The organism is Nocardiopsis halotolerans DSM 44410 (assembly GCF_000341065.1).
In the GTDB taxonomy this organism is placed as follows: domain Bacteria; phylum Actinomycetota; class Actinomycetes; order Streptosporangiales; family Streptosporangiaceae; genus Nocardiopsis; species Nocardiopsis halotolerans.
Window position 1 is genome coordinate 18,848 of sequence record NZ_ANAX01000040.1, and the last position, 40,921, is coordinate 59,768.

Genomic DNA, 40,921 nt, shown 5'->3' on the forward strand with positions numbered 1-40,921 from the left:
GGTCATTCCGGGTGGAGGCGCTCCGGTCACACCGGCGACGGACCCGGTCAGTCCTGGTCCCGGTCGGCCGCGTCCCCGTCGTCGACGGTGCCGCCCGTGTCGACCGAGAAGCGGCGCGGCGGCGCCGAGGGCGCGCGGCGCAGCAGGGCGATGCGCTCGCGCCGGTCGCGCGGCCGGTCGGCCGGGGCGGTCCTGGCGAAGTGCAGGCGGGTGAAGGCCAGCGCCTCGGCCAGCTCGCGCATGCGCGCCTGCCGGTCGGGGGCCTTGCGGGTGCTGACCTCCAGGACCAGCTGCCCCTCGAAACCGTTTCCCGCGAGGTACTCCAGGAGTTCGCCCACCGGCTGGCGTCCGCGTCCGGGGATGAGGTGCTCGTCGAGGTTCTGGCCGCCGACACCGTCGGCCACGTGGATGTGGGAGAGGCGGTCGCCCAGGCGTTTGGCCATGTCCATGGCGTCGGAACCGGACATGGCGGTGTGCGACAGGTCGAGCGTGACGTCGGGGTAGTCCCGGTCCAGCGGGTTCCAGCTCGGCGCGTAGGGGACGACCTCCCGGTCGCGGACGCGCACCGGGTACATGTTCTCCACCGCGAACACGACGTCGGTCTCGTCCTGCATGCGGGCGATGCCGCTCTCGAACTCGCGGGCGTAGTCGCGCTGCCAGCGGAAGGCGGGGTGCACCACGATCGTGCTGGCGCCCAGGGCCTCGGCCATCTCCTTGGAGCGGACGAGCTTGCCCCAGGGTTCCCTGCCCCACACGCGCTGGGTGAGGACCAGGCAGGGTGCGTGGACCGCGGTGACGGGGATCTGGTGGTAGTCCGAGAGGCGCCGCAGGAGGTCGATGTCCTGGCTTGCCGGATCGGAGGAGACGAGCACCTCCACGCCGTCGTACCCCAGCTTCGCGGCGATCTCGAAGGCGGCCGGGGTCTTCTCCGGGTAGACCGACGCCGACGACAGGACGACGGGCGCGTCTGGGACCTGGATAGGGCTCACGCAACCCAGACTATGCGCTACGAACCCTCTCGTGCGTACCGCCCGAGTGAACGCGGCGTGCCGTTTCCCGTCCCCCTCCCCGCGCGGCGCGGTCCGGGCCGGGTGTCCGGAGGCGCCGTCGGCCGCCTCGGGGCCGGTGGTGCGGCGGGGTGCGCCGAGNGTGGTGGGAGGTTCCGCGTGTGCACCCGCGGAACCCTCGGTGTCGTGGTGTGCCGACCGCCACGTCTTCGGGGCGGTGGCGCGAGTCGTGTTGCCCAACTCCCCCTCGCTGCCGGGCACGGTGCCGCGCGGCTGTCTGCGGTGCGGGGTTCTCGGGGCTGGCCGGGTTCACTCCCCGGAGCGCGTGGGGCGGCCGTCAGCTTCGCGGGCGAGGCCTGCCCGCCTCACAGCCGCACGGCGCCTGCGAGGTTGTAGCGGGTGACGTCCCGCTCACGGACGTGGTCCCCCGTCTTCGGGGCGTCGATCATGCGGCCGTCGCCGAGGTAGATGGCGACGTGGTAGGCGTAGCCGCCGCTGTCGGCCCAGTACAGGAGGTCTCCCCTGCGGGCGTCGGAGTAGGAGATCCGGTCTCCGGCCCTGACCTGGTCGTGCGCGATGCGGGGCAGGTCCACCCCGACCTGTTCGAAGGACCACTGCACGAGGCCCGAGCAGTCGAACCCGCCCGGGCTCTCGCCTCCCCAGACGTAGGGGGTGCCCTTCTGCGACTCGGCGGCGTTGATGGCACGCTCCACCGTCGACCTGGACAGCGACATGTGGACGCGCTCGGCCCCGGCGGGGTCCCGCTCCGCGTCCAGCAGGTGCTGTACCGGGCGCAGCGGCTGGACGGGCTGGGCGAGGGCGGGCGCCGAGCCGGCGGCCAGGGCGGCCGCGGTGATCGCCGCGACGGCGAGTCCGCGCGGCCCGTTCCGTCGCGTGTGAACGGGCGAGGCCTGCCGCCCCGGGTCCGTGGGACGACAGGCCTGCGTTCGCTCAAGGTGTCGCGGTATTCGCATGACGGTGGTTCTCCCGTTCCGGGTTGGCGCGGCGCGGCGCCCACGCCCCTGTGGCGTGGATCTCTCTTCCGCGACGCCCCACCATTCGTCACACAAAAAAAGCGATATGTCACTCTCCGTGTCGGGACTAGCGGCCAAAGAAGGTAAAGAGTCCTTGACTTTCAGGGGATAAAAGCGGTCAGTTCATGACCGAACGGACTCCCTATCCCGCAGCCTGGTCACCCCCGGTCACGCGGCCTCGTCCGCGGGCACGGGCAGCCCGAGCGTCTCGCCGACGAAGTCGGCCGTGGCCTCCATTCCCAGGTAGTTCGGGTGCACCGGAGCCCCGTTCTCGGGGATCAGGCCCTCCACCCAACGGGTGTCGTTGGGCTGGCAGACGTCGTGGCCGCGTTCGAGGACGTCCACGAAGACGGCGCCCTGGGCCTCGGCCTCCTCCTCGATCATCGCGTTCAGCGCGGTCTGGGCCCGGTCCAGGAACGGGACGTCGCCCACCGCGATGGGGGTGCTCGGCCAGCAGCCCCAGCGCTCGGGCAGGATCTGGAGGTAGCCCACGGCCAGGACCGTGGCGTTGGGGCTGCGCTCGGCGATGTCGGCGTAGACCTGGGAGACCTCCGGGCGCAGGTTCTCGATCCGCTGGTCGAGCTCGTCGCCGTAGTGGTCGGCGCACGGGTCGCCGATCGGGTTGCTCAGGCTCTGCTTCGCGCACTCCAGCAGAACCTCGGAGAAGCCGAAGTCGTTGCCCGAGATCCCGACCGTGACCAGGTCGGTCTCGGACGTCAGAGCGTCGAACTGGGGCGGCGTGTCGCTGAACTGCGGCTCGTAGAGGTCGTTGATGACGGCTCCGGAGCAGCTGGCGTCCGTGAACTCGGCGACGCCGAGCCGCTCGGCGAGCATCGTCGGGTAGTTGTTGGACGTACGCAGGCAGCCCAGCAGCGGCATCCGGGTGTTGACCCTCTCCTCCCTGATGAGCGGTCCGGCGACGAAGGAGTCGCCGAGGGAGACGTAGTGGTCGAAGGACGTGGCCTCCGCCTGTTCGGCGGCTGCGGGCGACGCGACCAGGGACACTCCCAGCACGGCGACGGCCACGGGGGCCAGGGCTCGGCGCAGGACTCGGGACGCGGCGGTGTCAGATGTACGGGGCACGCGGGCTTCCTCTCCAAGAGCGGGGGCGGTGGAGTTGTCGGACCCTAGGAATTCTTTAACACGGCCTACGTGAGAAAGCTCATAACTCGTAGGTAACTTTCGTGTGTCTCCGAGTCGGCGTCGCCCTTGGGTCTCCGCTTCGCTTCGGCCCGCCCGTCGCCCTCCACCACCCTCAACGGACGGCCTCCGGCCGCAGCACCCCCCTCTTCGTCGCCCTCCACCACCCTCAACGGACGGCCTCCGGCCGCAGCACCCCCCTCTTCGTCGCCCTCCACCACCCTCAACGGACGGCCTCCGGCCGCAGCACCCCCCTCTTCGTCGCCCTCCACCACCCTCAACGGACGGCCTCCGGCCGCAGCACCCCCCTCTTCGTCGCCCTCCACCACCCTCAACGGACGGCCTCCGGCCGCAGCACCCCCCTCTTCGTCGCCCTCCACCACCCTCAACGGACGGCCTCCGGCCGCAGCACCCCCCTCTTCGTCGCCCTCCACCACCCTCAACGGACGGCCTCCGGCCGCAGCACCCCCCTCTTCGTCGCCCTCCACCACCCTCAACGGACGGCCTCCGGCCGCAGCACCCCCCTCTTCGTCGCCCTCCACCACCCTCAACGGACGGCCTCCGGCCGCAGCACCCCCCTCTTCGTCGCCCTCCACCACCCTCAACGGACGGCCTCCGGCCGCAGCACCCCCCTCTTCGTCGCCCTCCACCACCCCCAACGGACGGCCTCCGACCGCAGCACCCCCCTCTTCGTCGCCCTCCACCACCCCCAACGGACGGCCTCCGACGCAGTACCTGTCGTCTCACCTCCAGCCCCTCCAGGGCCCCGCGGGCACCCGGACCGCGCCGTGCGCCGGAGCTGTCCCCGGGAGCCGCTAGCGTTGCGACCATGGCGAAGGCAGCGAAGACCACGTTCCGGTGCACCGAGTGCGGGTGGAGCACCCTCAAGTGGGTGGGGCGCTGCGGCGAGTGCCAGGCCTGGGGCACGGTCGAGGAGGCCGGTGCCCCCGCGCCCGCCGCCGTCGCGCCCGCGCCCGTCACCTCCCGGGCCCGACCGATCACCGAGATCAGCGTGGAGAGCGCCGAGGCCGTCCCCACCGGCGTCGACGAGCTCGACCGGGTCCTGGGCGGCGGAGCGGTCCCGGGCGGCGTGGTGCTGCTCGCGGGCGAGCCCGGCGTGGGCAAGTCCACCCTGCTGCTGGAGGTCGCCGCGATGCGCGCGGCCGAGGGGCCCGTGCTGTACGTGACCGGTGAGGAGTCGGCCGGGCAGGTGCGACTGCGCGCCGAGCGGCTCGACGCGCTCTCCGACAAGCTCTACCTGGCCGCCGAGACCTCCATCGCCTCCCTGGTCAGCCACGTGGACGCGGTCGGGCCGCGGCTGCTCATCGTGGACTCGGTGCAGACCATGGTCTCCCCCGACGTCGCGGGCGTGCCCGGCGGCGTCACGCAGGTCCGGCAGGTGGCCGGTGCGCTGATCCAGATCGCCAAGGAGCGCGGGATCGCCACCGTGCTCGTCGGCCACGTGACCAAGGACGGTTCCATCGCCGGTCCCCGGCTGCTGGAGCACCTGGTGGACGTGGTGCTGCACTTCGAGGGCGAGCGTCACTCCCAGCTGCGGCTGCTGCGCGCGGTCAAGAACCGGTACGGCCCCACCGACGAGATCGGCTGCTTCGAACTGACCGAGTCGGGCATCGTCGGCCTGCCCGACCCGAGCGGGCTGTTCCTCACCGAGCGCACCGACCCGGTACCGGGCACGTGCGTCAGCGTCACCCTGGAGGGGCGGCGCCCGCTGATCACCGAGGTACAGGCCCTGGTCGCGCCCACACCGCTGCCCGCGCCGCGCCGCGCCACCTCGGGCCTGGACACCTCACGGGTCAACATGATCCTCGCCGTGCTGGAGAAGCGCACCGGCATGAGGCTGGCCAACATGGACGTGTACGCCTCCACGGTGGGCGGCGTGAAGCTGACCGAGCCCGCCGTGGACCTGGCGTTGGCCATGGCGGCGGCCAGCTCCAACAACGACGTCGCGCTGCCCGCGGGCTTCGTCGCGATCGGCGAGGTGGGCCTGGCGGGCGACGTGCGCACCGTGAGCGGCGTGCGGCGCCGGGTCACCGAGGCACAGCGGCTCGGCTTCACCGAGGCGATCGTGCCCAAGCACTTCGGCGACCCGGTTCCGGGCATCCGCGTCCACGAGGTGGATGAGCTGAGCGAGGCCCTGAGCCGGGTGGCCAAGCGGCCCAAGCGCGCACGCGCCCCCCGCGGCGAGGACTGAGCCGGAGCCCCGAGCAGGCACCCGCTAGAAGTCGAAGACCGGGCCCTTCTCGCTCAGGAGCACGCACGCGTTCGAGAACTCCTCCCGGTAGTTCTCGGTGCCGTAGGCCACGGCGACCACGGGAGAGTAGACGAACGGGCAGGCCTTCTCCTCTCCCTCCACGGCCGCGATCGAACCGGCCTCGTCGATGGCGGCGCAGGCCTCCTCGGCCCGGGGGTGGTTGCCCGCGGCCACGGGAGCGCACACCAGGGTGGCCTCCCGCGTCTGGTGGTTCTGGAGGTCGTGGACCCTCAGGATGTAGCCGTTGTCCGCGACCCGCCCCGCGGCGTGCGCGGGCGCGACGAGCGTCAGCGCGAGGACGGGAGCGGCGGCCAGGGCCAGGACGGTGCTTTTCACGACAGCCTCCAGGGACGTGCGCGATCAGGAGTCAGCACGGATGGTAACTGAATACTCACAGAAAGGCGCCGCTTTTCCGGGGGATCGCCGGAATTCGTTTCCACCCGGTTCCGGCCCTGCCCGAACCCCGGTCGCAACGACGAGGGGCGGGGACGCCGCGACCCTTCCCGGCGTCCCCGCCCTTCCTGCGGACGCGTCGCCGCGCCCGGGTCAGCGGAGCAGCGGGAGCAGAGCCGCCAACCAGTGGTCGGCGATCCTCCGGTTCCCGCTTTCGGAGGGGTGCACCCCGTCGTAGGTGTCCGTGTCGGTGTCGAAGCCGGTCCACTGGTCGACGACCACGACCGGCGACCTCCTCGTGTCCAGCGACTCCGCCCACGCGGGGATGGCGGCGTTCAGGTCACGTACGCGCCGCCCGCACGCGGCGCAGCTGCGCTCGGGGTCCATGGGGATGATCTGCGCGACCATGATCCGCATACGGGGATCGTGCTCCCGCATCTGCGCGACGAGCGTGCCGTAGGCGTCCAGGATGGTCCCGGTGGGAACCGCGCTCCAGACGTCGTTGGTGCCGAAGTGCATCATCACCACGTCCGGATCCGTCCGGTCCAGCCAGTCCACGAGCAGGCCGCGCCGGGCGACGTCGGTGACGAGGAACCCGCCGTGGCCCTCGTTGTCACCGTCGTGGGCGAAGCCGCAGCCGTCCCCGGGACGGGTCCCCACGAAGTCCGCCTCCGTGTGCCCCGCCTCCATCAGGTCGGCCCACAGCAACGCGCGCCAGCATCCGGGGGAACCCGTGATCGAGTCGCCCAACGGCATGATCCGCACCGGTTCCTCCCTCCCCCCGCGGTCGGTGTCGGCCCAGGCGGGAGCCGTCGGCGCGACCAGCACGGCCGCGGCCAGTCCGATCCCGGCGGCGAGTCGCGCCGCGGTCCGCGAGAGTCGGTTCTTCATGTGGGAACTCCTTGGAGTGAGAGCGGGCGCCCCCGGAGGAGCGCCCGCTTGGGAGCGCTCCCAACCGCAGGAAGCGTATCCCCGAACCACAGCGACGTAAAGGGGGTTCTCCGGAGCCGCGGAACCGTCACCCCGGTACCGGGACCGTCGAAGCGCGCGGAGGGACGGAGGGCGGAGGGGCGGAGAACACGACGGGGCCGGGGGCGTCGCCCCCGGCCCCGTACGGTACGGCCGCTCAGGCCTTCAGCTGGAACGCCAGTTCGTCCGGGTTCCCGGCGTACTCTCCGTGCAGGTCGGCGCGGTACCAGCCGGGCTGCGCGGTGGCGTCGGTGCCGCGGCAGTCCTCGAAGGAGCGCACGCGCTCCCAGGTGAAGGTGTACGTGTACGGGACGCCCCTGCTGAGCTGGCGGCTCTCGGTCTCCTCGCCACCGGCGCAGTCCGCGGTGGAGAAGATGCGGTCGTCACCGGAGTGGATGAGGATCTCCATCGCCTGACCGCCCACCTCCACGGTGCAGGTCTGCTCGGCGGTGTTCACCACGGAGATCCGGAAGGAGGGCTTGGATCCGGCGCCGTGGATCTCCTGGCCCCCCTCCAGTTCGAAGCTGACCACGACGTCCTGCGGCCGGCAGGGGTCCTCGGAGCTCTCGGGAGCGGGCACCTCGCCCCCGCCCTCACCGTCGTCCCCGCCGTCGGCGGACCCGCCGTCGCCTCCCCCGCCTCCGGAGGTACCGGCCTCCTCCGCGCCGTCGGAGGGATCGGCGCTCTCCTCCGCCCCGTCGGACTCCCCAGCCGAGGGTTCCGCGCTCTCGCCCGCGGAGGGCTCGGTGGGTGCGACACTGGGAGAGGCCTCCATGCCCGCCTCCGACCGGGTCGGTTCGCCGGTCTCCTCGCCGGAGGGGCGGCAGGCGTACGCGATGAGCGCGATCACCAACAAGGCCCCGGCCAGCACGAAGGCACGCCGCTTCCAGTAGGTCTCGCGGCTGACGGCTCCTGGTTGTCCGGTACTTGACGCCATGCGCCGTAGTATTGCGGTTTTGCCTCCTCCTCACCTACTCAACCCGCCGATTCCCAGTTAAAGATGAGCGATAACCCTTACAGCACCCCTGTTCTGGCGTGGTACGAGACCAACGCCCGCGACCTTCCCTGGCGTCGGCCCGACGCCTCCCCGTGGTCGATCCTGGTCAGCGAGATCATGCTCCAGCAGACGCCCGTGGTGCGGGTCCTGCCCGCCTGGCGTGCCTGGATGGAACGCTGGCCCACCCCCGCTGACCTGGCCGGGGAGCCCTCGGGTGAGGCCGTGCGCATGTGGAATCGGCTCGGGTACCCGCGTCGCGCACTGCGCCTGCACGCGTGCGCCGTGGCCATCACCGAGGAGCACGGCGGCCGGGTCCCGGACGACCACGCCACCCTGCTGTCCCTCCCGGGCATCGGCGCCTACACCGCCGCGGCCGTGGCGAGCTTCGCTTTCGGGCAGCGGCACGCCATTCTGGACACGAACGTTCGCCGTGTCCTCGCGAGGGCCGAAACCGGGATCCAGTACCCACCGAAAACCCAGACCAAGGCGGAGACCGCCCTCGCCGAGTCCCTGTTGCCGCCCACGCCCTCGGTCGCCGCCCGCTGGGGCGTGGCCGTCATGGAGCTGGGCGCGCTGGTGTGCACCGCCCGCACGCCCGCCTGCGCGGACTGCCCGATCGCCCACCAGTGCGCCTGGAAGCTGGCGGGCAAACCCGCCTACGACGGTCCGCCCCGGCGCGGCCAGACCTACGCGGGCACCGACAGGCAGGTGCGGGGACGGCTGCTGGCCGTGCTGCGCGAATCCGCCCATCCCGTGGCCAAGGACGCGCTGGACGTCGTGTGGGACGACCACGTCCAACGCGAGCGGGCCCTGGACGCGCTGGTGTCCGACGGGCTGGTCGACCCGTTGGACGACGGCCGGTACGCCCTTCCGAGCTGAGCGTCCCGTGGCCCTCCCCTGCGGGAGGGCCACGACCCTCAGTCCGCGGCGTACCGCGAAGCGGCGGTTCCGGTGGTACCGGAGGGGTTCGCCTCGGTCCCGGAGTGACCGCCGCTGCACGGCGCGCCCGGCTCGGGGGTGTTCTCCCCCTGGACGAACTCGACGAGGTACTCGGTCAGACTCGGGTCACCGGCGGCCTCCAGGGAGAGCTGGGAACCCCAGGCCGACGCGACCACGGGGGCGGGCAGGCCCTCCACGGGGCTGATCACCAGGTAGTCGCCGGGCGAGTAGTGGCTGGTCAGGGTCCGGACCTGGTCATCGGGAAGCCCGGGGTCGTAGGTGATCCACACGGCGCCGTGCTCCAGGGCGTGGACGACGTACTCGGAGCGCAGCGGCTCGTCGTAGACACCGCAGTTCTGCCAGATCGGGTAGTGCGGGCCGCCCGCGGGCGGGAACATCGCGTAGTCGACGGTCTCACCCTCGTCGACGTGCTGGGCGGAGAGGTCCTCGTAGTACCGCACCTCGTCGAGACCGCCCACGGCGGTACTGCCCGTACCTTCCGCGCCGCCGGGCTCCGAGAGCAGCGCCACCGCGGCGATCCCGCCGCCCACCATGAGGACGACCACGAGGACGACCGCGCCGATGATCAGTCCGACCCCGCCCCCGCGCCTCCGCGGCGGTTGGTGCGGATACGGGCCGTGGGGCCCCTGCGCGGGCGGCATCCCGCCCGCGGGGAACTGGCCGCCCGGGGGGACCTGCCCGCCCGGGGGGACCTGACCTCCGGGAGGCGGCCCCGTCTGTCCCCCGGTGGGAACTGGCCTCCGGGGGGCTGGCCCCCGGGCGCGCCGGGGTGTCCCGGCGGCCCCTCGCCCTGTTGGGGGGCGTGGGGGCCGGGTCGCGGCTGCTGGTGCCGGACCTGCCGCGGATCGGGTTGTCGAGGATCTGGTTGAGTCACGCTCGCACACTAACCCCCCCACGCCGACGGGGGCACCCCCGAAGGGATGCCCCCGTGTCACACCTGGTCAGGCGGTACTACTCGCGCTTGCCAGCGGCCGATTCCTCGACCTCGGGCGTGTCCGGCACCTCGGCCGGCTTCGGCACGCCCTTGAAGGTGAACCTGGCGTCCGTGCCCTGGCCCTCGACGTCGATCACCACGATCTGACCGGCCTTGAGGTCGCCGAAGAGGATCTTCTCCGACAGCTGGTCCTCGATCTCCCGCTGGATCGTCCGGCGCAGCGGCCGGGCGCCCAGCACCGGGTCGAACCCGCGCTCGGACAGGACCTCCTTGGCCTTGGGCTTCAGCTCGATCCCCATGTCCTTCTCCTTGAGGCGGGTGTCGAGGCTGGCGACCATGAGGTCGACGATCTGGATGATCTCGTTCTGCGTCAGCTGGTGGAAGACGATGACGTCGTCCACACGGTTGAGGAACTCGGGACGGAAGTTGTTCTTGAGCTCCTCGCTGACCTTCGCCTTCATCCGCTCGTAGTTGGTGTTGGCGTCGTCCTCCTTGGCGAAGCCCATGGCCACGCCCTTGGAGATGTCCCGGGTGCCCAGGTTGGTCGTCATGATGATGACCGTGTTCTTGAAGTCGACGTTGCGACCCTGGGCGTCGGTGAGACGACCCTCCTCCAGCACCTGGAGCAGCGAGTTGAAGATGTCGGTGTGGGCCTTCTCGATCTCGTCGAACAGGACCACGGAGAACGGCTTGCGGCGCACCTTCTCGGTGAGCTGGCCGCCCTCCTCGTAGCCGACGTACCCGGGCGGGGAACCGAACAGCCGCGAGACCGTGTGCTTCTCCATGAACTCGGACATGTCCAGCTGGATCAGCGCTTCCTCGTCCCCGAACAGGAACTCGGCCAGGGTCTTGGACAGCTCGGTCTTACCGACACCGGACGGACCGGCGAAGATGAACGAACCACCCGGGCGCTTGGGGTCCTTCAGACCGGCACGGGTCCGGCGGATCGCCTGGGAGAGCGCCTTGATGGCGTCCTCCTGGCCGATGACGCGCCGGTGCAGCTCGTCCTCCATGCGCAGCAGCCGGGAGGACTCCTCCTCCGTGAGCTTGAAGACCGGGATGCCGGTGGAGGCGGCCAGGACCTCGGCGATGAGCTCCTCGTCCACCTCGGCCACGACGTCCATGTCGCCGGCCTTCCACTCCTTCTCCCGCTGCGCCTTCTTGTTGAGCAGCTGCTTCTCGTCGTCACGCAGCGACGCGGCCTTCTCGAAGTCCTGCGCGTCGATCGCGGACTCCTTGTCGCGCCGCACGCCCGCGATCTTCTCGTCGAACTCGCGCAGGTCCGGCGGAGCGGTCATCCGGCGGATGCGCATCCTGGACCCGGCCTCGTCGATGAGGTCGATGGCCTTGTCGGGCAGGAACCGGTCGCTGATGTAGCGGTCGGCCATCTGCGCGGCGGCCACCAGCGCACCGTCGGTGATGGAGACCCGGTGGTGGGCCTCGTAACGGTCGCGCAGACCCTTGAGGATCTCGATGGCGTGCTTGATGGAGGGCTCGTCCACCTGGATCGGCTGGAAGCGGCGCTCCAGAGCGGCGTCCTTCTCCAGGTACTTGCGGTACTCGTCCAGCGTGGTCGCGCCGATGGTCTGGAGCTCACCCCTGGCCAGCATGGGCTTGAGGATGGAGGCGGCGTCTATGGCACCTTCCGCCGCCCCCGCTCCGACCAGCGTGTGCAGCTCGTCGATGAACAGGATGATGTCGCCGCGGGTACGGATCTCCTTGAGCACCTTCTTGAGGCGCTCCTCGAAGTCACCGCGGTAGCGGCTGCCCGCCACCAGGGCGCCCAGGTCCAGCGTGTACAGCTGCTTGTCCTTGAGCGTCTCGGGGATCTCGCCCTTGACGATCTTCTGGGCCAGGCCCTCGACCACGGCCGTCTTACCGACGCCGGGCTCACCGATGAGGACCGGGTTGTTCTTGGTCCGCCGCGAGAGCACCTGCATGACGCGCTCGATCTCGTTGTCCCGGCCGATGACCGGGTCGAGCTTGCTCTCCCGGGCGGCCTGGGTCAGGTTGCGGCCGAACTGGTCCAGCACCAGCGAGGTGGAGGGAGTGGACTCCGACGACGCGCCGGTGGCCTGCGGCTCCTTGCCCTGGTAGCCGTGCAGCAGCTGGATGACCTGCTGGCGCACGCGGTTGAGGTCCGCGCCCAGCTTGACCAGGACCTGGGCGGCCACGCCCTCGCCCTCGCGGATCAGGCCCAGCAGGATGTGCTCGGTACCGATGTAGTTGTGGCCGAGCTGAAGCGCCTCGCGCAGTGACAGCTCCAGGACCTTCTTGGCACGCGGGGTGAAGGGAATGTGCCCCGACGGAGCCTGCTGGCCCTGGCCGATGATCTCCTCGACCTGCTGCCGAACCGCTTCGAGGCTGATACCAAGGCTCTCCAGAGCCTTGGCGGCGACACCCTCACCCTCGTGGATGAGGCCGAGCAGGATGTGCTCCGTACCGATGTAGTTGTGGTTGAGCATCCTGGCCTCTTCCTGGGCCAGAACCACCACTCGCCGCGCGCGGTCGGTAAACCTCTCGAACATGTCTCGTCGCTCCTCTACAGAGCGGTCAGGCAGGGACGGTTCACTCCGACCCAACTCTTCCGCATATCGGCCCCACAGGGATTAACCGCCCCGGGGAGCACTGTCGCACCCGTCCGAACGGTCGACCGGCTGCCGACCAGACGGACGTCTCCGTACGGCCGGCCGAAGCCGCCCGTGCCAGAGACTTTCCCCGACGATAGGGCGTTCACCCAACATCCAACTACTCATTGCGGCGCCAGATTTCCCTGTACGCCGAAGGCGAACGGCCCGGGCACTCCTTCTGTCACAGGAGTGCCCGGACCGCGCACGTGTAAGCGTTATCGGCTCTGAGCGAACAAGGCCGCCCCTTCTTCCGACGGCCGGAAGGGAAAGCGGAAAATGCGCTCCGCCGGCCGGATCCGGCCGGGATCGCGGGGAGCACCGGGCCCCGGGTCTCGGGTCCCGCGGCCGGAGCCGCAGGACCGGAAGAGAGGGCCTCGTCGCGCGGTCGTGGAGCGCGTGGCGACCCGGATCCGTACGGGGCCCGCAAGGGACGGCGGTGTCACGACGCCGCGGCGGGTGATCCGGCCCCGCCGTGCCTCGCCGTCCGGCCCACCGCGTGGGTGTGGCGGCGGAGGCTGGGGCCACGAGGGCTGGGTCGCCGCTGTCATCGGCGCGGAACCGTATCCACCGTTCCGCACCGCCCGGAAGGACCCGTCGTATCCCCTGACATCCCGTGTCACTGGGCCGCGACGCGGCCCGGGATGGTCGGGTTCGGGTGTCTCGCCCCGGCAGGCACCGACCGCAATTCGATCAAGACCTGACAACATTTCGGCGAACCGGGGTCAGGCGGCAAACCTAGCCCTTGATGGCCTCATATTCGGCGACGATCGCCGCGGGGATACGGCCGCGCTCATTGACCGGCTTGCCCGCGGCCTTCGCCCACGCGCGAATCTCGGCGCTGCGCTCACGGCTCGGGGCATTCCTGCTGCCACCCCGGCGGCCCGTGCCGCGCGACGCCTTGGCCGGAGCCTTGCGGGCGGCTTCGACGAACGGAGTAAGGGCCTCGCGGAGCTTGGCCGCATTACCCGCGCTGAGGTCGATTTCGTACACGGAGCCGTCCAGTCCGAACGTCACCGTCTCCTCGGCCTCGCCGCCGTCGAGGTCGTCGACCAGGAAAACCTGGACCTTCTGTGCCATGGAATCAAACCTTTCAGAAGAGCGGTGTCTCCACACCTGAATATAAAGCTATCTCGCGTGAACGCGGAAGACAATTCCCGGCGTGCCTGAAATCACCTGGATCCGGCCCCGGTTTCGGGCTCGGTTGAGCAGCGCGGGGGCGGCGAGTGGCCCGCGCACGCGTGAAGCCGGTTCATCGCCCTCCGGAGGGAGCGCGATCGATCAAGTACCGTATCAACGACCGTCGGATTCGGCCCGTTCCCCGCTCTGGGCAATCGGCGCCGCGTCCGCCGCCCCGGCCCCACCGGATCCGGCGGCGCCCTCGGCCCCGTCCCCGACCTTGGCCGCCTCGTCCTTACTGACCAGGCTTCCGTCCATCCGTCGCGGCGCCATCTCCTTGCGCAGCAGCTGGATGATGAAGGTGCAGAAGACGGCACCGACAACCACCGGTGGGATGAGCGCCGACAATACGTCGATCAGCCCCGGGGGAAGCACCGACGACAAAAAGTCACCCATCGAAGCGGTCCACCCTTCCTGGTTGTTACTTATTGCAGCAAATACCCGACTCAGTGTCGGCCTGCTCCTGGGGGATGACTCGCCGGGCACCCGGGCAAACGCATACCGGACATCATAGACATCGTTTGCCCCCCGTTTGACACCGGATGTACCCGAGGGGCCTCCGGCAAACCCGATGGGGACCAATGTCCGGCCGTGCGTTCGGCGTCCTCGTGTGTCCTCGGGGGAACACGGTGCCCGTCGGGGCCAAATCCCGTGACCCTTCGCCACCGCCCGGTGGGACTTCCTTCAACGTGTGGACGGGCCTCTCCCCTGGGGTACACATTACCCGCCCCCTTCCCCGACCTCGCCATCCGGTTGTGTATAAGCCGGAGACCGACACCGGCGTTGCCCCGTCCGGGGGCCGTAAGGGGAAGGCCGCGAGTGGGCGCGAAAACCTTTAGACACGGGCGGTTCGCGTTGCCTCGCCCAGGTGCACAAGCATGCGCGTGTTCCCGAGGGTGTTGGGCTTAACCCGCTCCAGGTCGAGGAATTCGGCGACACCTTCGTCATAGGAACGCAGGAGTTCCTCGTACACGCGGGAGGAGACGGGCGTGCCCTGGATCGGGGCAAAGCCGTGTTTGGCGAAGAAACCTGTCTCGAATGTCAGACAGAACACACGTCGCACGCCCAACTCACGCGCGGTGTCGAGCAGCTCGGCCACGACCCGGTGGCCGACGCCGAGGCCGCGCATGGAGGGGTCGACGGCGACGGTGCGCACCTCCGCCAGGTCCTCCCAGAGCACGTGCAGGGCCCCACAGCCCACCACGCGGCGCTCGGAGGCGTCAGGGTCGTCGGAGCTGCCGGGGGGCGGCGTACCTGGCGCGTCGGGGACCAGCTCGGCCTCGGCGACCCAGAACTCCTGGATGTCCTCGTAGAGGTTGACGGTGCTCTTGGAGAGCACCCGCCCGTCGACGGTGTAGGTGTCGACGAGGCGGCGGATGTGGGCGACGTCGCGCGTCCGGGCGCGACGCACGTGAACATGGCGAACGGGCATAGCCGGACCAGACTATGCCCACGGCCCTCCGGTGGCGGACACGGTGCGGTCCGCGTACACGTCGGCACCCACCGGTGAACCGGTGGGTGCCGTGGTGTGCGCGTCCGCGTCCACCGGATCGCCCTTCCTCCGGCGGGCGCCTTCTCCGGCGGACGCCCGCGCCGCCGTGTGCCCGAGGCGCTCCCGCGCCGGGCCCGCTCAGATGAGCTGGCGCCGTGCGGCCCAGACGACCGCCTCGATGGGCGTGTTCACGCCGAGCACGTCGCAGATGTTGCGGATGCGGCGGCGCAGGGTGCGGGCGCTGAGTTCGAGGTGCCGGGCCGCCACCTCGGTGGTGACACCGGTGGCGATCTCGGCCAGCAGTTCGAGCTCCTCGCGGTTCAGCTCCACCGGCGCGTAGGGGCTGTTCACAGCCGTCTCACGCGGGCGGGACTGTAGGGGTACCACGCCCTCCCGGTACTCCCTCGCCTGGAAGGCGCCCTGGTCATCAGCGGTGCGTCGTACGAGTGTGGCCTGTTCCACTCCGTCCTCCCTCATCCATGTGAGTGCGGAACATCAACTCGTCACCTGGTGGACGCGAGCACACCGGGGGCGGGGCCTCCCCCTCCACCGGTGCGACGGCTCACTCCGCGCACGGCCGTCTCCCCGATCCCTCTGGCACAGGGACGGGGGCGGGTGCACGGGGCCGCAGGGGCCGGTTCGTTGGGGCCTGGGACGGACAGACCCCACCGAGGGCGCACATGCGTGCGGGGCGTGGGATCCGCCTTCCGGCGGTCGCTCTCCCCGCTCACCGTCGTTCTCGATCCACTTCGGCAAACTCCGCGGGCCTCGACCCGCTCTCAGCACGCTAGGCCGCAGAGATGATACCGTCAAGGCCCGATAAATGACCATCTGTAGTTATACCGGCCCCTTCTGTGACAAGGTCATGGAAGGGAAAATACGTCAGGCACAGTGACCTGCGTAAACAACCGCCAGCGGAGAGTGTTCACCAGAAGGGCCGCACCAGGGGCAAAAAACTCCGGTCTGTCGGATGGGACACCCCTTTCTGGCCACCGATTCGCGGTGTCTGTCCGCGTGGTGAGGCGCGTCCCCCGATCCGTGGGCCTCCCGGGCCGGGGCGGGACCGCGGCCCCGCCCCACCCTTCGGATACCCGACCGAGCCTGTTGCGTACTCGGTCAACCCGACCCCATGGCGGTTTCGGTCAATCCCCGGAAGGCTTCACGATCGGGAAAAGCACAGTTTCCCGGATGTTCTTTCCGGTGAAGGCCATGAGCAGGCGGTCGATGCCGACGCCCACGCCGCCCGTCGGCGGCATTCCGTACTCCAGGGCCCGCAGGAAGTCCTCGTCCAGCTGCATCGCCTCGGGGTCGCCCTCGGCGGCCATGAGCGACTGCTGGGTGAGACGCTCGCGCTGCTCGACCGGGTCGACCAGTTCCGAGTAGCCCGTGCCCATCTCCATGCCGAACCCGATGAGATCCCACTTCTCGGTGAGCAGGGGGTCCTCGCGGTGCTGCCGGGTGAGCGGGCTCGTCTCCACCGGGAAGTCCCGCACGAAGGTGGGCTGGATGAGCGTGTGCTCCACCAGCTCCTCGAAGACGTGCTCGACGAGCTTGCCCTGGCCCCACGCGGGGTCGTACTCGACCCCCCTGGCCCCGGCCAGGCGGCGGACCTCCTCGACCGGCGTGCGCGGGTCGACCTCGGCGCCCAGCGCCTCGGACACCGCTCCGTACAGGGTGACCTGCGGCCACTCACCGCCCAGGTCGTGGGTCTGGCCGTCCCGCTCGACCACGGTGGAGCCGAACACGGCGCGCGCCGCCTCCTGGACGAGTTCGCGGGTCAGGTCGGCCATGACGTTGTAGTCGGCGTAGGCCTGGTAGAACTCCAGCATCGTGAACTCGGGGTTGTGCGTGGAGTCCGCGCCCTCGTTCCGGAAGTTCCGGTTGATCTCGAAGACCTTCTCCAGACCGCCCACGACCAGCCGCTTGAGCGACAGTTCGGGGGCGATGCGCAGGTACAGGTCCATGTCGTAGGCGTTGATGTGGGTGGTGAACGGGCGCGCCGTGGCGCCGCCGTGCACCTGCATCAACATGGGCGTCTCGACCTCGATGAAGTCGCGGGAGCTGAGCCCCTCACGGATCGCCCGGATGGCGGCCGAGCGGCGGCGCACCATCTGCTGGGACTCGGGGTTGACGATGAGGTCGACGTAGCGCTGGCGTACCCGGGCCTCGGGGTCGGTCAGGCCCTTGTGCTTCTCCGGGAGCGGACGCAGGCACTTGGCGGTCAGCGTCCAGGCGCTCACCAGGATCGACAGCTCACCCCTGCGGGAGGTGATGACCTGACCCTCCACACCCACGTGGTCGCCGAGGTCGACGTCGGCCTTCCAGGCGTCGAGGCGCTCCTTGCCGACCTGGTCCAGGGACAGCATGATCTGGACGTCGCCGGTCTCGTCGCGCAGCGTCGCGAAGCACAGCTTGCCGCCGGTGCGGTAGAGCATGACGCGACCGGAGAGGGAGACCTCCACACCCGTGTGGGTGTCCGGTTCCAGCCCCTGGTGTTTGTCGCGCACGGCCCCGATCGACGTCGTCCGCGGGAAGGTCACGGGGAAGGGGTCGGTGCCCTCCTCCCGCAGCCGGTCCAGCTTCTGCCGCCGGACCCGCATCTGTTCGGGCAGGTCGTCGTAGGTGTCGTCGTGCGCGTGATTCACGCGCACGATCCTACCGGCGTCCCGGTGCCCGCCCGACCGGTTCCGGCGGAGCGCCGGAGGCGTCGGCCGCCTACCCGGGCGGACCTGGAACAACCCGGCGGAGGGCCGCTCACTAGTATTGCGCTGCCCTGCCCCGCGTTCCCTGCCAAGAGCGGTACCTACGGAGAGATGGACTACTGGTGAGTGTTGAGGGAAGCACGAAGGCCGTCGTCATGGCCCTGTGCGCGAATCTGGGAATCGCCGCGACGAAGTTCGTGGCCTACGCCCTGACCGGCTCGTCGTCGATGCTGGCCGAGGGCATCCACTCGGTCGCGGACTCCAGCAACCAGGGACTGCTGCTCCTCGGCGGGAAGCGGGCCCGCCGGGGCGCCACCGAGGAGCATCCCTTCGGGTACGGGCGCGAACGCTACGTGTACTCGTTCATGGTGGCGATCGTGCTGTTCAGCCTCGGCGGTCTGTTCGCCCTGTACGAGGCCTGGCACAAGCTCTCCCATCCGGAGCCCATCACGAGCTGGCAGTGGGTTCCCGTCACCGTGCTGGTGATCGCGATCGCGCTGGAGTCGTCGGCCATGCGCACCGCGATCAAGGAGTCCAACGCGGTCCGGGGGAAGGCGAGCTGGGTGCAGTTCATCCGCCGCTCGAAGTCCCCGGAGCTGCCCGTCATCCTGCTGGAGGACGCGGGGGCGCTGGTCGGCCTGGTGTTCGCGCTGGTCGGCGTCAGCCTGACCCTGGTCACCGGCGACGGCGTGTGGGACGGTCTGGGCACCGCCGCGATCGGCGTCCTGCTGGTGATCATCGCGATCGTGCTGGCCGTCGAGGTCAAGAGCCTGCTGATCGGTGAGTCCGCGACCAGCGAGAACGTCCGGTCGATCCGCGAGGCCATCGAGTCGGTCGAGGACGTGGAACGGCTGATCCACATGCGCACCCAGCACATCGGCCCCGAGGAGCTCCTGGTGGCCGCCAAGATCGCCGTGGACGCCCGGGACGACGCGGAGCGGGTGACGCGGGCGATCGACGAGGCCGAGAACCGGATCCGCGCGGCCGTGCCCATCGCCACGCTGATCTACCTCGAACCGGACCTGTTCCGGGCCGACCGGGCGGAGCCGGCCGCGTCCGGGACGCCGACCGGCGAGTGAACCCGTCGCCGCCGAGATCCTGAGCGGGGCGAAGAGTTCCAGCAGCTGGAGCACCTCACCGACGGGCTGATCCAGTTGTCCCTGGACAACAGGCTCGACTTCCACATGCAGCGGGTATCTACCGTGAGGCCCGTTCCAAGGGCAAGACGATCCGCAAACTCCACGACTGCCTCATCGCGGCGGTCGCCCTGCGGACGGACGCGATCCTCGTGCACCGTGACCGCGACTTCGACCACCTCGCCGGGGTGTTCCCCCGGCTGCGCGTCCAGCGGCACGACCGGAACTGAGCCGGCGGGGCGGGAGGTCCCGCCCCGCCGGAAGGGGTCAGCCGACGTTGCGCTCGTAGACCAGGCGCAGACCGATGAGGGTCAGCCACGGCTCGTGGAGGTCGACGGTCTCGCACTCGCCGACGACGATGGAGGCGAGCCCTCCCGTGGCGACCACGGTCACGTCGTCGGGCTTGTCGGTGAGTTCGGCGACCATCCGGTCCACGATCCCGTCCACCTGGCCCGCGAACCCGAACACGATGCCCGAGCGCAGCGCCTCGGTGGTGTTCTTGGCGATGGCCGAGCGCGGCCTGACGATCTCCACCATGTGCAGCTGGGCGCCGCGCCGGGACAGGGCGTCGACGGAGATGTCGATGCCGGGGGCGATGGCGCCGCCCACGTACTCCCCGCGGGCGCTGACCGCGTCGAAGGTCGTCGCCGTCCCGAAGTCCACCACCACCGCGGGCCCCCCGTAGAGGTGGTTGGCGGCCAGCGCGTTGATGATGCGGTCGCTGCCCACCTCCTTGGGGTTGTCCATCCGGATCGGCACCCCGGTCTTGACGCCGGGTTCGACGATCACGGCCGGGACGTCCCCGAAGTGGCGGCGGAACATGTCGCGCATCTCGTGCTGCACCGAGGGGACCGAGCAGCACAGGGCGATCCCGTCGATCTCGTCGGAGCCGCTCAGGGCGCCGCCGTCGACGAGTCCGCGCAGCACCACGGCCCACTCGTCCGCGGTGCGACGCGTGTCGGTTCCCACCCTCCAGTGTTCGAGAAGGTCGTCGGAGTCGAAGAGACCGAACACCGTTTCGGAGTTGCCGACGTCGATCGCGAGCAGCATGCTGGGGGCCTCATCCGTGGTCGAAGTGGTGTGTTCCCAAGGAATCTTCCACCAACCGGGCCCCTCACAACAGGTCAAGTGCGATATCCAACGCGGGGCTGGAGTGGGTCAGCGCCCCGACCGCCAGGTAGTCGACCCCGGTGGCGGCCACGTCGGCCGCCACGTCCAGGGTCAGGCCGCCGGAGGACTCCAGCCGCGCCCGGCCCGCGACCAGCGCGACCGCCTCACGGAGCCGCTCGACGGTGAAGTTGTCGAGCAGGACCTCCTCGGCGCCCGCGGCGATGGCGTCCTCGATCTGGTCGATCCGGTCCACCTCGACCTCCAGGGGCAGGTCGGGGAAGCGCGCGCGGATGGCGCGGACCGCCTCGCCGACGCCGCCCGCGGCGACCACGTGGTTGTCCTTGACCAGACCCGCGTCGCTGAGACCGTAGCGGTGGTTGACCCCGCCACCGCAGCGCACGGCGTACTTCTCCAGCGCGCGCAGCCCCGGCCGGGTCTTGCGGCTGTCCCGGATCCGCGCACCGGTTCCGGCGACGGCGTCCACCCACGCGCGGGTGGCGGTGGCGATTCCGGACATGTGGGTGAGGAAGTTCAGGGCGGTCCGCTCGGCGGTGAGCAGGTCGCGGGTGCGCGCGGTGACGGTCATCAGGACGTCGCCGCGCTTGACCGCGTCGCCGTCCGCGACGGTCCGGTGGGTCTCCAGCGCGCCGTCGCAGACAAGCCAGAACACGAGTTCGGCGATCGGGAGCCCGCTCACCGTGCCGTCGGCGCGGGCCACCACGTGCGCGGTACGCACCTGGTCGGCGGGGATGGTCGCGACGGTGGTGACGTCGATGCCCGGCCCCGCCGTGAGGTCCTCGGACAGCGCGCGGCGGACCAGGTCCACGTGGGACTCGGAGGGCGCGGTGTACGGAAGGGTGAACTCGGCACGCGCATCGTGCCTGCTCCGGGGCTCCGCCTCAGCGCCCGGAGGGGCGAGCGGAAGGGAGATGGCGTCCAGCTCCGCGAGGAGCTCCGGCGGCAGGGAGGGCGTCCAGTCCTCGTCGGTGGTCACGGCGGTGTTCCCTTCCAGTCGGACGACGATGGGCCGCGCCCGGAGCGCGGGCACCGGCTCGGGGTGGTCCGCACGCTGGTGGGAGCCCCTGCTCTCGGTCCTGTGCAGCGCCGCGGCGGCCACGAGCCGGGCCACGGTGAGCAGGTTGGCGGTCTCCCACGCGGCCACGTCGGGGGTGACCGGATCGGCGGGGCGGGCGAGGGCGTCGAGTTCGGCGACCAGTTCGGCCAGTCCCTCCCCGGTGCGCAGTACCCCGGCGTGGCGCGACATCAGGGTGCGCACCCGGGTCGCGGCGGCCGGGTCAGGAAGCGGCGCGACGGTGCCGGTGACCGTGCCGTGCGTCGGTCGGGGACCGGACTCCTCCGCCAGGCGGGCGGCGATCCGGTCCGCGTAGACCAGGCCCTCCAGGAGGGAGTTCGAGGCGAGCCGGTTGGCGCCGTGCACCCCGGTACGGGCGACCTCGCCGACGGCCCACAGACCGGGAACCGAGGTGCGGCCGTCGATGTCGACCTCGACTCCGCCGGACGCGTAGTGGGCGGCGGGGGCGACCGGGACGGGCTGGACGAGCGGGTCGACGCCGTGCTCACGGCAGGAGGCCAGGATGGTGGGGAAGCGTCGCTCCCAGGTCTCCCGGCCGAAGTGGCGGGTCTCCAGGTAGACGTGGTCGACGCCCTGCTCCGCCATCGTGCGGGCGATGGTACGGGCCACCACGTCGCGGGGGGCGAGGTCGGCCAGCTCGTGGACGCCCTCCATGACGCGTCCCCCCTCCGCGTCCACCAGGTAGGCTCCCTCGCCGCGCAGGGCCTCGGAGACCAGGGGCTGGCGTCCGCGCGCCTCGGGGCCGAGCCAGAGCACGGTGGGGTGGAACTGGATGAACTCCAGGTCGCGCAGGCGGGCCCCGGCCCGGGCGGCCAGGGCGAGGCCGTCACCGGTGGACACGGGCGGGTTGGTGGTGGCGGCGAAGATCTGTCCCATGCCGCCGGTGGCCAGGACCACGGCGGGGGCGAGGACGGCGCCGACGCCGTCGCGCTCCCCCTCGCCCATGACGTGCAGGGTGGCACCGCGTACCGCGCCCGTGTCGGGGTCGCGCAGGGCGTCCAGGGCGACGGCGTGCTCGATGGCCTCGATCCGCTCCTCGGCGAGGACGGCGGCGACGAGGGCGCGCTGGATCTCGGCGCCGGTGGCGTCGCCGCCCGCGTGCGCGACACGGTCGACGCGGTGGCCGCCCTCGCGGGTGAGGGCGAGCTCGCCGTCGTCGCCGCGGTCGAACTCGGCACCCAGCCCGATGAGCCAGCGCAGGGCGTCGGGGCCCTCGGTGGCCAGGACGTTGACTGCGTACGGGTCGGACAGCCCCGCCCCGGCCAGGTGGGTGTCGACCATGTGGGCGACGGGCCCGTCGCCGGGTGCCATGGCGGCGGCGATCCCGCCCTGGGCGTAGGCGGTGGAGCCGGTGGACAGGCGGTCCTTGGTGACGAGCACGACCCGGCCGCGTTCGGTACGCCGGACGTAGCGCAGCGCGGTGCTCAGGCCCGCGATACCCGAGCCGACGACCGCGACGTCGGCCTCGACGGTCCACCCCGGCGCGGGTGCGTCGAGCCGTGTCTGGAGGGGTGTGCTCATCTGGGTTCTCATCTCCGGGGTGGCGCCGGTACGCGGCGCTGTCGTGCGGCGGCCCCTCCGGTCCGGGGCCGCACGCGGGACGGGGGACGGGTCACAGGTCCACCGACACGTTGTCGATGAGCCGGGTCGCGCCCACGCGGGCGGCGACGGCGAGGACGGCCTCGCCGCGGTGGTCGGCGGGCGCGTCGGCGAAGGTGGCGGGGTCGACCAGGGCGAGGTAGTCGAGTTCGACGGGGGGTGTGGCCCCGGCGGCCCCGTCCAGGACGGCGCGGGCGGCGGCGCGGACGGCGCCGGGACCCTCGGAGGCGGCGGCACGGCCCGCCTCCAGGGCCCGGGACAGGAACAGGGCGCTGGCGCGTTCGGCGTCGGAGAGGTAGACGTTGCGGCTGGAGGTGGCCAGGCCGTCGGGGTCGCGCAGGGTGGGCGCGCCGACGATCTCGACGGGCATGTTGAGGTCGGCGACCATGCGGCGGACCACGGCGAGCTGCTGGGCGTCCTTGCGCCCGAAGACCGCGAGGTCGGGCCCGACGAGGTGGAGGAGCTTGCTGACGACGGTGAGCACGCCGGTGAAGAACCCGGGGCGGGAGGCGCCCTCCAGGCGTTCGCCCATCGCTCCGGCGTGGACGGTGACCGTCTGCTCGGCGGGGTACATGGTGTTGACGCTGGGGGCGAGGACGACGTCGACGCCCTCCTGCGCGCACACGGCGGTGTCGGTGTCCAGGGTGCGCGGGTAGCGGTCGAAGTCCTCGTTCGGCCCGAACTGGAGCGGGTTGACGAAGACGCTGACGACCACGGTGTCGGCCCTTTCGCGCGCCACCCGCATGAGGCTGCGGTGCCCCTCGTGCAGGGCGCCCATGGTGGGGACGAGGGCGACGCGTCCGGCGTCGGCGAGGGCGCGGCGCAGCTCGTCGGGGGTGTGGACGACGAGGGGGCCGGTCGAGGCGTGCGGTGCGGGTTCGGTCATCGGTGGTGTTCCTCGTGGTGTTCGGCGTCGCGGCGGCCGTGCGCGCCCGCCCTCAGCGGCGGAGGACGTCGAGCAGGCGCGCGGCGTCCTCGGGCTTGAGCATTCCGGCGTTGATGGCGCGGTCGGCGGTGAGCCGGGCGAGCTCGACGTAGCTGGCCACGCTCTCCGGGGCGTTCTCCTGGAGCTGCTCGATGTGCCCGGCGACGGTCCCGGCGTCGCCGCGCAGGACGGGGCCGCTCAGACCGTGGATGCCCAGGCGCAGGGCGTTGTCCAGGGCGGCGCTGAGCATGGGCGCGAGCATGCGGCCGGGTTCGGCGACACCGGCGGAGGAGAGCAGGGCGGCGCTGTCGGCGACCAGGGTGACCAGGTGGTTGGCGCCCCCGGCCAGGGCCGCGTGGTAGAGGGTGCGCTTGTCCTCGGTGATCCACACGGGTTCGGCGCCCATCTCGACGACGAGGGCCTCCGCGATGGGGCGCAGCTGCTCGGGCGCGGTGACGCCGAACGCGCAGTTGGCGAGGCGGTCGACGTCCTCGTCGCGCCCGGTGAAGGTCATGGCCGGGTGGAGCGCGAGGGGCAGGGCGCCGACGAGGGTGGCGGGGGCGAGGACGCCGTAGCCGTGCGCGCCGCTGGCGTGGACGAGGATCTTGCCGCGCAGGTCGGTGCCGGTGGAGGCGAGCCCCTCGACGAGTTCGGGCAGGTCGTCGTCGGGGACGGTGAGCAGGACGAGGTCGCTGGCCTCGGCGACCCGTGCCGGTTCGAGGACGCGCGCGGTGGGCAGCCGGTCGGCGACGCGGTTCCGGGAGGCCTCGGAGACGGCGGAGGCGGCGACGACCTTGTGTCCGGCGCGGCCCAGGGCCTGGCCGAGGACGGAGCCGACCCGGCCCGGCCCGATGACGCCGACCCGCAGACGGGCGGGGCGCCCCTCAGTCGTCTCCATGCGTGTGCCCCCTCGTGGTCCGGATGCGTTCGACGCGCCTGTGTTCCCCGCGCCGTCACGCCTGAGCACACGATAGTCCTCCCGGGTCGGTGACCTGCCGACCCGCCCCCGCACACGCGCGTGGGGACGGACACCGTGTGTCCGTCCCCACGTCCGCGAAGCGACCGACCGGAGGCCCGGTCGGTACCGTCAGTCCTGGATGATGATCCCGGCGTTGTAGCAGGAGCCCAGGGACTTGCCGAGAACCGCGTTGGAGTTGCCGCAGCCCGCGTTCACGTTCTCCAGGCCGTTGATGTAGGCGAGGTTTCCGCTGACGTCGGAGCCGTGGTTGGAGGTCCAGGTACCGACGTGCGCCGCCGCCGGGGAGGCGGTGAGGAGGACCCCGGCGGAGGCGAGGACCACGGCACCGGTGGCGAGTGTCTTGTTGAGCACCACGCGTCTCCTTCTACGTCCGGTCGGGGGGACCGCCGGACTGGTGGTTGTTCTTGGCACCTTGGGGAGCCGCTGACGAAGCTACCCCCGAGGAGCCCCCATTCACCCGCACTGAACTGGTGTTATAACGATAAACATCGCCATGTTCACACACCGTGTCGGAACGTCTCGGGGTCGATCGGGGCAAAGGTTCCACATCGGCGGGTGGTGTGTGCGCGCAGCGTTACGAGGTCCCGCGTTTCCAGTCGGGCACCAATCTCCTATTGCGGCTGACCTGGTTGGGCGAGTCGCCCGGGGAATCCCATGGCGGCACGAAAGGATTCCGTGCGACGACGAAGGCGCCACCCCGTCGTCACGGGATGGCGCCTCGTCAGGCGGGGCCCGCCGTCCGGCCGACCGGGACGGGCCGCTCCGCGGCTTTACCAGTCCTTCACGGTGGCGCCGGAGTCCACGCAGCTGCCACCGGCCAGGCCGAGGATGGCGATGCCGTTGCCGCAGACGTTGATCGGCACGTTGACGTCGGCCACGAGCTGGTTCCCACCCAGGATGCTGCCGTTGCCGGAGGTGAGCACGTTGTCGTCGGCCATGGCCGGAGCGCCGGTGAACAGGACGCCCGCAGCGGCGGCGGTGATGGCACTGGCGGCGAAAGCCTTCTTCAGCATGTGGTTTCTCCCGTCGGACCGTTTGGCGTGGGGGGCCAACCGGTCGATACCGTTGACGATGTGTAGGTCAGCGAACACACGTCGTGTTCGGTCACCATTTAGCCATACTCACTCCCTCCGCGTGGCCAAAACGCGGAAGTGTTTCACGACCATGACCTGGAAGTATCGCCTTCAGTGAGCATCCATGTCCGACATGTAGACCATAACTGGAAGCTCTTCGGCCCCTTAATGTGACACACGACACATCAGCGCCCGGGGGTGTCTCCCGTTCCCTCCGTCCCGCTCTCGACAGAGGTGTCGGCCGTGTCGGTCCTCCCGTTTTCCTGGAACGTGTCCGCCCCGCCGTCCGGCCGTTCGAAGGTGGGCCGTCCGGACCCCGCGGGCCCGGGTCGACGGGTCAGGGTCGCGCGGGTCGCCCAGCGCTCCGTGCCCGCCGAGGGCACCCGGGCCCGGCGCCCGTACTCCACCAGCGCGTCGAGGAAGCGGCGCGCCTCCCCCGCCTCGCGTCCGGGGGCCTCGGCGCGCACCGGCCCCGGGGGCGTGTCCACGTCCACCGTGACTCGGCCCGTGAAGCGGGACAGCGGCCCCGCCACCAGACGCGCCGCCTGCACGCGTTCCACCGGGACGACCTCCGTCACCGTGCAGAACAGGCCGCGGGTGCTGACGAAGAGGCGCTCGTCCACGCCCACCATGCTCGGCACCGGGCTGCGGTTGGGCACCAGCGGCACGTACGCCGCCTCGCTCTCCGGGAACAGTTCGTTGACCAGGGCGAAGGCCGTGCGGCGCGGAGCCACGGGCAGCAGGGTCGCCGAGTCGCCCTGGCGCGCGCCCGCGTAACCGGCGACGTTGGCCTCGACCCGCGCCACGCCCAGGGCACGCCAGAGGAGGGGCTCGACCACGCGCACGGCCTGCACGCGCCCCGGAGGGACCGTCTGCATGCGCCGCTGGAACATGCCGTAGCGCAGGCGCAGGCCGTCGGAGGACAGGGAGGCGTAGTAGTCGGTGTAGCGGGTCAGGGGTCCCCAGAAGTGGCGTAGCAACCCCAGGGTGAGCGGGAGGATCGCGCCCACCACGCCGAACTCCACGAACACCACGCCCGCGGTGGCGAGCATGAGAAGCACGATGAAGGACAGCAGGATCGGCACGCGGAAGGTGAGCGCGCCGAGCAGCAGCACGAACGGCAGCCGGTAGAACGGCCACTCCGGGGCCTCCGGCGAACGCCCGGGGAGTCCGGCGGCGTGCGCGAGGATGGCCACCCGCATGCGTTCGGCCAGGGGCCGGTGCAGGCAGCGCAGGCGGATCGCGCTCCCGTCGCCGCCCGCCATCTCGATCCGGAGTTCGGCCAGGCCGAACACCTGCATGAACAGGGGTCGCACCACGTCCACCGCCTGGAGGCGGCTGAGCGGGACCTCGCGCGAACCGCGCAGCACCAGGCCGCTGTGGACCACCAGGTGGTCCTCGCGCAGGCCGAAGGTGCCGTACCACCACGTGGGCAGGGCGTAGGCCAGGGTGCCGAAGACGACGGCCACCGTCATCACCACGACCCACGCGTAGCCGAAGGAGTTGAGGATCGGGCCGGCCAGCGCCACGAACACGAGCGTCACCGCGACGACCTGGATCGGGATGGTCATCCAGTGCGCGCGGAACACGCCCGCGGTGACGTCGTCCTCCGGCCGTCGGCGCTGGACCGGCGGTGGCCGCCATCCCACGGACGGCGGCAGGAGGGTGGGCGCCTGCGGGGCGGGGGTCGCTCCCCCGGGCACGGCCCAGACGCCCTGGGCGCCCTGCCCCGGACGACCGTGCGGCGGTTCCTGTGGCGGCTGCGTCGGTCCGTGCACTTACAACCCCGTAGAGAAGCTCTCACTGCGCGCCGCGAGCCGGTCGCGCATCCGGACGGCCTCGGCGAGCGGAAGCCCGACCACCCGCGTGTCGGCGGTGCTCGCGGCGGTCCGCACCTGCACGGTGGCGATGCCGAGGGCCTGTTCGAGGAGGTCGGCCGTGACGTCCACGACCTGCATCCGGCCGTAGGGGATGACCACCAGCTGCCGGACGAACACGCCGTAGGTCAGGTAGAGCTCCTCGGCGCCCTCCGTGTACCCCCACGACCCGCGGAAGAGGCCCGCCAGGATCCAGCCGGTGACGAGTACCGCCAGGGCCAGCACCGCCCAGGCGGCGCCCCAGTACCAGGAGGCCCACACGGACAGCAGCACGGCGCCCCCGCCTCCGACGATCAGGCAGAGCACACCCACCACGATGCGGCGGTACCAGGCCAGGGCTGGTGACACGCGGCTCCAGGAGGCGCTCGCCGGTGGCGAGAACGCCGCGTCGATCGGCCGGGACGGGCGCGTCGGTGGTGTCGGGTCACTGGTCTCCACGGAGTCAGTCAACCATCCGGAGGCAAGCACGGGCCGACCGACGCGGCGCGAAGGCGAAGTCGGACGAAATACTGTTTTCCGCCCACCCCGGATCGCCCCGCGGAACCGCCGGGGTTCGTGTGCCCGCCAGGGTCCGAGGAAGCTGGCGGACCGACCGCGTACGGTCCCGGTGTGGTCACCGCGGCCTGACCCCGAACGCACGGGGCGGAACCCACGCGTCACGCCAGGAGCGCTTCCGGCCAGCCGCTGGGCGGTGTTTTTTGGACCTCCGCTCCGCTTCGGTCCGTGTTCGGGCGCCCACAAGCTGAGACCGGTTCAAAGAACAGAACCTAGGCGGTACCGGGCGGTTCGTCGTCCTCGTCGTCGGGGACGCGGCAGGCGCGCTCCAGGTACAGGGCGGCGGCCAACAGCAGCCCGGACGCCAGGGCCGTGCCCAGCGCGGTCAGGAAGACCTCCCGGTGCACGGGCAGCACCAGCGTGTCCGACACCGACAGGGCCATTCCCGCGAAGAATCCCGCCGCCAGCGAAGCGAACAGCGCACTGGCCTTGGCCAGGGCGACCAGGCGGGCGGCGCTGAGCGGCTGCATCGGTTCGGTGCCCGGCGCCCGGCGGATGCGCCGCCGGGTCCGTCCCGCCGTGTACCCCTCGGCGACCGCGAGCAGCAGCAGGGTCGGGATCGCCGACCACGGCAGCACCAGCAGTCCCGGCAGGGAGTTGGTGATCAGCAGGCCCACGAGGGCGCCGACCACCGCCAGCACGGACGGAACACGCCACCCGGTGGGACGCATCCGCCTCTCGTCGTCCTCGGGCATCAGCCCCGTGCCCCCTCGTCCGGCAGTCTCAGCCGCAGGTCCGCACGCTCGTACAACCGCTGCTCACCCGTGGTGTCCGCCGCCCTCACGCCGTCCAGCAGCTCGGCCACCGGGCCGTGCCCGGGAAGCCGCGCGAGGGGATCGGCGTCCAGCCACGGCTGGAGCACGAACGCCCTCAGGTGAGCGCGCGGGTGCGGCAGGGTCAGCTCGGGGTCGTCGTCGCGCACGTCCCCGAACACGATGAGGTCCACGTCCAGCGTGCGCGGCCCCCACCGGACCTCCCGGACCCGGTCGAAGGCCCGCTCGGCGGCGTGGGCGCGTTCCAGCAGGCCCCGGGGCGTGTCACCCGAGTCCACGACGAGGACCGCGTTGAGGAAGGCGCCCTGTTCGGGCCCGCCCACGGGCTCGGTCTCGTAGACGGGGGACACCGCCACCGGGACCGGCGCGTCCGCACCGCCCAGCAGCGTGTCCACGGCGCCCTGGAGGGTCGCCATCCGGTCCCCGAGGTTGGAGCCCAGGGCGAGTACGGCCCGCGTCACGTCCGCTCCCCGGGGTCCGCCGGGTCCCTGGGGTCCCCGAGGTCACCGGGTTCACGCCGCGGCTCCCCACGGTCGCGGGTGACGGTGACCGCCACGTCCGCGAACTCGTGCTCGATGGGTGCCGACGGCTTGTGCACCGTCACCTCCACCCGCTCGACCAGCGGTTCGGCCAGGCACTCCCCGGCCAGCCTCTCGGCGAGGGTCTCGATCAGGTTGACCGGTTCCCCCGTCACGATCGCGACCAGCCGGTCGGCGAGCAGGCCGTAGTGGACGGTGTCGGCCACGTCGTCCGAGGCAGCCGCCGGTGCGGCGTCCAGGTGGAGCACCGCGTCGACCACGAAGTCCTGGCCCTCCCGGCGTTCGAAGTCGAACACGCCGTGGTGACCGCGGGCCCGCAGGCCGCGGAGCGCGACGCGGTCACGCATCAGGCCTCGACCTCTCCTTCGTCCTCTTCCTCCTCCATCAGCACGGGCGAGGCGTGGTGCGACCACAGCCGCCATCCCTGGTCGGTGTACACGAACAGGTTGGTGGTCACCACCTGGCCGCCCGCGACGAAGCCGGGACTGTCCTCCTCGGCGGTCAGCACGTTCTCCTCACACGTCACCATGGCGATGTCGCCGCCGACGCCGACGTGGGTCTCGGTGAGCACGTACTGGATGTAGGTGACGTTGGCCATGATCAGCGACCAGGCGCGCATGATCTCGGTGCGCCCGCGCAGCAGCGGCCAGCCGGGGTTCACGCACACCAGGTCGGGTGCCTCGTGCTCCTCCGCCCACACACTGCGCATCAGGTCGATGTCGCCGTTCTCGATGGCGCTGTAGAACTGCGCGTTGGCCTCCGCCACGCGCTCCATGACCTCCTGGCGTGACTTCACAGGCCGCCCCGGTCCATCGGCTCGGCACGTCCCTCGTCCAGGCGGGCACCCCCGTCGGACCAGGCCGCGGCCACGCGGACGGCGTCGGCGTTGGGGCGGACGTCGTGCACCCGCACGGCCCACGCGCCCCGGTCCGCGGACAGGGTGGTGACGGCCGCGGTGGCGGCGTCGCACTCGGTGAAGGGACGTTCCTTGGGGTCGCTGAGCAGACGGCTCAGGAAGCGCTTACGCGATCCGGCCACCAGCACCGGACGGCCGAGTTCGTGAAAGCGTTCGAGGTCGTGGAGCAGCGCCCAGTTGTGTGCCTGCTCGGGGCGCTTGGAGAATCCCAACCCGGGGTCCAGAACGATCTGGCCGGGGTCGACACCTGCACTGATCATGGCCTCCATACGGTCGCGGAGCTCATCGAGGACCTCCTGGACGACATCCGTGTACACGGCACGGCTCTGCATGTCATGACTATGCCCACGCCAGTGCATCAACACGTAGGCAACGCCGGAAGAGGCCACGAGTCGGGCCATGGCCGGGTCGGCCATACCGCCGCTGACGTCGTTGACGAGGACGGCTCCGGCCTCCACCGCCCTCTCGGCGACCTCGGCGCGCATGGTGTCGACGCTGACGGCGACACCGCGCGCGGCGAGTTCGCGCACGACCGGTTCGACCCTGCGCAGCTCCTCCTCCGCGGAGACGCGCTGCGCGCCGGGGCGGGTGGATTCACCGCCCACGTCGACGATGTCGGCGCCCTCCTCGACCAGGCGCGTCCCGTGTTCGATCGCCCTGCCGGGATCGAACCACGCCCCGCCGTCGGAGAAGGAGTCGGGGGTGACGTTCACGACCCCCATGACCAGACACCGCCCGCGGTCGGGCAGTCCCGGAAGTGTGTGTTTCGGCCCCATGGGAATCACCCTACGCGTACGTGGGTGCGCCGGAGGTGGGAGGGCTTCGCGTCATTCCCCACACGATCGGTAGGAGAATTCCCTCCCCGCCCGTCCCGGTCCCCGAACGTCCACTCCGGGGAGGACCCGGGGAGGACGGCTCGGGCTTCCCAAGTACCCGGGCGGGGGGGAGGCACCGCGCGGAACGCCGTCGGGGGGGGCGGTGGCACGCCCCCGGGCGGGCGACGGCGGGCTAGCGGCGGTCGAGGATCAGACTCATCGCCTCGGAGCGGGTCCGGTCGCTGCTGCGGAAGATGCCCCGCACCGCCGAGGTGACGGTCTTGGCCCCGGGCTTGCGCACGCCGCGCATGGTCATGCACAGGTGCTCGGCCTCGACCACGACGATCACACCGCGCGGCTGAAGGTGCTCCATGATCGCGTCGGAGACCTGGCCGGTGAGCCGTTCCTGCACCTGCGGGCGGCGCGCGTACACGTCCACCAGGCGGGCGAGCTTGCTCAGGCCGGTGATACGCCCGTCGGCCCCGGGGATGTAGCCCACGTGCGCCACCCCGTAGAACGGCACCAGGTGGTGCTCGCACGTGGAGTAGAGCTCGATGTCCTTGACCATGACCATCTCCTCGTGGTCGGCCTCGAACACCGTGGTCAGCACGTCACCGGGCTTCTGGCCCAGCCCCGCGAACTGCTCCTCGTAGGCCCTGGCGACCCGCTCGGGGGTCTTGACCAGGCCGTCGCGGTCGGGGTCCTCACCGATCGCGATCAGGATCTCGCGGACGGCGCGCTCGATGCGCAGTCGGTCCACGGACCTGGGGGGCAGTTCCTCGTCAGCCGCTGTCACGAGTCGTCTCCCTCGATACCGCCGGCCCATCCGGGCAGCTGTCCGTTGGTGGCGGAGCCATGGACGTCAGCCCCCCGGAAGTCGGTTCCCTGGTGCTCGGAGCTGTGCAGCATGGCCATCTCCTTCTTCGAGCGCACCGGAGGCCGCTCGGAGGGCTGGCGCTTGCCGTAACCGGTGTAGGAACCGCGGGACGGGCGCTTGCGCACCGGCTCGAAGATCTCCAGCACCTGCTGCTTGGACAGGGTCTCCTTCTCCAGCAGCGCCACGACCAGGTCGTCCAGGACGTCCCGGTACTCGACGAGGACCTCGTAGGCCTCGTCGTGCGCGGACTCGATGAGGCGGCGCACCTCCTCGTCGATGACGGAGGCGATCTCCTCGGAGTACTCGCGGGCGTGCGACATCTCCCGGCCCAGGAAGGGCTGGTTGTCGGAGGAGCCGAACTTGCGGGCGCCCAGGCGCTCGCTCATGCCGTACTCGGTGACCATGTTGCGGGCCAGGTTGGTGGCCTTGTCGATGTCGTTGCCCGCACCGGTGGTGGGCTCGTGGAAGACCAGCTCCTCGGCGGCGCGCCCGCCGAGCATCATGGCGAGCTGGTCCATCATCTGCGAGCGGGAGGTGAGGAACTTGTCCTCGGTCGGAATCGACATCGTGTAGCCCAGGGCGCGACCGCGCGGCAGGATGGTGATCTTGTGCACCGGGTCGGCGTTGGGCAGCGCGTGGCCCACCAGGGCGTGTCCGCCCTCGTGGTAGGCGATGACCTTCTTCTCCTGGTCGGACATCACCCGGGTCTTGCGCTCGGGACCGGCCATGACCCGCTCGATGGCCTCCTCCAGGATGCCGTGGGTGATGACGTTCTGGTCCGCCCGCGCGGACAGCAGCGCGCCCTCGTTGATGACGTTGGCCAGGTCGGCGCCGGTCATCCCTGCGGTCTGGCGGGCGATGACGTTGAAGTCGACGTCGTCCGCCATCGGCTTGCCCTTGGCGTGCACCTTGAGGATGTCGCGGCGCCCGTCCATGTCGGGGCGGTCCACGACGACCTGCCGGTCGAAGCGGCCCGGGCGCAGCAGCGCCGGGTCCAGGATGTCGGGCCGGTTGGTGGCGGCGATGAGGATGACGCCGCCCTTGACGTCGAAGCCGTCCATCTCGACCAGCATCTGGTTGAGGGTCTGCTCGCGCTCGTCGTGCCCGCCGCCCATGCCGGCGCCGCGGTGGCGGCCGACGGCGTCGATCTCGTCGATGAAGATGATCGCGGGGGCGTTGGCCTTGGCCTGCTCGAACAGGTCGCGCACGCGGGAGGCGCCGACACCGACGAACATCTCGACGAAGTCCGAGCCGGAGATGGAGTAGAACGGAACCCCGGCCTCACCGGCGACGGCGCGGGCCAGCAGGGTCTTACCGGTTCCGGGCGGGCCCATCAGCAGGACGCCCTTGGGGATCTTGGCCCCCATCGCCTGGAACTTGGCCGGGTTCTGGAGGAACTCCTTGATCTCGTGGAGCTCCTCGATGGCCTCGTCGGCACCGGCGACGTCGGTGAAGGTGTTCTTGGGGGTGTCCTTGGTGATCAGCTTGGCCTTGGACTTGCCGAAGTTCATCACGCGCGACCCGCCGCCCTGCATCTGGCTGAAGATGAACCAGAAGATGACGATGATGATGATCAGCGGCAGAAGGCTGAACAGCGCGGTGGTCCAGATCGGCGTGGTCGCGACCGAGACCTTGTAGGACTTCAGGTTGGTGTCCTCGGCGTCCCGGGAGGTCTCCAGCATGTCCGCGAGCTGGAGCCCCTGGCCCTCGACCCAGTACGCCTCAAGGACCTCGTCGTCGACCGTGGTCAGCACGATGCGCTGATCGCGGTCGACGATCTCGGCGTTGACCACCTGGTCCCGCTCGATGAGCTGCTGGACCTCCGAGATGTCGGCCGCCTCGGGCTCAGGGCCGCCGCCGACGTCGAAGACACCGAAACCGATGATGAGCATGAGGCACACGGCCAGGATCCAGATCCACGGGCCGCGGAAAAAACGCTTCAGATTCATGTGAGCGGAACCCTGTCGGGTCCGTCCCTCCTGACCAGGCCGACCCACCCCAGAGGACTTTCCGAAGCAGGACCTATCGGACACGTGGTTCCCCGCGATGCCGCCGGGAAATTCGACGGTACACCTCGCACCGTCGAGCGGGCACACCCGCGCGACGACGGACGGGAACCGTCATGGAAGCAACGACGACACACCGCCGTGTTGTTCCCGTGGCGATTCCCACAGTCCCCGCGCCGTCGTCGTGCGGCCCCGAGCGGACCGCACGACGGCGGCACCCTCCCTAGTGCTCGTAGACGTGCGGGGCGAGGGTGCCGATGAACGGCAGGTTGCGGTACTTCTCGGCGTAGTCGAGGCCGTACCCGATGATGAACTCGTTGGGCAGGTCGAAGCCGACGTACTTGACGTCGAGGTCGACGTCGAAGGCCAGCGGCTTGCGGACCATGGTGCAGACCTCCACCGAGCGGGGGCCGCGCGACTTCAGGTTGCCGATCAGCCAGGACAGGGTCAGCCCCGAGTCGATGACGTCCTCGACGATGAGGACGTCGCGGTCCTTGATGTCGGTCTCCAGGTCCTTGAGGATGCGGACCACTCCGGAGGAGGTCGTCCCGGCCCCGTAGGAGGAGACGGCCATCCAGTCCATGGAGACGGGGGTGTGCAGCGCTCGCGCGAGGTCGGCCATGACCATGACCGCGCCCTTGAGCACACCGACGATGAGCAGGTCCCTGTCCGCGTAGTCGGCGTCGATCCGCGCGCCGAGCTCCGCCAGGCGCGCCTTGATCTCTTCCTCGGTGACCAGGACCTTCTCCAGATCCTGACCCATGTCTTTGGCGTCCACGCTCATGTCCTCGCTGCTGGGTTCCCCGTTTGCGGCAACCAGGATAAACGTGCCGAACACGGCGACGGCGCCAGACCATGCCCCCGCCCTTCCGAAAACGGTGCGCCTCCGGGCGGACACACCGCTCGTACCGGGGTTCAGCGCTCGAAACGGACACGGCCCGCGACACGGCGACCGCGGACTCCGCCGGGCAGGTCGATGTGGGACTGGCCACGCCAGGCGGTGACCAGCCGGTCCAGCTCGCTCACGTGCCGGGCGGTCAGCGCGCTGGCCGGGCAGCCCGCGGCCAGCGCGGCCCGGCGCAGGACCCGGGTGCGCAGGGCGTCGGGGGCCTCCGCCAGGGGCGCCACCGCCAGTTCCGGCCCGCCCGTCGGGGGTCCACCGGTGGTTCCCCCCTCCGCCGCTCCGGAACGCGCGTCCCCGGGGTCCCCGCTCCCGGAACCCGTGTCCCCCGAACCGTTCGTGTCCGTCGACTCCGCGTACAGGCCGTCGGCGAACACGTCCAGGGTGTCGGCGTCGGCGCGCAGCATCCCCGCCGTGCGGGCGAGGGCGGCCGCGATCCCCGGTCCCAGCGCCCGTTCCAGGGCGGGCAGCGCCTCGTGGCGTACCCGGGACCGGGCGAAGCGGGGATCGAGGTTGTGCGGGTCCTCCCAGGCGTCCAGCCCCATCCGGGCACAGGCCTCGCGCACGGTGGCGCGGTCCAGGCCGAGCAGGGGACGCAGGTGGTGGCCGGTGCGCGGCGCCATGCCCGCCAGGGAACGCGCCCCCGATCCGCGTGCCAGCCCGAGCAGGACCGTCTCGGCCTGGTCGTCGAGGGTGTGGCCGAGCAGCACCACCGCGGGGGCGTGGTCGGCGACGGCGCCGTCCAGAGCCCCGTAACGGGCGCGCCGTGCGGCGGCCTCGGGCCCACCGCGACCGGTGACCTCGACCGTGCGGACCAGGACGGGGGCGAGGCCGAGCCCGTCCAGGACCTTGGCGACGGCTTCGGCGCGCTGGGCCGAACCCTCCTGGAGCCCGTGGTCGACGGTGACCGCTCCGGCGGACCGCCCCGCCCGCGGCGCCTCGAAGGCCACCGCCCCTGCGAGCGCCAGGGAGTCGGCACCGCCGCTGCACGCCACCAGGACCGTGGTGTCGGCGGGCAGGTCCGACAACACCCGGCGGACCGCCGAGCGCACGGCGGCCACGGCCGGATGCGGACCGCTCACTCGGTGATGGCGGCTGGACGCACGACCCGGTCGATCCAGGCCGTGGGGTTACGGATCTCCGCCAGGCTGGGCAGGGTCTCGGGGGAGGTCCACACCTTGTTGAACTCGTTCATGCCGACCTCGGCCACCACGGTCCGGACGAAGGCGGCGCCCTCCTCGTACTGGCGCATCTTCATGTCCATGCCGAGCAGCTGGCGCATGATCCGGTCGACGGGGTTGACGGAGGCGCGGCGCTTCTGGAAGCGGGCGCGGATGGTGGAGACGGTGGGCACCACCTCGGGGCCGACGGCGTCCATGACGTAGTCGCCGTGGCCCTCGGCGAGGCTCATGACCGCGGTGACCCGGTCCATGATCTCGCTCTGCTCCGGACTCTGGATGGCGGTGATGAGGTTGCCCTCGCCGTTGCCCCGGACGGCGTCGGCGACGGCCTCGCCCGCGGCGCGCAGCCTGCCGATGAGGTCGACCGCGTTCATCTCCGACGACAGGAGCAGCTCCTGCATCAGCTCCTGGACGTGGCCGCGCAGCCACGGCGTGGCCGTGAACTGCATGCGGTGGGTCTCCTCGTGCAGGCACACCCACAGGCGGAAGTCCCGGGAGTCGACGTCCATCTCGCGTTCGGTGTTGACGATGTTGGGCGCCACCAGCGTGAGACGGCCCGTCGGCATGGTGCCGTCGGGGTCCGGGGGCAGGAAGAGCTCGTACTGGCCGAGGACCTTCCCGGCCAGGTAGGAGAGCACCGCGCCGAGCTGCACCCCGGTGATCCGGGAGCCGACCGCGCTGGTCAGGTTCGCGGCCGGGCTGCTGTTGAGCCGATCGGCGCCCATCTGTTCGAGTACGGGTTCGATGACCACTCGAAACCCGTCGACGTTGGCTCGGATCCAGCCGGGGCGGTCCACGATGGCCGCCGGGCCCGCTGGTTCGAGGGGGTTCATTCCGGTGAATTCACGCACGTGCCCGGCCGCCACGGTGGAAAGCTCGCGCAACTGCGCCACGGCCCGCCGTGCGTCGGACAGATCCACCTGCGGCCCGGGGCGCACGAGGCGGACACCGGTGTTGACGGCTACGTCCCAGTCGATCACAGTCACACCGCCAGCCTACCCACGTGGAGGACGACGGCACGGGGATCAGGGTGGGATTTCCGGGTACGGCCCGGGATGCCCCCGAGAAGGGCCGAATCCCGTCGTTCCTCCCTCCGGTGTCCCCCGTCTCCCCTCAGGAGCAGCCGCACTGGCTGAGCGCGGCGGCCAGGGGGTCCAGACGGCTTCCCACGGCGTCCTCGTGGTTGGCCATGAAGGCGAAGAAGAACACGTGGCCGTCCTGGTCGTGGACGGTCCCCGCCAGCGTGCTCACGCCGTTCAGGGTGCCGGTCTTGCCGCGTACCAGGCCCGCGCCCTCATGGGCGGCCGAGTACGCGGAGTAGCGTCCCCCCTTGGCCAGGGTTCCCGTGGAGTTCGCCGTGGGCAGTCCGGTGATCGCGGCGCTCAGCTCGGGGTGCTCGTCGCTCGCGGCCAGCATCAGGAGTTCGACCAGGGCCCGCGGCGTGATCTCGTTCAGCGTGCTCAGGCCGCTGTTGTCGGACAGGTGCACCCCCTCGACCCCCAGGTCCGCCATGACCTGGTGGGTGGCCGTGGTGGCGCCCTCGAAGGTGGGCTCGTAGCCGGTCTCGATCGCGGCGACCCGGGCGATGGCCTCGGCCCCGATGTTGTCGCTGGACAGCATCATGTGCTCGATCACCGCGGACATCCGCGCCGACGACACCGAGGCGATCGGGTCCCCCGAGGCGGTGGCGGGAACGGGTTCGCCCTCGACCGTGATCCCGGCCTCCTCCAACTGCTCGGCGAAGGCCCGGGCCGCGTGCAGCGACGGCTCGGTCGAGCGCGAGCCGTGGCCCCGGGCGTCGGGGGAGACCCGGCCGGAGTCGATCATCAGGGCCGTGACGGGGGCGGCGTTGCCCTCGGGGATGTAGTTCGGCTTCCAGCCGGGGGGCGTGGTGGGCCCGCTGAACAGCGAGTCGTCGTAGCCGAGGGAGACGGTGTCCGTCCCCCGCTCCGCGAGGGCGTCCGCGGTGCGTTCGGCCAGCTCCTCCAGGGTCGCTACCTGCGGGTAAGCTGCGGAGTCGGCGGTCGCGGTCAGCGTCACGTCACCCCCTCCGCGCAGCACCACCCGGTTCTCCTCCGGATCGAGGCGGGTCTCGGTGCGCAGCACGTGGTCGGGGCCGACGGCGGCCAGCACGGCGATGGCCGTGACGATCTTCGTGGTCGACGCCGGGGTCACGGGAGTGTCCGCGTCCAGCTCGAAGAGCGCCTCGCCGGTGGCGCCGCCCACGACGAAACCGGAGAGGCCCTCCTCGATCCCGGAGGCCGCCATGGGATCATCAAGGATGTCCGCGATCCGTTCCGGGTCCGCCGGTGTCGAGGCCGCGGGTTCCACCGCCGCCACGCCCTCGGCGTCCGTGACCGGGCTGGGTGCCGCGGGAAGCGGTCGAGCCTCGATCACGTCGAGGGTGACGAACCCGGCGAACAGCACGAATATGTTGAGCAGGGCCAGCGCGAGGAGCGCCTCACCTCGTACCCGTCGCACTCGGGGGCACCTGCCCTTCCTTCGGGGTCGCGGCCTGACGTTGTAGTTATACGGCGACATTAGTCGCATTGGGAGCCGAGATCAGCATGGAATTCGACGTTACGATCGAGATCCCCAAGGGGGAGCGCAACAAGTACGAGGTGGACCACGAGACCGGTCGTATCCGTCTCGACCGCATGCTGTTCACCTCCACGACCTACCCCGCCGACTACGGGTTCGTCGAGGGGACCCTCGGCGAGGACGGCGACCCCCTGGACGCCCTCGTCCTGCTCAAGGCCCCGACGTTCCCGGGCTGCCTGATCCGGGCCCGCGCCATCGGCATGTTCCGCATGCGCGACGAGGCCGGGGGTGACGACAAGCTGCTCTGCGTTCCCGCGACGGACCCGCGCCAGGAGCACCTGCGTGACATTCACCACGTGAACGAGTTCGAGCGCCTGGAGATCGAGCACTTCTTCACGGTGTACAAGGACCTGGAGCCCGGCAAGTCCGTCGAGGGCGCCACCTGGGTCGGCCGTCACGAGGCCGAGCAGGAGATCACCGCCTCGGTCAAGCGCGCCGAGGAGCACGGAGCGCACGGCGACGCCTCGCACATCTCCGACGTGAAGAGCGGCTGAGAACGGCGTGCCGGACGCCGACCAGCGTGTCCCGGCGTCGCGGTGACGGCCCGGCGGAGGACTCTCCCGCCGGGCCTCGCCCGTGTACGGGGCCGGGGCGTGCCGTGTCCGGTGCCGCGGCGTCAGCGGTGACCGTGTGAGGCGACCGCGCCGGGGATCGGCTCGTGCGCGGAGTGGCTGGAGAGCGTGTACCCGGCCAGGGCGATCAGCAGCAGGGCGCACAGCACCACCAGGGCGACGGGCACCAGGGAGGCCAGGCCGCGCGACAGGACCGGGTCGACCGGCGGTCTCGGGAAGCCGTTCCGGTCGAAGCGGTCGGCGCGCAGGGCCACGTGCGCGCGGTAGCCGTCGAGTTCGGGGCCGGTCATCCCGTTGAGCACCCGCGCCCGCACCAGCGCGGTGTTCCGCGGCATCGCCAGCTCGCCCCGCGGGAGGCCGCCCGGGCCGCTCGCCCGATGGCGCGCGCACTCGACCTCGGCGAGCGCGTGCAGCCACTCACCCAGCCGGTCGGCGTCGGGGAGCCGCCCGATGTGCGCACGTGCGGCGATCAGCGTGTCCCTGAGCACCACGTGGGCGGCGTCGCGGTCGCGGAGGACCAGGATGCAACGCCGGTACAGCTCGTCCCCGTACGCGTCGAGAAGCCTCGCGTAGGCGTCCTCCGGCGGAGTACGGCCGGAGTACAGGGCGTGGAGAAGATCCCGGTCCGTCATGGACCAAGAATCTACGCCGCGCGTGGCACGGTACCCACCGCTTCGCCGAAAGACGTCGCTCCCGCGACGAACGCCCACGGCTTCGGAGGGCTCACTCCCCGTCCGCGTGACGACCGGTACCGGGTCCGGGGTGCCGGGGGAACGCCGGGGGCGGGGACGCGGGCCGCCTTCCGGTGCGCGCGCGCAGCCACAGCAGCACGAAGGTGATCGCGGTCAGGGCGGCGACCAGCGTGGCCTCCCCCGGTCCGAGGAAGCCGAACGCCATCACCCAGGCCGCCGCGACGACGAGCCCGCGTACCAGCACACGCGCCCACAGCCCCGGGGTCTCGGGGTTCAACTGCACCCTCTGGGGACGGATGCCATAACGGCCACTCCTGTCACTACGGCTGGGGGGAGGGGAGCCCGCTCCGGCGGTGGACGCACGTGAGGACGTGAGGGCTCCACATGTCACCACCGCGAGGCGCCGTCCGCAACACGCCCGGGAAACCCGGGGTGAAGCTTCCGACACACACGATCACCGGACCGTCGCTTGACTCCTCCCGGTCCTTGCTGGTCTCCTTACACCTATGTATCCGCGCACGCGCACCGACGCCATGGCTCGTACGGCCCCCGGGGCCTCCTGCCGCCTGGCCCGTGCGGCGTGTCCGTGTTGTCGTCGCTGAGTCGCTCGCGAACTCCACCGACCGACCGTGTGCCCCTCCGCGCCGTCCACTCCACCGTGTGACCGCCGCGGGGCACGTCCCGCAGGGTGATCTTCGTCTCCACGCGTGCACGTGGAGCCGTTCCCCGCCGCCCCGGCGCACCGGGGCTCCCAGACGACATCCGCGCGCTCCCGTTCCCGGGGCGCGCACACGTGAAGGATCCTCTCACGATGCCCCAGCGCACTCTCTCCCGCACCGCCGTACTCCCCGTTCCCGGAACCACCCGTGAGGCCGTCGACGCACCGGTCGCGCGTTCCGCGAGTGTCTCCCCGGAGGGGATCGGCGACGTGGTGGACGCCGGACGCCGCTCCGGCTACGCCCACCTGGACGAGCGCCGCCTGCCGACCGTCGGCC

39 protein-coding genes and 2 pseudogenes are annotated in these 40,921 nt (G+C 71.1%); 6 read left to right on the forward strand and 35 right to left on the reverse strand.

Annotation, left to right across the window (positions count from 1 at the left end):
• Positions 1-47: 47 nt before the first annotated feature.
• From D455_RS0103095 to D455_RS0103110, 4 genes are all read right to left on the reverse strand, one after another.
• Entirely contained in the window at positions 48-989 is a 942-nt protein-coding gene (locus D455_RS0103095; protein ID WP_017569306.1) for a sugar phosphate isomerase/epimerase family protein, read from the reverse strand.
• Positions 990-1,372: 383 nt separating this feature from the next.
• Positions 1,373-1,981, reverse strand: a complete 609-nt coding sequence (locus D455_RS0103100; protein ID WP_017569307.1) for a C40 family peptidase — start codon at positions 1,979-1,981, stop codon at positions 1,373-1,375.
• A gap of 228 nt (positions 1,982-2,209) precedes the next feature.
• The gene (locus tag D455_RS0103105) at positions 2,210-3,124 is read right to left on the reverse strand and encodes an SGNH/GDSL hydrolase family protein (RefSeq protein ID WP_026122265.1); all 915 of its coding nucleotides are present in this window, start codon (positions 3,122-3,124) and stop codon (positions 2,210-2,212) included.
• Between the two features lie 65 nt (positions 3,125-3,189).
• On the reverse strand, positions 3,190-3,885 hold the full coding sequence (locus D455_RS0103110) for a hypothetical protein (protein WP_152486991.1): 696 nt from the start codon (positions 3,883-3,885) through the stop codon (positions 3,190-3,192).
• Positions 3,886-4,010: 125 nt separating this feature from the next.
• On the opposite strand from D455_RS0103110, the gene radA reads away from it, so the two are divergent.
• Positions 4,011-5,393 carry a DNA repair protein RadA gene (gene radA / locus D455_RS0103115; protein ID WP_017569310.1) on the forward strand — a complete coding sequence of 461 codons (1,383 nt, stop codon included), beginning with the start codon at positions 4,011-4,013 and terminating at the stop codon, positions 5,391-5,393.
• A 24-nt stretch (positions 5,394-5,417) separates the two neighbouring features.
• Here radA and D455_RS0103120 read toward each other — a convergent pair whose 3' ends face one another.
• From D455_RS0103120 to D455_RS0103130, 3 genes are all read right to left on the reverse strand, one after another.
• Positions 5,418-5,789, reverse strand: coding sequence for an SSI family serine proteinase inhibitor (locus D455_RS0103120; protein ID WP_017569311.1), 372 nt, complete (start codon positions 5,787-5,789; stop codon positions 5,418-5,420).
• Between the two features lie 210 nt (positions 5,790-5,999).
• Positions 6,000-6,737 (reverse strand): SGNH/GDSL hydrolase family protein, encoded by a 738-nt coding sequence (locus D455_RS0103125; RefSeq protein WP_017569312.1) that lies wholly within the window; start codon positions 6,735-6,737, stop codon positions 6,000-6,002.
• A 235-nt stretch (positions 6,738-6,972) separates the two neighbouring features.
• Positions 6,973-7,686, reverse strand: a complete 714-nt coding sequence (locus tag D455_RS0103130) for a hypothetical protein (protein WP_017569313.1) — start codon at positions 7,684-7,686, stop codon at positions 6,973-6,975.
• 129 nt (positions 7,687-7,815) lie between these two features.
• Between D455_RS0103130 and D455_RS0103135 the strand changes: the two genes are divergently transcribed.
• On the forward strand, positions 7,816-8,691 hold the full coding sequence (locus tag D455_RS0103135) for an HhH-GPD family protein (RefSeq protein WP_017569314.1): 876 nt from the start codon (positions 7,816-7,818) through the stop codon (positions 8,689-8,691).
• 38 nt (positions 8,692-8,729) lie between these two features.
• Here the strand turns inward: D455_RS0103135 and D455_RS0103140 are convergent, their stop codons facing one another.
• The 7 genes from D455_RS0103140 to lysX form a co-directional block, all read right to left on the reverse strand.
• Positions 8,730-9,413, reverse strand: coding sequence for a DUF3105 domain-containing protein (locus tag D455_RS0103140; RefSeq protein WP_017569315.1), 684 nt, complete (start codon positions 9,411-9,413; stop codon positions 8,730-8,732).
• A 310-nt stretch (positions 9,414-9,723) separates the two neighbouring features.
• On the reverse strand, positions 9,724-12,234 hold the full coding sequence (locus tag D455_RS0103145; protein WP_083922110.1) for an ATP-dependent Clp protease ATP-binding subunit: 2,511 nt from the start codon (positions 12,232-12,234) through the stop codon (positions 9,724-9,726).
• Between the two features lie 837 nt (positions 12,235-13,071).
• Positions 13,072-13,413 (reverse strand): histone-like nucleoid-structuring protein Lsr2, encoded by a 342-nt coding sequence (locus D455_RS0103150; RefSeq protein ID WP_017569317.1) that lies wholly within the window; start codon positions 13,411-13,413, stop codon positions 13,072-13,074.
• Between the two features lie 213 nt (positions 13,414-13,626).
• The gene (locus D455_RS0103155) at positions 13,627-13,908 is read right to left on the reverse strand and encodes a hypothetical protein (RefSeq protein ID WP_017569318.1); all 282 of its coding nucleotides are present in this window, start codon (positions 13,906-13,908) and stop codon (positions 13,627-13,629) included.
• A gap of 439 nt (positions 13,909-14,347) precedes the next feature.
• Complete coding sequence (locus D455_RS0103160) at positions 14,348-14,944, reverse strand: amino-acid N-acetyltransferase (protein ID WP_017569319.1); 597 nt, start codon at positions 14,942-14,944, stop codon at positions 14,348-14,350.
• A 198-nt stretch (positions 14,945-15,142) separates the two neighbouring features.
• Positions 15,143-15,466, reverse strand: a complete 324-nt coding sequence (locus D455_RS0103170; RefSeq protein ID WP_017569321.1) for a helix-turn-helix domain-containing protein — start codon at positions 15,464-15,466, stop codon at positions 15,143-15,145.
• A gap of 680 nt (positions 15,467-16,146) precedes the next feature.
• Positions 16,147-17,742 (reverse strand): bifunctional lysylphosphatidylglycerol synthetase/lysine--tRNA ligase LysX, encoded by a 1,596-nt coding sequence (gene lysX, locus D455_RS0103175; RefSeq protein ID WP_275040870.1) that lies wholly within the window; start codon positions 17,740-17,742, stop codon positions 16,147-16,149.
• A gap of 86 nt (positions 17,743-17,828) precedes the next feature.
• Between lysX and D455_RS0103180 the strand changes: the two genes are divergently transcribed.
• Both D455_RS0103180 and D455_RS35040 read left to right on the forward strand, forming a co-directional pair.
• Positions 17,829-18,785, forward strand: a complete 957-nt coding sequence (locus D455_RS0103180) for a cation diffusion facilitator family transporter (protein ID WP_017569323.1) — start codon at positions 17,829-17,831, stop codon at positions 18,783-18,785.
• A gap of 116 nt (positions 18,786-18,901) precedes the next feature.
• Entirely contained in the window at positions 18,902-19,072 is a 171-nt protein-coding gene (locus D455_RS35040; protein WP_394296612.1) for a PIN domain-containing protein, read from the forward strand.
• A 37-nt stretch (positions 19,073-19,109) separates the two neighbouring features.
• Here the strand turns inward: D455_RS35040 and D455_RS0103185 are convergent, their stop codons facing one another.
• From D455_RS0103185 to dacB, 19 genes and pseudogenes are all read right to left on the reverse strand, one after another.
• Entirely contained in the window at positions 19,110-19,892 is a 783-nt protein-coding gene (locus D455_RS0103185; RefSeq protein WP_017569324.1) for a type III pantothenate kinase, read from the reverse strand.
• A gap of 64 nt (positions 19,893-19,956) precedes the next feature.
• Positions 19,957-22,566: an L-aspartate oxidase gene (locus D455_RS0103190; protein WP_017569325.1), complete on the reverse strand. Its 2,610-nt coding sequence runs from the start codon at positions 22,564-22,566 to the stop codon at positions 19,957-19,959.
• A 91-nt stretch (positions 22,567-22,657) separates the two neighbouring features.
• Positions 22,658-23,530: a pantoate--beta-alanine ligase gene (gene panC, locus D455_RS0103195; protein WP_017569326.1), complete on the reverse strand. Its 873-nt coding sequence runs from the start codon at positions 23,528-23,530 to the stop codon at positions 22,658-22,660.
• A 52-nt stretch (positions 23,531-23,582) separates the two neighbouring features.
• Complete coding sequence (locus D455_RS0103200; RefSeq protein ID WP_017569327.1) at positions 23,583-24,467, reverse strand: Rossmann-like and DUF2520 domain-containing protein; 885 nt, start codon at positions 24,465-24,467, stop codon at positions 23,583-23,585.
• A gap of 189 nt (positions 24,468-24,656) precedes the next feature.
• Positions 24,657-24,899 (reverse strand): hypothetical protein, encoded by a 243-nt coding sequence (locus tag D455_RS0103205; RefSeq protein ID WP_026122267.1) that lies wholly within the window; start codon positions 24,897-24,899, stop codon positions 24,657-24,659.
• 419 nt (positions 24,900-25,318) lie between these two features.
• Positions 25,319-25,561, reverse strand: a complete 243-nt coding sequence (locus D455_RS0103210) for a chaplin family protein (RefSeq protein ID WP_026122268.1) — start codon at positions 25,559-25,561, stop codon at positions 25,319-25,321.
• A gap of 245 nt (positions 25,562-25,806) precedes the next feature.
• On the reverse strand, positions 25,807-27,192 hold the full coding sequence (locus D455_RS0103215; RefSeq protein WP_086003338.1) for a PH domain-containing protein: 1,386 nt from the start codon (positions 27,190-27,192) through the stop codon (positions 25,807-25,809).
• Positions 27,193-27,399: 207 nt separating this feature from the next.
• The gene (locus D455_RS0103220) at positions 27,400-27,846 is read right to left on the reverse strand and encodes a PH domain-containing protein (RefSeq protein WP_017569331.1); all 447 of its coding nucleotides are present in this window, start codon (positions 27,844-27,846) and stop codon (positions 27,400-27,402) included.
• A gap of 419 nt (positions 27,847-28,265) precedes the next feature.
• Positions 28,266-28,748, reverse strand: a complete 483-nt coding sequence (locus D455_RS0103225) for a DUF3180 domain-containing protein (protein WP_017569332.1) — start codon at positions 28,746-28,748, stop codon at positions 28,266-28,268.
• Positions 28,748-29,287 carry a 2-amino-4-hydroxy-6-hydroxymethyldihydropteridine diphosphokinase gene (gene folK / locus D455_RS0103230; RefSeq protein WP_017569333.1) on the reverse strand — a complete coding sequence of 180 codons (540 nt, stop codon included), beginning with the start codon at positions 29,285-29,287 and terminating at the stop codon, positions 28,748-28,750. The genes D455_RS0103225 and folK overlap by 1 nt, the downstream gene beginning before the upstream one ends.
• A 68-nt stretch (positions 29,288-29,355) precedes the next feature.
• Positions 29,356-29,712 (reverse strand): annotated as a pseudogene (folB, locus tag D455_RS29020) (dihydroneopterin aldolase); the annotation flags it as partial.
• Complete coding sequence (locus tag D455_RS0103240) at positions 29,712-30,161, reverse strand: nuclear transport factor 2 family protein (protein WP_017569335.1); 450 nt, start codon at positions 30,159-30,161, stop codon at positions 29,712-29,714. The pseudogene folB and the gene D455_RS0103240, both read right to left, overlap by 1 nt.
• Positions 30,158-31,057: a dihydropteroate synthase gene (gene folP / locus D455_RS0103245; protein ID WP_017569336.1), complete on the reverse strand. Its 900-nt coding sequence runs from the start codon at positions 31,055-31,057 to the stop codon at positions 30,158-30,160. Before folP ends, D455_RS0103240 begins: the two co-directional genes overlap by 4 nt.
• 232 nt (positions 31,058-31,289) lie before the next feature.
• The gene (gene folE, locus D455_RS0103250; RefSeq protein ID WP_017569337.1) at positions 31,290-31,892 is read right to left on the reverse strand and encodes a GTP cyclohydrolase I FolE; all 603 of its coding nucleotides are present in this window, start codon (positions 31,890-31,892) and stop codon (positions 31,290-31,292) included.
• Entirely contained in the window at positions 31,889-33,922 is a 2,034-nt protein-coding gene (gene ftsH, locus D455_RS0103255) for an ATP-dependent zinc metalloprotease FtsH (RefSeq protein WP_017569338.1), read from the reverse strand. Before ftsH ends, folE begins: the two co-directional genes overlap by 4 nt.
• Before the next feature lie 280 nt (positions 33,923-34,202).
• Entirely contained in the window at positions 34,203-34,757 is a 555-nt protein-coding gene (gene hpt, locus D455_RS0103260) for a hypoxanthine phosphoribosyltransferase (RefSeq protein ID WP_026122269.1), read from the reverse strand.
• Positions 34,758-34,894: 137 nt separating this feature from the next.
• Positions 34,895-35,962: a tRNA lysidine(34) synthetase TilS gene (tilS, locus tag D455_RS0103265; protein ID WP_017569340.1), complete on the reverse strand. Its 1,068-nt coding sequence runs from the start codon at positions 35,960-35,962 to the stop codon at positions 34,895-34,897.
• The gene (locus D455_RS0103270) at positions 35,959-37,041 is read right to left on the reverse strand and encodes a zinc-dependent metalloprotease (RefSeq protein WP_017569341.1); all 1,083 of its coding nucleotides are present in this window, start codon (positions 37,039-37,041) and stop codon (positions 35,959-35,961) included. The genes tilS and D455_RS0103270 overlap by 4 nt, the downstream gene beginning before the upstream one ends.
• A 133-nt stretch (positions 37,042-37,174) precedes the next feature.
• Complete coding sequence (dacB, locus tag D455_RS0103275) at positions 37,175-38,542, reverse strand: D-alanyl-D-alanine carboxypeptidase/D-alanyl-D-alanine endopeptidase (RefSeq protein WP_017569342.1); 1,368 nt, start codon at positions 38,540-38,542, stop codon at positions 37,175-37,177.
• An 86-nt stretch (positions 38,543-38,628) separates the two neighbouring features.
• Between dacB and D455_RS0103280 the strand changes: the two genes are divergently transcribed.
• Positions 38,629-39,156, forward strand: coding sequence for an inorganic diphosphatase (locus tag D455_RS0103280; RefSeq protein ID WP_169552585.1), 528 nt, complete (start codon positions 38,629-38,631; stop codon positions 39,154-39,156).
• Positions 39,157-39,278: 122 nt separating this feature from the next.
• Here the strand turns inward: D455_RS0103280 and D455_RS0103285 are convergent, their stop codons facing one another.
• Together D455_RS0103285 and D455_RS0103290 are read right to left on the reverse strand one after the other, a co-directional pair.
• Positions 39,279-39,866, reverse strand: a complete 588-nt coding sequence (locus tag D455_RS0103285; RefSeq protein WP_017569344.1) for an RNA polymerase sigma factor — start codon at positions 39,864-39,866, stop codon at positions 39,279-39,281.
• A gap of 91 nt (positions 39,867-39,957) precedes the next feature.
• Complete coding sequence (locus tag D455_RS0103290) at positions 39,958-40,203, reverse strand: hypothetical protein (RefSeq protein ID WP_040684350.1); 246 nt, start codon at positions 40,201-40,203, stop codon at positions 39,958-39,960.
• A 483-nt stretch (positions 40,204-40,686) separates the two neighbouring features.
• Between D455_RS0103290 and D455_RS32040 the strand changes: the two are divergent.
• A pseudogene (locus D455_RS32040) lies at positions 40,687-40,921 on the forward strand (hypothetical protein); the annotation flags it as partial.

What these genes read in the sequence shown, in the direction of transcription:
- D455_RS0103285 (WP_017569344.1), bottom strand. Translation starts at nt 39,866, where the DNA reads ATGACGGACCGGGATCTTCTCCACGCCCTGTACTCCGGCCGTACTCCG.
- ftsH (WP_017569338.1), bottom strand. Translation starts at nt 33,922, where the DNA reads ATGAATCTGAAGCGTTTTTTCCGCGGCCCGTGGATCTGGATCCTGGCC.
- panC (WP_017569326.1), bottom strand. Translation starts at nt 23,530, where the DNA reads ATGACCGAACCCGCACCGCACGCCTCGACCGGCCCCCTCGTCGTCCAC.
- D455_RS0103215 (WP_086003338.1), bottom strand. Translation starts at nt 27,192, where the DNA reads ATGACCATCCCGATCCAGGTCGTCGCGGTGACGCTCGTGTTCGTGGCG.
- D455_RS0103145 (WP_083922110.1), bottom strand. Translation starts at nt 12,234, where the DNA reads ATGTTCGAGAGGTTTACCGACCGCGCGCGGCGAGTGGTGGTTCTGGCC.
- D455_RS0103160 (WP_017569319.1), bottom strand. Translation starts at nt 14,944, where the DNA reads ATGCCCGTTCGCCATGTTCACGTGCGTCGCGCCCGGACGCGCGACGTC.
- D455_RS0103225 (WP_017569332.1), bottom strand. Translation starts at nt 28,748, where the DNA reads ATGCCCGAGGACGACGAGAGGCGGATGCGTCCCACCGGGTGGCGTGTT.
- D455_RS0103125 (WP_017569312.1), bottom strand. Translation starts at nt 6,737, where the DNA reads ATGAAGAACCGACTCTCGCGGACCGCGGCGCGACTCGCCGCCGGGATC.
- radA (WP_017569310.1), top strand. Translation starts at nt 4,011, where the DNA reads ATGGCGAAGGCAGCGAAGACCACGTTCCGGTGCACCGAGTGCGGGTGG.
- D455_RS0103185 (WP_017569324.1), bottom strand. Translation starts at nt 19,892, where the DNA reads ATGCTGCTCGCGATCGACGTCGGCAACTCCGAAACGGTGTTCGGTCTC.
- D455_RS0103210 (WP_026122268.1), bottom strand. Translation starts at nt 25,561, where the DNA reads ATGCTGAAGAAGGCTTTCGCCGCCAGTGCCATCACCGCCGCCGCTGCG.
- D455_RS0103150 (WP_017569317.1), bottom strand. Translation starts at nt 13,413, where the DNA reads ATGGCACAGAAGGTCCAGGTTTTCCTGGTCGACGACCTCGACGGCGGC.
- D455_RS0103140 (WP_017569315.1), bottom strand. Translation starts at nt 9,413, where the DNA reads ATGCCGCCCGCGCAGGGGCCCCACGGCCCGTATCCGCACCAACCGCCG.
- D455_RS0103135 (WP_017569314.1), top strand. Translation starts at nt 7,816, where the DNA reads ATGAGCGATAACCCTTACAGCACCCCTGTTCTGGCGTGGTACGAGACC.
- D455_RS0103100 (WP_017569307.1), bottom strand. Translation starts at nt 1,981, where the DNA reads ATGCGAATACCGCGACACCTTGAGCGAACGCAGGCCTGTCGTCCCACG.
- D455_RS0103280 (WP_169552585.1), top strand. Translation starts at nt 38,629, where the DNA reads ATGGAATTCGACGTTACGATCGAGATCCCCAAGGGGGAGCGCAACAAG.
- folP (WP_017569336.1), bottom strand. Translation starts at nt 31,057, where the DNA reads ATGGGGCCGAAACACACACTTCCGGGACTGCCCGACCGCGGGCGGTGT.
- D455_RS0103190 (WP_017569325.1), bottom strand. Translation starts at nt 22,566, where the DNA reads ATGAGCACACCCCTCCAGACACGGCTCGACGCACCCGCGCCGGGGTGG.
- D455_RS0103200 (WP_017569327.1), bottom strand. Translation starts at nt 24,467, where the DNA reads ATGGAGACGACTGAGGGGCGCCCCGCCCGTCTGCGGGTCGGCGTCATC.
- D455_RS0103155 (WP_017569318.1), bottom strand. Translation starts at nt 13,908, where the DNA reads ATGGGTGACTTTTTGTCGTCGGTGCTTCCCCCGGGGCTGATCGACGTA.